This window comes from Arthrobacter sp. NQ7 (genome assembly GCF_029581595.2).
Taxonomy (GTDB): Bacteria; Actinomycetota; Actinomycetes; order Actinomycetales; family Micrococcaceae; genus Arthrobacter; species Arthrobacter phenanthrenivorans_B.
On record NZ_JARFXU020000025.1, the window covers coordinates 18,254 to 61,849 of the forward strand.

The window sequence follows — 43,596 nt, forward strand, 5'->3', positions numbered from 1 at the left end:
CGGCCATCAACTCGTTCGTCAAGAGCGGCGGCGAGTCGATCAACATCATCGCCGGTGCTGCGGCCGGCGGCGCGCAGCTGGTGGTCAAGCCGGAGATCAACTCGGCGGCTGACCTCAAGGGCAAGACCCTCGCCTCGCCCCAGCTCGGCGGCACCCAGGACGTCGCCCTGCGCGCCTGGCTTTCCTCCCAGGGCTACAAAACCAATGTGGACGGCAGCGGCGACGTCGCCATCAACCCGACGGAAAACGCCCAGACCCTGAAGCTGTTCCAGGACGGAAAGCTCGACGGCGCGTGGCTGCCTGAGCCGTGGGCGTCCCGCCTGGTCCTGAACGCCGGAGCCAAGGTGCTGGTGGACGAGAAGGACCTGTGGGACGGCTCGCTCTCCGGCAAGCCGGGCGAGTTCCCCACCACCATCCTGATCGTGAACCAGAAGTTCGCCGCCGACCACCCGGACACCGTCAAGGCACTGCTGAAGGGCCACGTGAAGTCGGTCGACTGGCTGAACCAGGCCTCCGCCACGGAGAAGGCAACGGTCATCAATGCGGCACTGAAGGAAGCGGCCGGCGCAGAGCTCAAGGCCGACGTCATCGACCGGTCCCTGAAGAACATCGTCTTCACCGTGGACCCGCTCGCGGGAACCTACAAGAAACTCCTGGCTGACGGCGTGACCGCCGGCACCACCAAGCAGGCGGACATCAACGGCATCTTCGACCTGCGCGCGCTCAACAGCGTCTCGGGCGGGAAGACCTCCGCAGCCGGGCTGGGCAAGGAGTAGCTTTCAGCGGCACCCGGGCACCGCAACTTCCTGCGGAAATACTGCGCATTTACGGTGCCAAGGCTGCGCAGCGCGCCGCTACGCTGATGGGGTCGCCCCATCAGCGTAGCGGCAACGCTTAAGGGGGATGCCGGTGACCGGTTTAGGAAAGAGCAGCACGTCGCGGCCGGATATGTCCGGCATCTCCGCACCGCCAATGGTCCGGCGTTCGGCCAGTGGACGGATCCCGCAATGGGCCATCGACGAGGCCTTTGGCAAGCCCGGGGTGCCTGAACCGTGGCGCAGTACTGCCCCCGCACCTGTACAGCGGAAGAAGGCCCGGGGGTGGCACAGAAGGCGCCCACGTCCAGCCCGGCGGTCGGTGCGGTTCAGGACCACCCTCGGGATCGCCGTCGTTGCCTGCCTGTACTTCACCCCCGCACTTTTCGACCGGGTGGTCCTTCCCCTCGCGGCGCCCTACCTTCCCGGAGCGAAGGTGCCGCCACCGGGATATGAGGCCGCTCCCTCACCCTTGGGCACCCCTCCAGTAAGCACAGGTTCCACCGCCTTCCTACTGCAGGAGTCGCCCCGGGCAGACCAGCACCTGGTTGCTTACGATCCGTGCCGCCCCGTTCATTACGTTGTCCGGCCGGACAAGCGCCGGCAGGTGGAGACCTCCTGATCCGGGAAGCCGTGGCAGCAGCGTCGCAGGCATCGGGTCTGAAGTTTGTGTACGACGGACCCACGGCGGAGGCACCCAGCGATGACCGGCAGGCATTCCAGCCTGACCGCTACGGGAAACGCTGGGCGCCCGTTTTGATCGCCTGGTCCACTCCCGCGGAAACTCCCGGCCTTGCCGGAGACGTGGCCGGACTCGGCGGAAGCGGTTACGCGCAGGCTCCCGGGCAACCACTGGTGCCACTGGTCCTCGCCGCGGGCCAGGTAAGCCTCGACGCCCCTGATCTTGCCGCTATCTCCGCCGGCCGCCCGGACGGTGCGGCTGAAGTGCGGGCAATCATCATGCACGAACTTGGACACGTGCTGGGCCTCAACCATGTCAATGATCCGGCCCAACTCATGTTTGCCGAAAACAGGAGCGTCACGGACTATGCGGCAGGTGACCGGGCCGGTCTTGCCCTGCTGGGAAGCGGCCCCTGCGTGCCGCAGTTGTAGCGGAGACGTTCACCGGACCCTCGGCCAAAAGCTCTTGGACTGGGGGTAGCGGCTACCCGCCCAGCGCGTTCAGCTCGGCCCGCGTGGGCGGGTTGGCCCCTGGGCGGGAGACCGTGACGGCAGCAGCCTTGGCGGCGTGGGCCAGCAGTTCGGCGAGGCCTTCGGCAGGGAGTTCGCGCAGTTCCTGGCGGTTCTGGGCGCCGTCCAGTTCCCTGTCCACGAGGCCGGAGAGCAGCGCCGCCATGAAGGAGTCGCCCGCCCCGACGGTATCCGCCACCTCAACCCGGGGCGCGGCGACCTTGGCTTCGCCGGTCCGGCACACGCCCCACGGCCCGTCCGCGCCCCGGGTGACCACCACCAGGGCGGGCCCTTCCTCGCCGCCCAGGGCGAGCCAGTTGCGTGCCGAGTCCAGGACGTCCTGTCCGGGGTACAGCCAGGCCAGGTCCTCGTCGGAGGCCTTCACCACGTCGGAGAGCGTGACGAATTTTTCCGCCTGCCTGCGCGCGAAGTCCACATCCGTGACGATGCTCGGCCGGCAGTTCGGGTCGAAGCTGATGGTGGCGGACGGGTGGGCATATTCGACGGCGGCCAGCACCTCGGTGGCACCCGGCATCAGCATGGTCGCGATGGAGCCGGTGTGCAGCAGGGTGGTGCCCTGCAGCATGAAGCCGAGCCGGTCGGCCATGCCGGGCAGCTCCCAGGTGAGGTCGAACGTATAGGTGGCGGCGCCGTCGTCGTCAATCAGTGCGGTGGCCACGCTGGTGGGCAGGTCGTCCGGCGGAACCGGCAGCATCACTGAACTGGAGCGCAGGTGGGCCGCCACCGAGTCACCGTAGGCGTCACGGCCGTAGCGACCGATGAACTGCACCGGGTGGTCCAGCCGGGCCAGGCCCACGGCAACGTTGAGCGGGCTGCCGCCCACGTGGGCCTCAATGCCGGAGGCACGCTGGACAACGTCAACAAGGCCTTCGCCGATAACTGTGAGCATGGACATACTCTGCCAGAAACGGGGCGCGCTCAGCAGTTCATGTCAGCGCAGCAGCCGGCCAATCAGCTCCCGGCACGTCCGGTACGCCTCCGACGTGACGTCGATCAGCGCGAAGTGGTCGCCGGGAACGGTGACCAGCTGCGGGGGCACGGGGCCCAGGCGGCCCGCCTGCACGTACGCGGCGGACATGGCCAGAGGGACGTCGTCGTCATTTTCGGCGTGGACGGCGTAGACGGGCACGTCCAGCGGCAGCGCGGCCATCGGGTCCGCATACCGGAACCGTTCCGGAACGTCCGACGACGGTCCGCCCAGCAGGGTGGCCGCCGCACCGTTGCTGAGGTTGAGCTTTTCGGCCCCTGCCAGGTCCAGCACGCCGGACTGGCTCACCACCCCGGTCAGGCCGACGCCGTCCCCGTGAGCCTGTACCCCACGGTCAGCCGCCGGCAGGCCAAGCCTCCCCAGCCGGTCCCGCCCGGCAGCCCAGACAGCCAGGTGGCCGCCCGCGGAATGCCCCAGTGCCACCACCTTGCCCAGGTCCAGGCCGTGCGGCCCGGCGAGCGCGGCGAGTTTGTCGATCCCGACCAGGATGTCCTGGAACGTGCCGGGCCAGCCCCCGCCGTTCCCGGCGCGCCGGTACTCGAGGTTCCAGGCAGCCATGCCGTGTTCCGCCAGGTCCTTCGCCAGCGGTTCACCCAGTTCGGCCCCATACGTGGAGCGCCAGTAGCCGCCGTGGATCACCACCACCACGCCCCGGTGTTTCCCGCCGGTCGGGAGGTCCGGCAGGAAAAGTTCACCCCACTGGCTCGGGTCCTGGCCGTATTCATAGCGGTGGCGTTGCACTGGCCCACTTTAGCTGCCCCCATCACCGGAAGTGGGCCTTGTGTCCGCAGGCAGAACCCTCGAAACTGGGCCAGTTCGTGCGGCGCGCCACGTCAGGGGTCCGTTTAGCCGCACCGTCCGGTGGGCACGGTTCCCGCATGGAAGATCAGGAAGTGACCACGCAGGATTCAACGGTGGCGGACTGGACTCGGGCGCTGGCGGAGTCCACCGGCTCCCCGGGCGGTGGTGCGGGGACGGGGCTGATGCTCGCCGTCGCGGCGTCCTTGACGTCCATGGTTGCCGGTTACAGCGATGACGACGGCGGCGAGCCGGACAGGATCCGCGGCCGGGCCCAGGCGCTGCGCAAGGAAGCCCTGGACCTGGCCGATGACGATGCCGCCGCCTCGAAGGCATTCGGTGCCGCGTTCCGGCTCGCACCGGGCAAGGAGCGGGAGGAAGCGATCCGGCAGGCATCCGTGGAAGCGGCGGCAGCCTCTGCGGTCCTGGGCGAACGGGCCATCGACGCCATTGACGATCTCGCCTGGCTGGCAACCAAGGGCAACCGGGCATTGGTGGCGGACGTCGTCGTCGCGTTCGGCGCCCTCCGCGCCGCCGTCGCCGGGGCACGCACCAACGTCAGCTTCGACCTGGGCTCGCTCCGCTCCGCGGGTACCGGCCTTGACGAGGTCCGGGAACAGCATCCGGACCTGTGGGCCAGCGTCGAGAAGCTGAATGCCGCCATGGAGCGCATCGACGAGCTGACGGCAGTGATAGACCACAGGGCCGCGCCCACCGACGCCGCTTGAACGGGACGATACTGGGAACCACAAGCAATCCAGGGAGGGCCGCGCATGGCACGCGTTTTCATCACCGGATCCACGGACGGGCTTGGGCTGGCGGCGGCGGAGACGCTGCTCCGGGAGGGGCACGAGGTGATTGTCCACGCGCGGTCCGCGGAGCGGCTCCCCGCGGTTCAGCACCTGCTGGACCGCGGGGCGCAGTGCGTCCTCGGGGACCTGGCCGTGACTGCGGACACCCGGCAGATTGCGGAGCAGGCCAACGGGATCGGCGGCATTGACGCGGTCATCCACAACGCCGGCGTGCTCAGCGGCCCGGCTCTGCTGCCGGTCAACATGGTGGCCCCCTACCTGCTGACGGCCCTCATCGCCGGCCCGCGCCGGCTCGTGTACCTCAGCAGCGGCATGCACCGCGGCGGCACCACCGGCCTGGACGGCCTGGATTGGGCAGGACGGACGACGACGGCTTCCTACTCCACCAGCAAGCTGCAGGTCACTGCGTTGTCGGCAGCGCTGGCCAGGCTGGTGCCGCACGTCGCCAGCAACGCCGTCGACCCCGGCTGGGTGCCCACCCGGATGGGCGGCCGGTCAGCCCCGGATGACCTGGAACTGGGCCACCGGACCCAGGAATGGCTGGCCACCAGCGACGATCCCGAGGCCCTCTCCAGCGGCGGCTACTGGTACCACGGGCGGCGGCAAACACCGCATCCAGCGGCCAACGACCCCCGGTTCCAGGACGCCCTGCTGGCCCGGCTCGCGGAGCACACCGGCGTCACCCTCGGCGCGCTGGCCTAGCCCTTCAAGCCGGTGCCGCCAGCTCGCGGATGGTGATTCCGGAAAAGGTGGCCGGGCCGCCGTCTGTGTAGAAGGAGATCCCGGTGTCGCCGTCAGCGAAGTGCACCTGCTGGGAGAGCACGGTGTGCCCGGCGTTGATGAATACTTCCACGCTTTGGGTGTCCACGAAGATCCGCAGGTGCACGGACCGGGCGTTGGGATCGATGGGTGCGGCAGCCCGCGTGTACGGGACCAGTGAGTACCCCGTGAGATCCGATGGCGCCCGGTCAACATAGAGGTCAGCGCCATACTTGCCGATGTTCGTGTGCCGCAGCCCGTCCGCTGAGCGGCCAACGGAAACCCCCACGTTCGTGGCGGCCTCCCACGAAATGTCCAGCTCCAGCTCATACGCATGTCCGTGCCAGGGCAGGACGGCACTGCCGTTGACGGTCCGGTCCGGGAGCGTGGTGGTGGAGGTGACGTGCTGGCTGAGGGCAGTGATGGGGCTGCTCAGCAGGCTGTACCAGCCGCCGGCCTGGCGTTCCAGGCGCAGTTCCCGCACGATTGAGTTCTGGCCGTTGTACCCGTCGGTGGCATCGGTGGGAACATCGCGGGCGGCGTATTTCCAGTTGTTCATCCAGGCCACGGCATAGCGGCGCGTGTCCGGCGCCTCCAGGACGGGCCACGTCACCGCCGCGTACCAGTCCCACCCCCAGTCCAGCCACTGTGGGTTGGTGACATCGTCGGCGAGGAACTGCTGGCCGTCCCAGGTTCCGGTCCAGTAGGCGTACGTCATGGGCAGCCCGATGCTGTAGGCGTCCATGCTGGCACCCAGCACCCAGTGCCGCGTGCCGTCGCCGGCCGTCATCTCGAAGAGGTCGGGGCATTCGATGCCGCCCAACGCGTGGTTCGGATAGTCGAAATTGCGCTGCAGCTGCCAATCGCGCAGGTTGGCGGATGTGTAGAACGCGGCGTACCGGGCGCGGCCGATGACGCACACCCATTCCCCGCGGGCCGCGTCCCAGTGGATCTTGGGGTCGCGGAACCATTCGGCGTTCTCGATCTCAGCCTGCGTGGTGGCGGTCCGGCCCCCGGTATTGGGGATCACCGGATCCGGCAGGGCCGTGAACGTATAGCCGCCGTCCGTGGACCAGTAGAGGTACTGCTCCTGGTACTTGCGGATGCCGCCGGTGGGCTGGGTTGCCAGGACAACCAGTGCGCCTGCGCCGAAGCCCGCCGTGTTGGCAGCATCCACGACGGCGGAACCGGACCAGACCGGGAAGTCCGGCTGCAGCGGCAAAGCCACGCCGTGGTGCGTAAAGGCCACGCCATCCGCAGTGGTGGCGTGGTCCCAGCCACCAGGCCCGTTGTTTTGCGCCGAGTGCAGGTAGTAAAGGTGGTACGCGCCATTGAGGAAGACCGGCCGCTGCGGGTCGCAGAGCCAGCCCGTTGGCGGGGTCATATGGAAATTGGACCGGAGTGAGGCCTGGGCGCCGGCAGGAGCGGCCAGGGCATTTCCAAGGAAAAGCGCGAACGCCCCGGCTCCGGTTCCTTGGAGGAGATGGCGGCGGGACAGGGCATTGCGGCAGGACATGGCATGGGTCATCGTTGACTTCCTCTCATGGGGCGGAGGATCCGCCGGGAAGCGCCACCATCGCGGCGGGAACGGCGTCGACCCCGGCCTGCGGAAAATGATTAAGCGCTTTAGCAGAAGAGGGTAACGCCGGGCAACTTCATCGGTCAAGCGTTTAAGCGCGCCAGCCTCCACGGCCCGCCGGCAACAATCGACGGGGAAAAGAAATCTTGCTAAAACGCTTGATCAAATACCGCCCTCCGCGCTACCTTCAAGGTGATCAAACGATTTAGCAGAAATGGACATCACCGCCGATGAGCTATCCCGTCTTCTTCCAGCCCGCCGATGCCTGGGTTGGCGACCTTATCCCCTTCCAAAAGGACGGCGAGTTCTGGCTGTTCTACCTTCACGAAATCCGCTCGGAGCCCAAGCCGGGAACCGCCTGGAACCTGGTCACCAGCAAGGACCTGGTCCAGTTCCAGGACCACGGCGTGGCCCTCCCCCACGGCAGCAGCGCCGACCCCGACTTCAACTGCTACACCGGCAGCATCGTGGCCGACGGGTCCGGGATCCACCACCTGTTCTACACCGGGCAAAACCCCGGCCGCCTCGGCGCCGACGGACTGCCCCTGCAGCTGGTCATGCACGCCACCAGCACGGACGGCATGGACAACTGGACCAAGCACCCGGAACTCACCTTCGGCGCACCCGCAGAGTACGAGCCGGGCGACTGGCGGGACCCGTTCGTCTTCCGGGACGAAGCCGCCGGCCTGTGGCGGATGCTGCTCGCCGCCAGGCACTCCGAAGGCCCGGAGCGCCGCCGTGGCGTCATCGCCCAGTGCGTCTCCACCGACCTGATGACCTGGACCCACACGGAGCCCTTCTGGGATCCGCGCCGCTACATCACCCACGAATGCCCTGACGTGTTCGAGTGGAACGGCTGGTGGTACCTGGTCTACTCGGAGTTCTCCGAAACCTTCACCACCCGGTACCGCATGGCCAAGAGCCCCACCGGTCCCTGGACGGTGCCTGCCCTGGACAGCGTGGACGGCCGCGCGTTCTACGCCTCGAAAACGGCAGCGCGGGACGGCCGGCGGTTCTTCTTCGGCTGGATCGCCAGCAAAGAGGGCCATTCCGACGACGGCGCCTGGCAGTGGGCGGGCACCATGGCGGTGTTGGAGGCACGGCAGAACCCGGACGGGACGCTGGCGTTCGGGTTCAGCGACGAACTGGTGGACAGCTTCTGGGACGAGGTGCCGCTGGAGCTGGACGGTGCCGCGCCTTTCCCGACGCTGCCCCTCCGGCTGGACGTCCCGGACGGCTACAGCGCCGCCGTCACCCCCAACCCGATGCCCACCCAGTTCCACGCCAGGGCAGTGTTCGACATCCAGGCCGGCACCACCGAATGCGGGCTGCTGATCCGCTCCACCCCGGACGGCGACCACTCCTATGTCCTCCGCCTCGAACCGAAGCGCGGACGGCTGGTCTTCGACCGCTGGCCCCGGACCATTACCGGTGACGGGCAATGGCAGGTGTCCGGGGATGTCCCGTTCGCCATCGAACTTGAGCGTCCCTGCGACCTCGCACCGGGAAGCCACGCGCTGGAAGTCATCGTCGACGGCGACCTGTGCGTCGCCGTCGTGGACCGGCGGGTGGCTCTCAGCACCCGCATCTACGACCTGGCCGCCGGCGGAATAGGCGTCTTCGCCGGCGAAGGGTCCGTTACTGTTACCGATTTCGAAGTTCGCAAGCGCACCGACAACTGAATACCACCCTTCCGTTCCATCCGACCCACCCAACAGATCGGCTCCAATCAAGGGAGATTGCCGCAATGAAAAACCTCTTCCGCGCTGCCGCCGTCGCAGCAGTCACCGCCCTCGCCCTCACCGGCTGCGGGGGCGGAGCCTCCACCAGTTCCACCAACGTCGCCCCCACCGGCGAGATCAAGCCGCGGGAAATCTCCTGGCTGCTCTCCCGTCCCGCCGACGGCGCGGTCATCAACATCATGAAGAAGCTGGCCGACGACTACGGCAAGGACCACCCCGGGTTCAAGCTGAACCTGATCACCACCCCGGACCGGCCCTCCTACATCCAGAAGCTCGAAACCCTGGCCGCTGCCAACAAGCTGCCCGAACTGTTCGACACCGACGCCACGCCCTTCGCCCAGCAACTGGCGAAGCAGGGGAAGATGCTCGACGCCGAGAAGCTGCTGACCACGCTCGGCATCTACGACAAGTACCGCCCAGGAGCCCTGGACTACCAGCGGTTCGACGACGGCTCCCTGTACATGATCCCGTTCCAGTACGAACTGGAGTACGTCTGGTACAACAAGGCACTGCTGGCCAAAGCCGGGGTGTCCGTGCCGAAATCCCTGGACGATATCCCCGCCATGTGCACGGCCCTGCGCAGCGCCGGCATCACACCGATCGCGCTTGACGGCCAGGACCAATGGCCGCTGGAACGCTACGCCGCCTACCAGGCATTCCGTGAGGCGGGGCCGGAGTACGTGCAGAAGCTGAAGAAGGGCGAGGCAAAGTTCACCGATCCCGCCGGGCAGAAGACCGTCAACTGGCTCGCGGAACTGGGCAAGGCCAAGTGCTTCCAGGACGGGTTCTCCGCCCAGGGCTACTCCGACGCGCAGAACCAGTTCACCTCGGGCCAGGCCGCCATGTACAACATCGGCACCTGGGAACTGCCCAGCCTGGCCACGGACAAGCTCAACCCCGCCGTCCGCGACAACATCGACTTCTTCACCCTGCCCACCACGGCCGGCTCGGTGACGGCGGCGAACGAGTTCGTCTCGCCATCGGGGATCGGCATGGCCGTCAACGCCAAGACCTACGATCCGCTGGTAAGCGACTTCCTTAAGTTCGCCCTGCAGAAGTACCCCGCCGAGTACGCGGCCACCGGGGCGCTCTCCCCCACCACCGACGTCGAAACCACCGTCCCGGCCAACGCCACCCCGCTGTATCGGAAGGCGCTGGACCAGGCCAAGGACCTCGGTTCCAAGCAGGCCATGCCGTGGGACACCCAGCTGGACCCCACCACCAACGGGCGGCTGCAGCAGGAACTCGTCCTGCTGGTGCAGGGCGAAATCACGCCGCAGCAGTTCACGGAGACCATGGACAGCACCATCGCCCAGAACGCCCCGAAGTTCTTCAAGTAAAGGCCCGCCATGCTTCCCACCAGGATGCTTCCCAACCGGTCCAGGACCTCCGTCCTGGTCTTCCTCCTCCCGCCGCTGCTGCTGTACGGCGCGGCCGTCCTCTTCCCCATCCTCCAGTCCCTGTTCCTGAGCTTCTTCTCCTGGAACGGCATCAGCGACATGGAATTCGTGGGCCTGGAGAACTACCTGCGCATGTTCACCGCGGATGACATCTTCTGGCGCGCCTTCCTGAACGCGCTCCTCTACCTGGCCATTTGCCTGGTCCTGCAGCTGGGCGGCGCGCTGGTGGTGGCCAGCCTGCTCACCTCGCTGCGCCGTGGCCGGGAGCTCATTAAAACCCTCTACCTGCTGCCTGCCGTGATCTCCACCGTGGCCATCGCCTTCCTCTTCGTCCGGATCTACTCGCTGGAGCCGGTGGGCCTGCTCAACCAGCTGCTGCAGTGGATCGGGCTGGGCAGCCTGGAACGGCCCTGGCTCTCGGACGTCAACACAGTCCTTGCGGCGGTGTCCGCGCCGGAGGGCTGGCGCTTCACCGGACTGTACATGCTCATCATCTACGCGGCGCTGCTCGCGGTGCCCAAGGAGCTGGAGGAAGCCGCGGTCCTGGACGGGGCCTCGCGCTGGACCCTGTTCAGCAAGATCCGGTTCCCGTACATCCGGCCTGTGTGGATCACCACCACCATCATGGCCACCACCTACGGCCTGCGCGGCTTCGACATCCCGTACCTGATGACCAACGGCGGGCCCGGGCAGTCCTCGGAGCTGCTGACCACCTACATGTACAAGACGGCCTTCACCAGCACGGACTTCGGCTACGCCAGCACCATCTCGGTGTTCATCGTGGTCGAGTGCCTCGTGGCCGTGGGCCTCATCCTGTTCCTGCTCAAGCGGAAGGCAGACGCATGATCACCCAGGCAGCCCCGCCAACCCGGCCCGCCGCCGTCGAACCTCCCCTGCGGCCCGTACGCCGCAGGCGGCGGCCGGACCTGTTCCGGACCCTGTCCCGCGTGCTGATCATGCTGATCGTGATCGTGCAGGTCTACCCGCTGGCGTGGCTGTTCCTCACCAGCCTGCGCACCGAGCACGACTTTGCCACCGGCGATCCCTTCGCCCTGCCCGGCGCCCTGACCTGGGAAAACTACGCCAGGGCGTTCGAAACCGGTGACCTGGGCCGGAACATCCTGAACAGTTTCGTGGTGACCATGGGCGCGAACATCCTCATCGTCCTGCTGGGCATGATGGCCGCCTACGCCATCCAGGTGCTCGGGTTCCGGCTCAGCAAACTGGTCCGCGGGCTGTTCATGATCGGCATCATCGTCCCGGTCCAGATCGCCCTGGTCCCGCTGTTCATCGACTACTCCGCGGTGAACCTGCTGGACACGTACCAGTCCATGATCATCCCGCTGGCCGGGTTCTCACTGCCCATGTCGGTGTACCTGTTCTGCTCCTTCTACGAGTACATCCCCAAGGAAACCTATGAGGCGGCATCCCTGGACGGCGCCGGCCCCTACCGGATCTTCGGGCTGATCACGCTGCCGCTGTCCCTGAACACCGTGGTCACCGTGGTCCTGGTCAACAGCATCTTCATCTGGAACGACTTCATCTTCGCCAACACCTTCGTCCTGTCCGAGGAGCTGAAGACCATTCCGCTGGGCCTGCAGAACTACATCGGCGCCATGGGCAAGGTGGACTGGACCGCCACCTTCGCCGCCGTCTGCGTCACCATCACTCCGCTGCTGCTGGTGTTCCTGGTGCTCAACAAAGCAATGATCCAGGGCCTGGAAAGCGGGGCGACCAAGGGATGACGGCCACGGCAGGCGGATATACTCCTGACGGAGGCCAGAAGATGTCAACGGAGAACAAGCCAGGTGAGGCGGTGCCCGCCGCCCCCGCACCGCGGTTGCCCGAACGGGCCCACCCGGTGACCCTCCGCGAAGTGGCAGAAGCCGCCGGGGTCTCCACGGCCACCGTGTCCCTGGTGGTCAACAAGAAGAAGAGCGCCCGGATCGCCGAGGAGACGCGGCAGCGCGTCAAGGACGCCATCCGCACCCTGGGGTACCGGCCCAACGCGATGGCGAAAACACTGGTCAGCGGGACGTCGAAGTTCATTGGGCTGGTGGCCGACGGCGTGGCCACCACCCCCTTCGCCGGCCAGATCATCCACGGAGCACAGGACGAGGCCTGGAAGCACGGGTACGCCCTGCTCATCGCCAACACGGAGGGCAACGGCGAACTGGAACAGGACGCCATCAAGATGATGCTCGAGTACAAGGTCCGTGGCATCCTCTACTCCACCTGGTTCCACCGGCAAACGGACATCCCGGAGCCGCTGCGGGAAGCGGAGTTTGTTCTGGTCAACTGCTTTTCCACCGAGCCGGGGACCCGGGCGGTGGTTCCGGACGAGGTCCAGGGCGGCCGCTCAGCCACCGACATCCTGCTCCGCAACGGCCACCGGCGGATCGCCTTCATCAACGCCACCATCCCGGCTCCGGCCAAGGACGGACGCCTGGCCGGCTACCGCGAAGCCCTCGAGGATGCGGGGGTGGCATTCGATCCGGCGCTGGTGATGGAGGCCTACCCGGACCAGGAGGGCGGCTACGGGGCCACCGCTGAACTCCTCAAGCGCGACGTCAGCGCCGTGTACTGCTACAACGACCGGATGGCCATGGGCCTCTATGACGGGCTGCGGGAGCGCGGCCTGTCCATCCCGGACGACATGGCCGTGGTGGGCTTCGACAACCAGGAAGTCATCGCCGCCCACCTGCGGCCGCCGCTGTCCACGGTGTCCCTGCCGCACTACGAACTGGGCGCCGCCGGGGTGCGGACACTGCTGGGGATCGATGCCGCCCCGGATGGGCCCGCCAGGATCAACTGCCCGCCGGTGGAGCGGGCCTCGGTCCGCGCGCCGGCCCGGGCCTAGCAAGCGGGGGAATCCAATCCGGCGATCCTTGAAGACATAATGTCCCCGCGTATCTCTCCATGACTCCAATTTTACGAAAATAGAGCATTTACGACTCCGGGTTGAGAAGTGTAAATTGCCATGTCGAACTGACTGGTGCCGATTATCGCCTTACGGCTAATTTTCTAGGATTGACTCCCGGACACATCGTGACCGGGGAATTTCACCAAGAAGTCCTGGGAGGGTGGACGCGAAAACGCGGCCACCATCTGTCACTTCAGGCAGAGAGACGCCGGCATGACCACACAACAGATCAGCGCAGCAGCAAGCTTCATCCAGGATTTCATCCTGGATCTCACCAGCCACCTTCCCTGCATCGAAGTACTGCTGCCAGGTGCTGGGACCGCGCGGTACAGCCACGATGCTGCAACGGTAAAAACTTCGGCCGCAGCGCAGGAGCCGGGCCCCGCCGTCGTGCTTCCGACCACGGCAGCCGAAGTGCAGGCGGCGGTGAAACTTGCAGCCGAGCTTGGAATAACGGTTGTGCCGCGCGGCGCCGGGACCGGCCTGTCAGGGGGCGCGTCAGCCCGCCAAGACCAGGTGGTTATCTCCACGGAAAAGCTCAATCGCATTATCGAGGTCTCGCGCCTGGATGAAATTGCGGTGGTCGAGCCGGGCGTTATCAATGCTGAACTAAATAAGCATCTGAAGCCTTTCGGGCTTTTTTATGCACCCGACCCGGCAAGTTTCGATATTTCATCGCTCGGCGGAAATATTGCCACCAATGCCGGCGGCCTCCGGTGCGCCAAATACGGCGTCACGCGCGAATCAATACTGTCACTTGACGTGGTCCTTGCCGACGGCAGCCTCATCAGCGTCGGCCACCGTTCGATCAAGGGCGTCACAGGGCTTGATCTCACCTCCTTGTTTGTCGGCTCTGAGGGCATCCTAGGGATTGTCGTAAGCGCAACCGTCCGGCTGCGTCCCCTTCCCGTGGCGCGCGGAACCGTCAGCGCCTTCTTCGACAGCACGGCCGAGGGCGCCAGAGGGTTGTCAGCCATCACCCTCTCACCGGTGCGCCCTGCCGCCATCGAGTTCTTCGACACCCCGAGCCTCGAGAACATCGACGCCCACTCCGGCACCGCCCTTCGGGCGCGCGGTGCGGCGCTTATCCTCATCGAACTCGACGGCTACGGCATCAACGAACAAGCCGCTGACCTCACCGCTGCGCTCACCCAGGCCGGCGGCCGGGTCACCTTGGAGACAGACGACGACGGCATCCGGCTCTGGGACCTCCGCCGCAACGGCCGTGGCTTCCCGCAGGACAAGTGGTACATCGGCGAGGACATCGCCGTGCCCAAGTCCCAACTGCCTCGGGTCTACGCCGCCTTCCCGGTGCTGGAAGCACGCTTCGGCGTGGACATTTCGGCGGTGTCGCATGCCGGCGACGGGAACCTCCATCCGCTCATCACCAAGGACAAAGCAGCCGATGACGGTGCGCATCCGCCCGCCGTGCTTCTGGAAGCCGCCACGGAACTCGTGAAAGTGGCGCTGTCCTTGGGCGGCACGGTGACGGGTGAACACGGTGTGGGAACCGTCAAGCGCGAATGGGCCGCGCTTGAACTTTCCGAGCGCAGCCGCGAGATCCAGCACGCGATCAAGGCCGCGCTTGACCCCCAGCAGACCCTCAACCCCGGCAAGGCCATCTGACCGCCCTGCCCGCACACCTCCGTGGCCACCCGCCACTTCAATGCATCCAGGAGAACCCTATGAACACCGTCTATCAACCTGAAATCCGGAGGCGGATCTTTCTCGCCGGCCTCAGCGCCCTTTCAGCCAGTGCCGTGCTGACTGCATGCGGTGGAGTCACCGCCACCAATACGTCCAGTCCGGATACCCCGGTCGACGGCGGAAACATCACCTTCCTGATCCAGGGCTACGACACCGGGTGGGTCTCCAGCAAGACATCCATCTCCAGCTACGAGGGCAACCTCTGGGGACAAATCACGGACAAGCTGGTGTACGTCAACGAGAAGGGCGAGCTGAGCCCCTGGGTCGCGGAGAGCTGGGAAGAGCTCAACGGCGCCAAGGACTTCGTCATTCACCTGAAGAAAGGGGTGACCTTCTCCGACGGAACCCCCTTGGACGCTGCAGCTGTGGTCGCGAACCTGAATGCGTGGGCCAAGGGAGACTCCACGCGGGGTGTCAGCAAGGTGGGCCTGTTTCCGTCCAGCAACTTCGTCTCCGCCGAGGCAACCGACACCGGGACGGTCAAGGTTTCTTTCTCCTCACCCGCGCTGGGCTTCATCGCCACGCTCGCGTACCACGGCTGCATCCTGCTCTCACCGAAGACCCTCGCGCTCCCTGTTGAGGCCCAAGCCGACCTCAGCCAGGAAATCGGCAGCGGCCCGTTCGTCGTCAAGTCCTGGAAACAGGGCGACAGCTACGTGCTGGAGAAACGCAAGGACTACAACTGGGGTCCTGCGGGGCTGGGCCACACCGGCCCCGCCCGCCTGGACAGCATCACCTACAAGGTCATCAAGGACACCGCCGTGCGGACTTCCACAGTCGTCTCCGGCCAGGCGGACGTAGCGTTCAACGTTGAGCCGCAGGAAATCGAGTCACTCAAGGCCCAAGGCTTCACTGTTGGAACGCCCCGCTACCTCGGTTTCGTCGACGGATTCCAGGTCAACACCCAAGCGTTTCCCACCAATGAGGCCGCCGTTCGCCAAGCCATCCAGCACGGCATTGACCGCGAGGAGATCCGCAAGACCGTCTATACGGAGGATTGGAATGCTGCCACTACCTTCATCCAAGGCAACGTCCCGGAGGCCGGCGACTTCAGCGACTCCTTCAGCTTCGATCCCGACAAGGCCAACAAGGTCCTTGATGAGGCCGGGTGGACCAAGGCGTCCGACGGCTACCGCACCAAGGACGGCAAGGCCCTCGAGTTCACTCTGACACCCAATCCGTATGTCCCGTCCACCAAGGCCGAGGACGAGCTCATCGCCCAGCAACTCAAGAAAGTGGGCATCAAGGTCAACCTCAAGGTAGTGGACGTCGCGGGGTACGCGGCTGTGCAGGCCAGCAAGCCGCCGCTGTTCCAGACCTCCCGCAGCTTCGTTGACGTCGGCACTGTGGCCGGTGTCCTGACCAGCCAGAACAAGGGCGAAGACTGGTTCGGCCTGGGCACCACCGACCGGAAGCTTAATGATCTGTCCACCGCCATCGCCACGGCTTCAGACCGGGGATCCCGTGAGAAAGTGGCGTACGAACTGCAGCAGTACGTCCTGGACCAGGGATACTTCGTCCCGCTGAACCAGCTCGTCCAGCGCCTTTACCTGATCAACCCCAAGGTCAAGGACGTCCAGTACAACGGCCTGGCCTACGCGAACTTCTACACCGCATGGATCGCCAAGTGACCAGCGATTACGGGCGCTTTGCCCTCATCCGGGCGGGGCAGGCGGTCGTCGTGGTTCTGCTCGCCTATGTCCTCACCTTCCTGGTCATCAGCGTCCTCCCGGGTGACGCGATCACCAACACACTCCGGGATCCCCAGCATGGCCTCAGCGAAGAAGACATCCAGCGGATCGTGGCGTTCTACGGCCTCGACCAGCCGGTCATCGTTCAGCTGCTGCTCTCCCTGGGGCGCTTCCTGACCGGCGAACTGGGTTTCTCCCTGCAGTCCAACCTGCCGGTGTCCCAGTTGGTAGGTGACGCTTTGCCGTCGACTCTTACTCTTGCCACGAGTGCACTGGTGATTGCGGTCCTCTTCGCCGTGGTCATCGCCTACGGCGCCCAGTACCTGCCGGCGAAGTGGGCAGCCGTTGTCCGCTCCATACCGTCGCTTTTCCTCTCGGTGCCGAATTTCGTGATCGGCCTCATCCTGATCGAGCTCTTTGCTTTCCGGCTCCATTCGTTCACCACCACGGATCCCAACAGCCCGGTGGCCACCCTCTTCGCGGCCGTCACACTGGCCATTCCGGTTTCGGCACCCTTGGCTGAGGTTCTCATTGCAAGCCTCGATTACGAGTCGCGGCAGGAGTACGCGGCAGTGGCCCGCTCACGGGGACTGACCGAAGCCAGGCTGTTCGCCAAGCACCTGGTTAAGCCGTCTGCCCTGCCGTCGGTGGCCATGGTGGCGCTCATCATTGGTGAGCTGCTGGGAGGCTCCGTGATTACGGAAACCATCTTTGGGCGGGACGGCATCGGAACCGTAGTCCAGAAGGCCGTTACGGGTGAGGACCAGCCTGTCCTGCAGGCGGTGGTCTCACTCTCCGCGGTCATCTTCGTGGCCCTGAACCTCGTGGCAGATCTTGCATCGCCACTCCTGGATCCCCGCGTCAAAGTCCGGGAGAAGGTGGGAACATGACTGCCATCCTCAGCAATCCCAAGCTCCTCGACGGCGGTGCGCAAGAGGTGGAGAAGGCGCCGAAAAGGCTGACCTCGGGCCTTCCTCCGGCCACGGTCGTCCTGTCCTTCGCCGTGGTGCTGCTGGTCATCTTGTGGTCGCTTGTTCCGGGCATCTTCACCTCCTTCAGCCCCGTCACGGGAGACACGGCCGCCAAACTGGCGCCGCCGGGTGCGGCACACTGGTTCGGCACCGACTACCTCGGGCGGGACCAGTACGCCCGCGTGGTGTACGGGGCTGCGTCCTCGGTGAGCAGCGCGTTGGTGGCCGTGCTCATCGGCCTGGTCGTCGGCAGTATGATCGGCCTGGCCAGCGGCTTCCGGGGCGGCTGGCTTGATGCCATCCTGGGGCGCTTGGTTGACGTGCTGCTCGCCATCCCCGGGTTCTTGCTTGCAGTCGTCATCGTCAGCTCCCTGGGTTTCCAGACCATCAACGCCGCCATCGCTACCGGAGTGTCCGCCGTCGCTGTTTTCGCCAGGCTGATGCGGGCGGAAGTCATCCGCGTCCGCAGCGCAACTTACGTGGAAGCGTCCTACCTGGAAGGTGGAACCCGGCTCCACGCCCTGCTGGGGCACATCCTCCCCAACGCCTACCGTTCCGTGCTTGTCCTGGCCGTCCTGCAGTTCGGCACCTCCATCCTGGTCATCGCCTCCCTGGCCTTCCTTGGCTACGGCGATCCACCCCCAGCTTCCGATTGGGGCCTCCTGGTCGCGTCGGGCAAAACCTACGTCACGGCTCCGTGGCTCGTGTATGCACCCGCCGTGGTCATCGTCGGCACCGTCCTCTCCGTGAACCGCATCAGCCGCTGGCTGCGAAAGGCGAAGTGACGTGGCCCGCTTACGAAAGGACACCGAAGTGTCAGCAGACCTGCTAACCGTGGAAGGCCTGTCGATCGCCTACGGGCCCACCGCCGTCGTCCACAATGTGGGGTTTTCCCTTGGCCGCGGCGAGAGCCTGGCACTGATCGGTGAGTCCGGCTCGGGTAAGTCGACCATTGCCAAGGCGATCCTCCGCCTGCTCCCACGCGGTGAAGCGACCGCCACAGGGAGGGTGACATTGAACGGGCGCGAGGTTCTGGCCCTGCCTGAAAAGCAGTTCCGGCCCCTACGCGGCAGGGAGCTCGGCTTTATCCCGCAGGACCCGGCGTCGGCCCTGAACCCCGTGCGGACCATCGGCGCGCAGGCCCAGGAGGCCGCGGCATTGCTCGGCGGGACCGATCCTGCTGTCCCGCGCCGCAGGATCCTGGAGGTTCTTGACCAGGTCGGGCTGCCGGATCCGGCCCGGATTTACGATTCGTACCCGCATCAGCTCTCCGGCGGCATGCTCCAGAGGGTACTGATTGCCCTGACGGTCCTGCCGCGTCCTTCGCTGATCGTGGCGGACGAACCGACGTCCGCACTGGACGTGACGGTTCAGAAACTGGTCCTCGACATGCTCACCGGACTCCGCCACGAGTTGGGAATCAGCCTGCTCCTGATCACGCACGACCTCGCCATCGCGGCGGAACGCGCCGATTCGCTGGTGGTCCTGAAGGAAGGGGCAGTGCAGGAGAGCGGGGCATCGCGTCAGCTCTTCGCCGCGCCGAAGACCGACTACGCACGCCGGCTGCAGGCTGACGTTCCGGCCCTTCACCCGGACCGGTACCGGAGCCAGCGGCGTACCCCGGTTTCGGAAGCAGCGTACGACGGCGGCTCCCGGACCGGCGCTGAAGCCCCGCCCCTGCCGGGCCCCCACATACAGCTCCAGGATGCCACCAAGCGTTTCACTGCCGGCGGCAAGGAGGTCCTGGCCGTCAATGGGGTGTCATTCTCCGTGGAACGCGGGCGGACGCACGCGCTCGTGGGCGAGTCGGGGTCCGGCAAGACCACAGCGGTCCGATTGCTGCTAGGCCTCGAACAGCTGGACGGTGGGCAGATCGCCATAGCGGGCCAGTCGACGTCGGGCCGGTCCCGCGGCGAAGTGCGCGGGATCCGCCGCCACCTGCAGCTCGTGTACCAAAACCCGTTCACCTCCCTGGACCCTTCCTGGCGCGTGGGCAGGATCATCCGTGAGCCACTGGACCAGTTCGGAGTTGGCAGGAAAGCCGAGCGTGCGGAGCGGGTGTTCGAAGCACTAACGGCAGTGGGGTTGCCCGGTTCCGTCCTGGCCCGCCGTCCCGGCCACCTGTCCGGCGGACAACGCCAACGGGTGGCCATCGCCCGGGCACTTGTGCTGAGACCCGACGTCGTGGTTCTGGACGAGCCCACGTCGGCGCTCGACGTGACCGTCCAGGCGGGCATCCTGGAACTGCTCGCCAGATTGCAGCGCGACCTCGGGCTCACCTACCTGTTCGTATCGCACGATCTGGCACTGGTACGGCAGGTGGCTGACACTGTCTCCGTCCTGCGGCGGGGCCAGGTTGTCGAGGACGGCACTGTAGAGGACATCTTCCAGCGTCCGCAGCACCCCTACACACGGGCGCTCCTGGCCGCTATTCCCTTGGCGCCGGCTGCTGCCCAGCCCCCCGCCTACGCCGTGGACGCCGCGGCCAACCACCAACTAGCAAAGGCAACAGCATGACCGTGAACCTGACCACTACCCGGCGGCCTGCACTGATCGAAGCTTTCACGGCACCGAAGGGCTTCGGCGACGCAACCTTGCGCGACCGCCGGGCTGACGCCATCGAACTTCTCGGCGGAATTCCCGATCCCGGCGTCCTTCCCACCGATGAACTGGCAGCTGCGACAGCACGCGTCCTCGCCAGGCCCGGTGTTCCCGCACTGCAGTACTCACGGACCGAAGGCATCTCACCCCTTCGCGAGTGGATCGCTGAGCGCGAGGGCGTTTCCGCGGACCGGATCCTGATCACCAACGGAGGCTTCCACGGACTGTCCCTCGCCATCCAAACCGTCGTGGAGCGCGGCGGCCTGGTGGCCGTGGACAACCCGATCTTCCCCCTCTTCCTGCGGGGACTGCAATTGTCCGACGCGCGCACGTTGCCGGTGTTCATGGGACCGCGAGGGCTAGACATCAACCATCTTTCCGACCAGCTCCGAGCCGGCGCCCGGCCATCTGCCCTGTACACGGTGCCCGACTTCCACAATCCATCCCAGGGCACGCTCCCGGCGGAAGCACGCAAGGAACTGGTGCGGCTGGCCGAGCACTACGGTTTTGTGGTCCTGGCGGACAATCCTTACCGCGAGCTGCGGTTTGCCGGTGGGCAGGAGAGTGTGGAGGAGTTCAACAACTCCGACCATGTCCTCCACATCAACACCTTCACCAAGACCCTCGGTCCGGGCCTGCGCCTTGGCTGGACGGTGGCTCCCGGGCACTTGGCGCGCGACCTCGTGGCACTGCGGAGCCGCCAGGATTCGCACAGCTCCACATTGGTCCAGGCCATTATCGGGGAACTCGTGACGTCCGAACCGGAAATTTTCGACGCCACCCTGGCACGGGCCCGGTCGCTGTACCGCCGGCGCGCCGAAACGCTGGTCGGCGCCCTGCACCGGGAAGCACCGGGAGCCTTCGAAACCGTTCTCCCGGAGGGCGGCCTGTTCCTCTGGCCCAAGCTCGCCAATCCGGCCATCGATCCCGACCGGCTGGCCGCCGATGCCAGCGCCGAGGGGGTGGAGTACCAGAGGGGCTCATTCTTCCCCTCCGGACCGGGCACGGACGCCGACCGCCGCCTGCGCCTGGCTTACGGCGACGTGGCTGAGCCGAAGCTGGAAGAGGCTGCGGCCCGTTTGGCCCGGGCCTTGCTGCGGCAGCGTCCGTAGTAGTCCCGTGCCGGCGGCATAGCCGCGGAATTATTGAGTGCGCAGGCGCCGTTCGACGTCGGCCACTTCCGGGTACGCCGCCTGCGTGCCTTTGCGGGTGGTGGCCAGGGCGGCGGCCACGGAGGCGAAAGCTGCGGCGTCGGCGAGCGCGTCGCCCGCGGCCAGGCGCACGGCCACCGCTCCGGTGAAGGCGTCGCCTGCTCCGGTGGTGTCCACGGCGTCCACCCGGGTGGGCTGGATCCGGGCAACGCGGGAGCCGTCCGGCGCCAGCGAATCCAGTACCACGGACCCCTGCGAACCCAGGGTCAGCAGGACCTGCTGGATACCGTGGCCGGCGAACCGCCCACGCACCGCGTCCCACTCCTCATCGGGGGCGCCGGCATCCGGTATCTCCGACCCCAAAAACAGCGCTGCCTCGTGGGCGTTGACCAGCAGCACATCCGCCAACCCGGCCAGGGCTGGCGGGATCTCCGCGTACGGCGAGAGATTCAGCAAAACTGTGGCACCGGCGTCGTGCCCTGCCTGCGCCGCCGCCAGCACGGTCTCCATGGCCACCTCGAGGCAGAGGCTTACGACGGCGGCCCCCTCCAGCACGTCCGACGCCCCCGCGACGTCCGCCGGGGACAGGGTGCCGTTGGCGCCGGCGGAAATGATGATGTTGTTCTCGCCCCGCGCGTCCACGGCGATCACGGCCACGCCGGTGGGTTCGCCGGACGTGCGCACATGGCTGACATCCACTCCGGCCCCGGCCACCGAGGCCTCGAGCATGTTGCCGTTGGCGTCCTCCCCCACGGCGCCCACCAGGCTGACGTGGCCGCCCAGCCGGGCGGCGGCCACGGCCTGGTTGGCGCTCTTGCCGCCGGGATTCACCGCGAACCCATTGCCCTGGACGGTTTCACCGGGCTGCGGGAGGCGGTCGCAGTAGATGGTGAGGTCGGCGTTGAGCGAGCCGACGACGACGATCCGGCCTGGAGCGGCAGCTGCAGCACTCATGGAGCCACCTCGGCCTCAACCGGCTTGGGAATGAGCATGGACGCTGCGAAGGCGGCAACGGTCAGTGCCAGGCCGACGACCACGACGGTCAGGTAGGACGCTTTCGCATCGCCAAGTGGCGACGTCGCCACCAGCACAGCGGGCAGGATGAGGAAGCTCAGGCCCGCGCCGAGGTTGAAGGCGCCGGCGTTCATGCCGGGCAGGAAGCCGGGATTACCGGCGGGCGAGAGGACAACGCCGAGTCCGTTGAGCATGATGTTGACCGTACCGGCGTACATGATGCCCAGCAAGACCGTGCCGGCGATCATCAGCGGCAGGCTGTTCAGGCCCAGGAAGGCGATGACGGCGAGCGCGGCGATGCTGCCCAGCAGCCCGATCCGCAGCACCTTCGTGTACCCGAGGACGGGTGCAAGCTTGCCGCTGAGCGGGCCCACCAGCCAGCCGAGCAGGGCGTACGGGGTGAGGATGATCAGCGACATTTCGGTGGGGCCCACGCCAAAGCCCGGGTCGGCGGCCTGGACGTAGGCGGGGACGATGCCGTTGATGACGGCGAAGATGCCGGTCATGGTCAATGTGGTGGTCAGCAGCGGCGCCCAGGTGGAGCGCTGGCGCAGGTGCACGGTTTCCACCATGGGCTGGGCGGCGCGCTGTTCGGTGCGCCAGAAGGCGAAGAAGGCGGCGGCCGAAACAAGCACCAGCGCCAGGCTCAGCAGCAGCGTGCCGGAGTTGAAGCCGGCCACCAGCTTGGAGCCTTCGTTCAAGGCGGTCAGCAGTGCGCCGACGGCCACCACGATGAAGAACACGCCCGGCCAGTCCATCCGGGTGCCCGCTGCGGGCTTGCTTTCGGAGGCGAGGAACACGACGAGTACCGTGGCGGCGGCAGCCAGGACCACCATCAGCCAGAAGATGCTGCGGAAGCCGTAGTGTTCGGCGAAGTAGCCGCCCACGAAGGAGTCCACACCGGCCACGCCGCCGTTGACGGCGGTGATGAGGCCCATCAGCGTGCCGTATTTGCGGGGGTTGCTGACCGCGGAGCGCAGCATGATCAGGCAGAGCGGCACGGTGGGTCCGCTGACGCCCTGGATGATGCGGCCCACGAAGAGCCAGGTGACGTCGGGGGCGAGGGCCGCGACCACGGACCCCACGGCCATGAGCACCATCATGCCCACCAGGACCTTCTTGCGGCCCACGATGTCGCTCAGGCGCGGCAGGAACAGGGAAAAGAGGGCGGCGGCGGTGAAGAACCAGGTCTGGGAGAGGCCGATGACGGCCTGGTCGGTCTTGAGTTCCTCGCCCATGGTCACCAGGGCGGGGCTGAGCATGGAGGCGTTGAGCTGGAATGCCACGCAGGCTGCCAGCAGGGCAGTCATGAGGGCGGCGGTGTTGCCGCGGCCAGTCTTGGCTTCGGTCAGGGTGGCAGTCATTTACTTGACCCCTCCGGCGGTGAGGGAGGCACTTGCCTGGCGTTCGGCGTCGGACGCGTTGCCTGGGGTGCGGTCCGCACCTTGGTGCGGGCCGCCGTCGTCCACTTTGGTGTTGGCGCCCGGCTCGCCGATGCGTTCCAGGGCGTCGGTGACCAGGTCCCAGAACCGTGCGTGGTCCAGGTCCACGGCCACGCTGGTGTGGCAGTCGGCCGGGGCGGGGGCGCGGAAATCCGCGACCGTCATACCCAGGGTGAGGGTGCCCTGCAGCTCGATGTTCACCGGCACTTTGCGGGTGCTGACGATGCTGGGGTCGATGACATAGGCAACGGCGCAGGGATCATGGACGGGCGGGTAGTCGAACCCCTGGGCGTCCTTGTAGGTGTGCGCGAAGAAGTCCATCAGCTCGGTGACGAACTTGGCAGGCGTGGTGCCGATTGCGGCGATCTTCTCCACCACGTCCGGGGTGGCCAGCGCCTGGTGGGTGAGGTCCAGGCCCACCATGACAACCGGCCACTTCTCATTGAAGACGATGTGGGCGGCCTCGGGGTCGATGATGATGTTGAATTCGGCCACGGCGCTCCAGTTGCCCACGTGGTAGCCGCCGCCCATGAGGACCACTTCCTTGACGCGGTCCACGATGCGCGGTTCCTTGCGGGCGGCCATGGCGATGTTGGTCAGGCCGGCGGTGGGCACCAGGGTGACGGTGCCGGGCTCGTGCGCCATGACGGTATCGATGATGAGGTCGACGGCGTGGCGCGGGTCCAGTTCGATGGTGGACTCGGGGAGGGCGGGGCCGTCCATGCCGGATTCGCCGTGGATGTCCGGTGCGGTTTCGATGCTGCGGACCAGGGGCCGCGGGCAGCCGGCGGCGAAGGGGACGCCGGTGATGCCGGCAATGGTGCCGACGGCAAGGGCGTTGCGGGTGACTTTTTCGAGCGTCTGGTTGCCCACCACGGTTGTGACGGCCAGCAGGTCGATGGCGGGGCTGCCGTGCGCGAGCAGCAGGGCCACGGCGTCATCGTGGCCGGGATCGCAGTCCAGGATAATCTTCCTGCGCTCCGTCGTCCGGGGCTGGCCCTCCAGGGGCTGGCTTGGGCTGGTCCGGCGATTTGGTTCCACGATGGTTCTCCACGTCATTGGGGCCTGCCGCGGACGGCAGGGGTTTTCAGTCTTCCGGGAGTGATCATGGCAGGCTTTTGTGGCCAACGTCAAACGCTTAACGTTGGTGTGATGTTTACCCACGTCAAACGCTTGATGCGCTGGGGCTTCTGGTAACCACTGTGGCGGATAGGATCGATGTATGGAATCCGGGGAACAGGTGCAGCAGCGGGGCAGGCCGCGGCGTGTGACAGCGGCGATGGTCGCGGCACGCGCCGGGGTTTCCGTGGCAACCGTGTCGCTGGTGGCCAACGGCAAGACGGCCGGCCGGGTGTCCGAGGACAACATTTCCCGGGTGCGGGAGGCCATCTCAGAGCTGGGCTACGTGGTGGACGGGATCGGCAGCTCGCTGGCCAAAGGCGTCAGCTCCATCGTGATCCTGGTGGCTCCGGACATTTCCAACCCGTTCTTCGCCAAAGTGATCGGCGGGGTACGCGAGTCCCTGGGCCCGCAGTACCAGCTGTTGCTGTCCGTCACCGACTCCGGCGAGTTCCCCAAGGCGGACGACGTGCGGAAGCTGATGTCCCTGCGGCCCGCCGGCCTCCTGGTTGATGCGCCGAACGCCGGCTTCCTGGCCGACCTCTCCGTGACCGGACCTTTGGTTCTGCTGGATGCCCCCGGGCTGGAATCGCTGGCCCCGGCGGTAAACCTTGACGTGGCCCAGGGTGCCCGGGAGCTGGCAGCCCACCTGGCGGACGCCGGCCACCGGCGCGTGGCCTACCTGGACAGCGTGACGGGAACCGAGACCTTCACCATCCGCCGTGACGCGTTCCTGGCGGCGGCCGCGGAGCGCGGCATGGCAGTGGATCCGGGGCACAGCCCTGCCACCACCATCGACGTCGGTGAAGCGGCGGCTGCCTTTGCTGCAGCCTGGCCCGAGTGGCAGCGCGAGGGGGTGACCGCCGTCGTCTGCGCCACCGATACCCACGCCTACGGCGTGCTGCAGGAGGCACGCGTGGAGGGCGTGCGGATCCCGGAAGAGCTGGCGGTGGCGGGCTTCGACGACCTGCCGTACTCGGCCACCAGCAGCCCGGGCCTGACCAGCGTCCACCTGCCCGCGGCGCTGCTGGGCCTCAAGGCCGGGGAGCAGCTGCGCCGGCTGATGGAAGGGCAGCCACTGGAGCAGGAGGAGCTCGTTTTGGAGAGCTCGCTGGTGGTGCGCGGCTCCACCTCAGCTGCCGAAACCTAGGGACGTGCAACGGCTTCCTGTCGGACCCCGGCCGTAAGCTGGGACCATGCCGAGTAACTGGGAAAGCCTGGACGAGCCGCTGCGCGAATCGGTGCAGCACAACGTGGAGATCTACGAGCGCGTTCGGCCTGCCCTGAAACTGGTGACCCGGGACGTCCTGCTGGTGCTGCGGGACATGCTGAAGGACACCGAAGTCACGCCCCTGTTCGTCACCGGCCGCACCAAGACCGTGGAGTCCTTCAAGGAGAAGATCTCGCGCACCGAGGAGCCGCTGGAGCCCGGCGGCCGGCGGCTGCTGAAGTTCCCGGACCCGTTCCGCACCCTCAATGACATGGTGGGCATCCGCGTGATCACCAAGCTGCCGGCCGAGAATGCCGCGGTGGCCAACATCATCAAGCGCCAGCGGCAGCTGTTCGACTGCCGCGGCGACCGGGAAAAGGACATCGGATCCATCGAGTCCGGCACCTACGGCTACTCCAGCCGGCACCTGATCCTGCGCACCATCCAGAACGAGGCCGTGAAGGAGTACCAGCAGGTCTTTAACCCGGACCTGCAGCCCAACGGCAGCTACTTTTTCGAGTGCCAGATCCGCACCATCTTCGCCCACGCGTGGAGCGAGATCGAGCATGACATCCGGTTCAAGGCCGAGGACCCGCGCGCCTGGACACCCCACTTCGACCGGCAGTTCACGGCCACGGCGGCCATGCTGGAGACCGTGGAGACGGCCTTCGCCGACCTGCATGAGCGGTACGAGGAAGTCCGCAGCTACTGGGACGTGGACGGCGAAGGGGCCGCGCCGCTCACCCCCAACCGGATCCGGGACGTCTGGCGGACCCTGCTCCCGCACGTGGACCGCAAGGTGGACGACGACTGGGGCTGGGCCGCTGAACTGCTCGCCGCCCATGGGCTGAACCAGACCATGCAGCTGGCCGGGCTGCTGAACGCCAACCGCATCACTGAAGTGCGCAAGGCCCTGGACCACCGCTACTCCCCCGGCCCGGACCGGCTCCTGGACGACCTCCTGCTCTGGCAGTACGGCACCGCCCACGTGGACCTGACCGCCGAGGCGCCCGACGTCGTCCCCCACCCCCGGCGCGACAGCCTGCTGCGGCGGCTGCGGCAGATCGAGCGGTACAGGATGACTGCGAAGTAGGGGTTGTTGGGGCCGGCCGCGTGTCCACGGCGGCGAGGATCGGGTACCCGGTACTCGTGCGGTCCGGCCCGAAGTGACTTGTACTGGTTTCTGTACCAGGGCGCTGGCGGCACCACCCCGGCTGAGAGAGGTTGCTGCTGCGCTAAACCCATCGGGGTGCAGCGGCAGGACAAGATAAAGGAGAACGGTCAGCATGACCCGTCACGAAGCGCGAGCCGCCGGCTTCCCGGTGGGGGACCCCTCTCACGGGCCGACGCCGTACGAAGCTGGAGGGCGGTTGAGGCCGCGCCCATGGCCAGTTGGCCCCCATGAGAGCTATGGGAAAGTGGATTTTGATGACACTGACGGAAAAGCCGTCTTCACGGCCTACGTACAACGCGAGGCTGAAGAAGGTTACGTCCTGCACGTCGAACACCTGGCGGCGCCGCTGCGGGTGGCGGGTACGCTCCTTCGCCTAAGCCCTGTGCCTCACGTTGACAGGGACGCCGCCGACTTCCGCCGAATCACCGCTGCCCGTGCGGCGGCCGCGAAAGCGGAGGCCGAGTTGGCCGCCGCCGTGAGCGCCGCACGCACGAACGGAGACTCCTGGGAGGCTATCGGCACCGCGCTCGGCACGTCCGCGCGAACTGCACAGGAGCGGTTCGGGCAGACGACGTAACGCCCGCGGCGACGCTCACCCCGCAGGCGTGATGCCTCCAGGGGTAGCCCGCGGCAGCCATCCGGAGCCATGATGTCACCATGACTGATCCCCAACGGAAGCTGTCGGCCGCCGAGCTCGCCGAGGCGGGTCTTACCGGCTGGCGCGTGACCGGCGAGGCCCTCGCCGCCACCTTCAGGACCCGGAAGTTTTCCACCGGGCTGGAGCTCGTGAACCGCATCGGCGCCTCCGCCGAGGAGGCCAACCACCACCCCGACCTCACTCTCACCTACCCCGAAGTCGGCGTCACGCTCTCAAGCCACGACGTCGGCGGGATCACCAGCCGCGACATCGACCTGGCACGCGTCATCAGCGGCCACGCCGCGGACCTCGGGGTCGCCGCCGCGGAGTGAGTCCGCGCCGTCGAGCATGGGGCGAGCGGATGGTCTAGGCGGATCAGGCCAAGAGCCGCGGTGGGTTCCGCGCGCCTGAAGAACGACCGTCACAAGCGATCCAAGGGCCAACCCGGGCGTCCAAAAGGGCCTACCGCCCGACCAGCGACTCCCGGAGTGCCGCGTCCGCATCCCGCAGGACTTTCGCAGCCACTTCAAGCCCCTCGATCCGGCCCAGCGAAACGTCCTCGTGCTCGATGTTGACCAGCATGTCCGGGTCCACCTCGTGCAGGGCGCGCAGGAACTCGGTCCAGTAGGCGGTGTCGTGGCCGCGGCCCAGGGCCACGAAGTCCCAGGCAGAATCCTTGGGCCACTCATTAACCCATTCGTCGCCGCCGAGGTTGGTGCGGTTTTCCTCCGGGGAAAGGCGGCGGAAGCTGTTGTCCAGTACTCCGTAAAGGGCCGCGTTTCCCGGGTTGATCCGGACATCCTTGGCCGCGGCCTGGAACACCAGCGGGCCCAGTTCGCGGACCACTGCCACCGGGTCCATCTGCTGCCAGAACAGGTGTGAGGCATCGAGTTCAACCCCCACATGCGTGGCGCCGGTCGCCTCAATCAGCCGGCGCACGTCCGCGGTGTTGAAAACCAGGTTCTGCGGGTGCAGCTCCAGCGCCACCTTGACGTCCAGGTCCCGGGCCAGCCGGTCCATCTCTTTCCAGAACGAGGCTGCAATCCCCCACTGGTAGTCCAGGACATCCAGAGCAGCCGAGTTCCAGGCGTTCACGATCCAGTTGGGAACAGTCGCCCCGGGTTCACCTCCGGGCAGGCCGGACATGGTGACCACCCGGTTCTGGCCCAGCCGGTGGGCCAGCCGTATCGACCGGCGAATGTCCTCGGCATGCTTCTCCCCGATCTGCGGGTTGGGGTGAAGCGGGTTGCCGTTGCAGTTCAAGCCCGCAATGGAAACCCCGGTCCCCTCAAAAAGCGCCAGGTAGTCATCACGCGCGGCGTCACTCACCAGGATCTGGTCAAAGGTGGGAACGTGCACCGGGGGAAGGAAGCCGCCGGTGTTGATCTCGATTCCCGTCAGGCCCAGGCTGGCGATGACTGCGAGCGCCTCGGGCAGCGGACGGTCATGCAGGACCGCGTTGTAGACACCAAGCCTCATGGGGTTCTCTCCTTTGAAAGGGCGGCCGCAGATGGAGCGCTCTAAAAAAGTTATGAGAGAAGCTTTGTCCTGTCAATAGGACTAGAAATGAAAGGGGCCGTGAAACCGCCCCACCCCCGGCGCGAACCGCCGTTGTCGGCCTAGAGGGCCAGCCGCGGCCCGTCTGCCAGGCCTGGCGCCGAACCCACAACGGGCAGGGCCTCGGTGAAAGCCTCGACGACGGCCATCTGGCCGGTGGAGTCAGGAACTCCCGGGTATTGAACGTGTGCGGCCTCGGCCGGCTCAACCAACGCCTCCTCCGCACGCATGCGCACCAGCGCAACGGCAGAGATCAGGAACCAGGCGATATTGGTAACCACCGACGGCCACGCCCCGTGCAGGGTTCCGTTGATGATGAAGGCAACGGAGCCGAACAGATTGGCCGTCTGGAACCCCTTGCCGGCTTTCAACCAGCCCATGGAAACTGCCAGGTACGCACTGAGTATCGCAACCGCCCCTGCCCAGCCGGCGATTTCCCACAGCAGTTCCATGGCGTCCTTTCAAGGTGTTACCCGAGCACAGCAATTGGGCAGGGGTTTTGCAGGTGATTTAAGAGTTGGTTTGCCGGACGCTGCGTTTACTCGAGCCCTGTTCGGGCGAGGACCTCATACTGGCCGGCGGGACAATCATATCCTGCAGGCACGCGCGATTTTGCCCGCTGGACCGTGATACCGGGCACGTCTGGACAAGACCCCCGCCACGTAGCACGATCGGAGCTGTGACCAGCAGCCCATCCCCCGACCCGTACCTGCGCGAACTCGTGCAGCTGCGCCGCGTCAAGGACCGGATGGACAGGGAATATGCGCAGCCGCTCGACGTCGAATCCCTCGCCCGGGATGTCCACATGTCCGCCGGCCATTTCAGCCGCCGCTTCAAGCTCGCCTACGGCGAATCGCCTTACAGCTACCTCATGACCCGCCGGATCGAACGCGCCATGGCGCTGCTCCGCAAAGGTGACCTCAGCGTCACCGACGTGTGCTTCGCCGTCGGCTGTTCCTCGCTGGGAACCTTCAGCACCCGCTTCAGCGAGCTGGTGGGCGTGCCGCCGAGCGTCTATAAACAGGAGGCGCAGCATTCGACGGCGGGCATCCCCGCGTGCGTGGCGAAACAGGTCACCAGACCGGTCAGGAATCGAGAAGCGCCCGCCCGCGAGGCGCAAATAGCATGACTGGCATGGACATCAACATTTCCTCAACCTTTCTTCCCGCCACCGATCCGGATGCCTCTTTGGCGTTCTACCGCGACGCCCTGGGCTTCGAGATCCGCAACGACGTCGGCCGCGGCACCATGCGCTGGATCACCGTTGGCCCCGCAGGCCAAAAGGACGTTTCCATCGTCCTGTGCCCGCCGGCCGTCGACCCCGGAATCACCGACGACGAGCGCCGCACCATTGCCGAAATGATGGCCAAGGGCACCTACGCCACCATCGTCCTGTCCTCCCCGGACGTGGACGCCGCCTTCGCCAAGGTGGAGGCAAGCGGGGCCGACGTCGTCCAGGAGCCCATCGACCAGCCCTACGGAATCCGCGACTGCGCCTTCCGCGACCCGGCCGGCAACACCGTCCGCATCAACCAGCAGCCATAGGCATATCAACAGTCACGTATATAACGGACGACGCCGGAGCGGGGCTGCCAGCACAGCCCCGCGCCGGTGCCGCTCCACCAGAAGGGGGACACCTTGAGCACGGACACCAGCATGGACCCGGGGACGGAAACCTCCCCGGCCGGACTCCATATCGCCGACACCCACGATCTCATCCGCGTCCAGGGCGCCCGCGAGAACAACCTCAAAGACATCAGCGTTGAGCTGCCCAAGCGGCGGCTCACCGCCTTCACCGGCGTGTCCGGCTCCGGCAAGAGTTCCCTGGTGTTCGCCACCATCGCCGCCGAATCCCAGCGGCTCATCAACGAAACCTACAGCGCGTTCGTGCAGGGGTTCATGCCCAGCCTGGCGCGCCCCGAGGTGGACCGCCTAGAGGGACTGACCACGGCGATCATCGTTGACCAGGAGCGTATGGGCGCCAACCCGCGCTCCACCGTGGGCACCGCCACCGACGCCAACGCCATGCTCCGCATCCTCTTCAGCCGCCTGGGCAAGCCCTATGTCGGCCCGCCCACCGCGTTCTCTTTCAACGTACCCACCCGGAAGGCCAGCGGCATCATGAGCACCGAGAAGGGCGGCCGGGTGGAGAAGAACGTGGTCCGCCAGGTCACCTACCTTGGCGGCATGTGCCCGCGCTGCGAAGGCATGGGCAACATCAGCGACATCGACCGGACCGCGCTCTACGACGATTCGAAATCATTGAGTGAGGGCGCGCTTACCGTCCCTGGCTACTCCATGGACGGCTGGTACGGGCGCCTGTTCGAAGGCATGGGCCTGCCCATGGACAAGCCCATCGCGTCCTTCACGAAGAAGCAGCTGGACACGATGCTGTACGCCGAACCCACCAAGATCAAGGTGGAGGGCGTCAACCTCACGTTCGAAGGAATCATCCCCAAGATCCAGAAATCCATGCTCTCCAAGGACGTGGAGGCCATGCAGCCGCACGTGAAGCGCTTCGTGGAGCGGGCCGTCACGTTCGCCACCTGCCCGGACTGCGGCGGCACCCGGCTCACGCCGGAGGTGCTCGCGTCAAGGATCAATGGCAGGAACATCGCGGACCTGTGCGCCATGCAGATCAGCGACCTCGCCGCCTGGATCCGGGACCTCGACGAGCCCTCCGTCCGCCCCCTGCTCGCCGGCCTCCGCGACCTGCTGGACGCCTTCACCGAAATCGGCCTGGGCTACCTCTCCCTGGACCGACCGGCCGGTACCTTGTCCGGCGGTGAGGCGCAGCGGACCAAGATGATCCGGCACCTGGGCTCCTCGCTGACCGACGTCACCTACGTGTTCGATGAGCCCAGCATCGGCCTGCATCCGCACGACATCGAGCGGATGAACACCCTCCTGCTGCAGCTGCGGGACAAGGGCAACACCGTCCTGGTGGTGGAGCACAAGCCGGAGATGATCGCGATCGCCGACCACGTCGTCGACCTCGGCCCGGGCGCCGGGACCGGCGGCGGCGAGATTGTCTACGAGGGCGACGTCAACGGGCTGCGTTCCAGCGGCACCATCACCGGCCGCCACCTGGGCGACCGGGCCCGGCTAAGGGATTCCACCAGGGCCCGGAAGGGGGCGCTGGAGGTGCGCGGCGCCTCCACGAACAACCTGCGGAACGTGGATGTGGACGTTCCGCTGGGCGTGCTCTGCGTGGTGACGGGTGTGGCCGGATCCGGCAAGAGTTCGCTCATCCACGGTTCCCTGGCCCGGCGTGACGGCGTCGTCGTCATCGACCAGGGCGCCATCAAGGGCTCCCGCCGCAGCAACCCGGCCACCTACACCGGACTGCTCGAACCCATCCGCAAAGCCTTCGCCAAGGCCAACGGCGTGAAACCGGCGCTCTTCAGCTCCAACTCCGAGGGCGCCTGCCCCACTTGCAACGGCGCCGGCGTGATCTTCACCGAGCTCGGCGTCATGGCCACGGTCGAATCCACCTGCGAGGACTGCGAAGGCCGCCGCTTCCAACCCGCCGTCCTCGAATATACGTTGGGCGGCATGAATATCGCGGACGTCCTGGACATGTCGGTGGAGGCCGCGCTGGCCTACTTTGCGGAGGGTGATGCCAAGACCCCGGCCGCCCACAAAGTCCTGGAACGCCTGGCGGACGTCGGTCTGGGCTACATCACCCTGGGCCAGCCCCTGACCACCCTGTCCGGCGGCGAGCGCCAGCGCCTGAAGCTCGCCACCCAGATGGCCGAGGCGGGCGACGTCTACATCCTTGACGAGCCCACCGTGGGCCTGCACCTGGCCGACGTCGAGCAGCTCCTGGGCCTGCTGGACCGGCTGGTGGATTCCGGCAAGTCAGTCATCGTGATCGAGCACCATCAGGCCGTCATGGCGCACGCGGACTGGATCATCGACATCGGGCCGGGCGCAGGGCACGACGGCGGCACGATCGTTTTCGAGGGAACGCCGGCCGAGCTGGTGGCCGGGCGGGAGACCCTGACGGGGCGGCACCTGGCCACCTACGTGGGCGCCTGAGCGAGGCCAATTCCAGGCGGCCGGGCCCGTCGAAACCCTGCGGCGCCTACAGCTTCTCCAGGAAGGATACGGTGGCGGCGGCGATCTGTTGCTGGGCGGCCTGGCGGCTGATGCCCGGTTGGCCGTCGCCGGGCTGATCGCCGTAGTCGCCGAAGAAGGCGTGCACTCCGCCGCGGACGGCCACGAATTCGGCGTCGCCGGGCAGCAGCTCCCGTGAGGCCTCAATCTTCGCAGGAGTGCTGAGGCCATCGTTGCCGCCGGACACGGACAGGACGGACAGGCCACTGCGGTCCTGCAGCGAATCGATCGGGTAGGACGCATACAGGACCAGGCCTTTGACGTCGCTGTTGTTGAGCGCGAAGGATGATGCGGACACCCCGCCCAGGGAGTGGCCGCCGACCGCCCACGTGCCGATGTCCGGGTTGTCCGCCATGGCGCTGCGGGCCTGGTTTCCGTCCAGCAGGCTGAGCCCCAGTGGTTCCTTCAGGATGACCACCCGGTATCCGGCGCCCACGGCGGGGGCAAGGATGTCCTGGTAGGCGCGGGCATCCACCCGGGCTCCGGGATAGAAGACCAGACCCTTCATGGTCTTGCCGCCCTCGGGTGACATGGTGATGGCGGTGGGAGTTTCGGTGACGGTGAGGTCCGACGTCGGCCCGGCCTCCGCCGCCGGCCCCGGCTGGTGGCGAAGGGGTCGAGCCAGGCCAGGCCGGCGGCGAGAGCCAGCACGGCCAGCCGGCCGGCCCAGGCGGCAACGAACCGGACGCGGGAGCGGGACCGGGGCGTGTCACGGCGGCGCCAGAGCTGGATTCCCCATGCCGCGCCCGCCACGGCCGCCGCGAGCAGGAGGCCCGGCAGCAGGGGGTGTCCGCCCAGGACGGCGGGGTTGCCTGCCAGCATCCACACCGCAACTCCCGCCAGGCCGGCTGCGCACACCGCCGACGCCCAGAAGAGGGCGGTCCGGCGCCTGGCAGGCGGAGTGGGTTCCGGGGCGGAAGTGATGTCCATGGTTCCTGATCCTGCCACTGGAGGGCCGGATTTCAATGCCGGCTGGCCTACGCTGGTTGCATCAGGACCCTCAGCCGCGGGGTTTCGTGGCCGAGCTTGCGAAGTAAGGGAGCACATGGGGACCTACCGGTACGAGGTCGAGATCCTGCACCTGCTGGTGTCCCCCGCGCACGCCTATTTCGGGCGGGCCCGGGACGGCGCAGCCGACGTTCCCACCACTGACGGGGACACGGTGGAGGTGGTGGGCGGCAAGGGCATCGTGGGCGACCGGTTCTTCGGCAAGGCCGCACACATGGACGCCGCGGTGACCCTGTTCGCCGTCGAATCCCTTGAAGCCATCGCCGCCGAACTGGGCGCCGGTCCGTTCGATCCCCTGCTGACCCGCCGCAATGTGGTGCTCCGCGGCGCGCAGCTGGCACCGCTGCTGGGGCATGACTTTGCGTTGGAGTCCGGCGGGGACGTGGTCCGGTTCCACGGCGGCCGGCATGCCCAGCCCTGTGCGTGGATGAACGGGATGCTGGCTCCCGGCGCGCATCCGGCCATGCGGGGCCGGGGCGGCATCCGCTGCCGCGCCGTGTCCGGCGGGCTCCTGCACCGGGGCCCGGCCGTGCTGGTCAGCCCGGTGCCGCTTGATCCGGCCCGCGCCGGTGAGCCGAGCCTGCTGCGGCCTTCCCGGCTGCCCTAGCTGACCCTGCCCGGAACACGGACGACGGCGTCACGCACGGCACGCTTTCGGCCCACCATAGGCGGGGAAGCCGCGGAAACCCGGCCTCCCGCCGTCGGGCGTTCCGCCAAAAGCTGCCCGGCGTGACGCAGGCGCGGTTACTTCAGGTGATGGCGGTCGCGTTGACTGGTGAACCGGTGCCGCCGGTAATGTTCAGCGGTTTGATGGTGATGAAGGCGTCCCACTGGCCGGTGGACTGCATATGCCGTGCGAGCGGGCCGAGCCGCCAGAGCTCACCCAGGGGCATGCCGAGCTTGGCCAGGAGGTGCTGGTGCATCATGCCGTGGTCGTTGAACGCGGACTCCCGGTAGGGGCTTTCAGGGACGGCGGGGAGGCATTCGAAGGCAAAGTTGTCCGCGGCGATCACCGCAAACCGGCTGTCCCACGCCCAGGCCACGAACTCCTGTGACTGTGCGACGCCCGACGCCTTCCGGCTCTTCCGGAGGCGCTGCTTCTCCTCGGGATCGAGTGCGAGGAACCATTCGCACCAACCGGTGTGCAGCATGAGGATGTCGCCGGGGCGGGTGGCCAGGGACTGGGACTGCATGGCTGACCTGACCAGGTCCAGGGTGAGCGGTTCTCCGGCGGCATGGTCGATGGGCTCGCCAACACCGTTTCGGAACCCGTCAACGTCCACCAGGACACCTCTTCCGGCGATGGGGTGTTTGGCCCACTCCTGGATACCCAGGTCCGGAGTGCCTTCGGTGATCCGGTGGTCCGGGACGCCGTTGTAGAACCCCACGTCGTCGGCCCGCCGGTGCCGGAGCCCGTCAATCTGGCTCGAGCCCTGAAGGTAATACCCGTCAAGGTAGTCATCGCGGTGGGCAGGATGGGAGGAGTAGATGGTGTGCCGGGGTGCGCCGCGTTTGAGGGACATGCCGGGGTCGAAGGCATCGGCCGGGTAGTCCAGGCCGAACACTGTCCCGGTCCTGATACTGTTCTTGGCTTCCCGGACCACGCGGGGAGTGATGAAGGACGGCGTTCCCCGCTCCGGCTCCGGAAAGAGTCCCCAGGAAGTGCCGGACAGGGCACCCGCCCTGTCGAGGAGGTCGGCGAACCGGGGAACCGTGATGTCATCGGTCACCGGGACTGGGCCTCCTGCCGGCGCTGCACCTGCTCTTTTGGGCGCCTGTAACTGAGCAGGAACCCGGCCAGAGCGCACACGGACGCCGCAATGCACACGGGCGGCTTGATGGTGGTGTTGAAGAACTCCAGCCACGCATTTTGCCCGGCCAGCAGTCCGGCGGCCTGCCCGGCCACGAACAGGACACCCCCAATCAGGAGCGCTCCGAGGGTGATGACGAAGACGGTTTCGAAGAACCTTCGTGATGTTTGCATCGAGTTCCTTAGATCGGCAGGACGCCGAGGATGATCAGCACGCCGATGACCAGCAGCGGCAGCGCATAGTGGGTGAGCAGGCGGGCGAAGGTCTTGATGGGGTTGACGTCCGCGATGCCGCAGGCAACATAGAGCGGTGCCCCGCCGGGCGGGACCGCGGCCTCGCAGGAGGAGAACACCAGGACAGCCACGGCCGCGGTGGTGGCCGGAACACCGGCCGCGACGAGGGCGGCGACGCCGACCGTTCCGACGGCGGCCATGGTGGCCGTGGCGGACAGCGGGGCTGCGACAGCGATGACGATCAGCCCGATCAGGATGGCGAGGAGCCAGAGGGGAAGGTTCATCCCGTTCAGCAGGGCGGTCATTTGCTTGGGAAGGCCGGTGGCGGCCAGCGCGTTCGCGCCGGCGAAGGCGAAGAGCACGGTGACGCCCACGATGCCGAACCGCGGGGCCGAGCCCTGCAGGAGCTTTCCCCAGGCACGCCCGGTGCGGGGCAGCTGTTTCCTGCCCAGCAGCGCACCGGTGATGAGGAGGACCACCGGGATCCAGACGATGACGCTGACCGACTTGCTGACGTCGCCGCCGGTCCAGTCCGAGAGCGCCGAAGTGAGGAACCCGGAGGTGATGACCAGGGGAATGGCGACGACGACGAACAGCAGGAGCGTGGCCCACCCCTGGCCGAACGCGGCCCGGACAGACAGGCGGTGGGCGGCGTCGAGCGGCGCCATCCCGCTCTTCCTGATGAGCAGCCAGGTGACGATGAGCCGGTGCAGGAAGCACCACAGGCCGCCGAACAGCAAGGGAAGGACCAGGGCGTTGATGTCCAGCAGGGGCCCCACCGTGGCGGAGCCGACCAGGACGAACATGGAGGCGCTGAAGGGGAACGTGATGCCCATCCCGGCGTTCCCGGCCACGAGGGTTGCGGCAGCTGGCTTGTCGAGCCTGGACTTTTCCATCCACGGAATGGTCACTGAGCCCACCGTCGCGGCGATGGCCGCCTGATTGTGGACCACTCCGCCCAGGCCGGCGGACGCTATCGTGGAGACCCACGCCGGGCCGCCCTTTACCCCTCCGATGAGTGAGTTCAGCAGGTCGATCAGCCGGTCCAGCACGCCGCCCTTGTCCAGCAGGTAGCCCATGAAGACGAATGCCATGGTGGCGTAAACAATTTCGTCGGTCGCCGCCGAATAGAGCGCCGACCAACCAACCTGTGCCGCAGCGGCCCCGGTAAACGGCAGGACCACCAGGAAGCCCAGGATCATGGCTTCCCCCACGCTGCGCTTCATGGCCGTAGTCCAGAGGAGGATGGCGGCAAGGTAGGCGCCAAGTGCCCAGATGCCGATCATGCTGCTGCTCCTGACGGCGGAATGCCGGTTGCTGTCGAAATCATGTAATACCCGTTCCTGATTGTGCCTTGCTGTGCTGTCAGCGCAAGGCCGGTTCGGCGGCCTGCGCCATGCGGGCGAGGGCTGCGGCCGATGCGGTGGTCATCTCGGCCGGGACGCCGAGGTCCGAGAGATAGCTTGCGGTGTCCTGCATTTCCTTGGAGCGGCGGACGGCGTGCTTGGCGCTGCCGGTGAGGAACCTGTCGATGACCGCCTGGCCGTCCCCCGCCAGCTGGTTCGCGATCTGGCCCCGGATCCAGTCCTCCAGGCCGGCTGCCTTGCCGGCCGTGACCGCCTCCACCACCACGGACGCCAGGCCCTTCATGAGGACGCTGCGCAGCAGTTTGTGGGCCATCGCCGCCCCAGGCTCGCCGTCGGCGATTTCCACCTGCACGCCGAGGGGACGCAGCAGGGCGGCAACCGCCTGGGCGCCTGGACCGCTCACCATCAGGGGCGTCTTCTCACCCAGCGCGGAGACCGGGCCAAGAATGGCGACGTCGGCGAACGCAGCTTTGGTGGGCAGCTGTCCGAGCTCCTGCATGACGCCGGGCGATGAGGAGGTGAAGTCTGCGTAGACGCTGCCGGCGGCCAGGACCGGCAGGCACTCCTCCGCCACACTTCGCGCGGCGGCCGCCCCGGTCATCACCAGGACGATACCGGCGCCTGCACAGGCAGCGGCAGCGGTTGCGGCGCGGGTGACGCCCGCAGGGGTTGTGGGGGCCACCGGGTCGAAACCGGTGACCTGATGGCCGGCAGCGGCAAGGGCTGCGGCGTAGGTGGCTCCGGCTTCACCGAGGCCGATAACGGTGCATGCTGTCATGGTTTGGGGTTCTTCTTCTCTAGGAGCGCGCGGCGACGATCGCCTGGCGGCGGCTGGTTTCGTCGGCGAATACTGCTTCCGCAGCTTCTGCGACGGCTGCTGCCTGTTCGCGGGGGATGACCACCACGCCGTCGGAGTCGCCGATGATGATGTCGCCTGGCAGGACGGGGACTCCGCCGAAGGCAACGGCGGTTCCCAGCCTGAACGGGCCGTCCTTGTAGGGACCGGCGGGCGAAGTAGCCCTGGCGAAGACGGGCATGCCGATCTCACCCAGCGCCTCGGCGTCGCGCGCTGCTCCGTCCAGCGCGAAGCCGGCGACGCCAAGGTTGATGGCCCGCTCCCCGATCAATTCACCAAGGAGCGCGCGGGATTCATCGGCGCCGCCGGCGACCACTATGACGTCTCCAGGGCGGGCCAGCTGCAGGGCGGCGTGGATCCCCTTGTTGTCGCCCGGACGGGTCCACACGGGGAACGCCGGCCCGGCGAGCTTTGCGCCGGGCCATACGGCCTGGATGGCGGAGTCCGCGACGCCGAGCCGGTCCATGGCGTCACCGATATTGGCGGCGGGCAGGTTGGCGAGCCGGTCCACGATGGCTGGGTCCGGGCGGTCAAAGTCAGCGCTGGTGTCGATGGCTGGAGTTGTCATGGTCAGTTCCTTCGGGGGTGTGGGTCAGTCTTTTTTCTGGACCAGCGGAAGGACCTTCTTAAAGTCGTCCTCCTGGCCTGCCCAGAACTTCTCGTAGTCAGAACCGTTGAGGTAGCTGGTCTGCAGGCCCAGGTCCTTCATCTTCTGCACCACGGCTGGGTCCTCGATGGCCTTCTCGATGGCAGCTTCGAGCTTCTTGGCCACGTCGTCAGGGAGCCCTGCTGGGGCGGAGTAGCCGCGGGCGGTCCCGGCGGTCAGGTCGTAGCCGGATTCCTTGAACGTGGGAATGTCCGGCAGCGAGGGGGCGCGTTCCCCGGACATGACGCCCAGCACCCGCGCCTTGCCCTGCTTGCTGAGGTCGGTCACGTCGCTGACATTGGCCACCAGGACGTCCACGTGCTTGCCCAGGAACGCCGTGGTGGCCTGGGACGCACCCTCGGAGAAGTGGACCGGTGCGAACTCCGAGCCGGTGCTCTCCTGGATCTGGGCCAGGGCGAAGTGTTCACCGGTCTGGATGCCGGTGGTGCTGGCGGTGAGTGACTTCGGCTTGGCCTTGACCGCGTCCAGCAGCTCTTTCAGGGTCTGGTACGGGCTGTCCGGCTGGACGGCGATGACGGTGGGGTCGATCACCTGGCGGCCCAGCGGCTGGAAGCTGTCCCTGGTGTACTTCGCGCCGCGGGCCGGGTCCAGCGGTGAGACCACTACCGAGGGGGATCCGGTGGCGCCGATGGTGTAGCCGTCCGGCTTGGCGCCGGTCAGGGCGGTGTAGCCGATCTGGCCGCCGGCACCTGGTTTGTTGATGACCTCAACGTTGGTGCCGAGTTCCTTTTCCAGGACCGGCTGGATGAGCCGGGCGGCAGTGTCCACGGCGCCGCCCGAGGAGAAGGCGACGATGAGGTCAATGGATTTGCCTTTCTTCGGGAAGTCACCGGCGGCTGCGCCGGAATTGCTGGCTCCGGCGTTGGCACCGCAGCCGGTGAGGGCGAGCAGGGAGGCAGCTGCGACGGCTGCGAGAATTTTCTTGCGGGACATGGGTCTTCTCCTTTGAAGTGGTGCGGGTGTGCGGTTTGGGGTGGAGGTCAGGCTTCGGGGTCCTCCGTGAGCGCCTTGGGCTTACGGAGTTTGAGCAGCGGGCTGCAGATAATGAGCAGGCCAATGCCGATCAGTACGGCGGAGATGGGACGGCTGGCGAAGACGGTGAAGTCGCCCTGGGATATCTCCAGCGATTCACGCAGGGAGCGTTCCATCAGCGGGCCCAGCACCAGGGTGAGGACCATCGGGGCCAGCGGAATGTCGAGGTTCCGCAGTGCCAGGCCAAGGAGGCCGAACCCGATCATGACGTAGACATCGAAGACGCTGAAGTTGATGGTGTAGGCGCCGATGACCATGAACACGAGGATCACTGCCGTGAGGACCGGAGTGGGCACGCGGAGGATGGAGGTCCACAGCCCCACCAGCGGGACGTTCAACAGCAGCAGGAGGACGTTTCCAATGAAGAGGCTGGCGATGATGGCCCACGCGATCTCCGAGTGTTCCGTGAACAGGCTGGGTCCCGGGGTGAGGCCCTGCTGCAGGAACGCCCCCATCAGCACCGCGATGGTGGGCGACGCTGGGATGCCGAGGGTGAACAGCGGGATGAGGGCCGCGTTGGCGTGGGCATTGTTGGCGGTCTCGGGCCCGGCAACGCCTTCGACGGCACCCTTGCCGAGTTCGTGGCGGAAGCGGCTGAACCGCTTTTCCGTGGCGTACGAAAGCAGCGCTGACACGGACCCGGTCATGCCGGGAATCAGGCCCAGACCGAAGCCGACGCCGGTCCCGCGGGCCATGGCAGGTGCACTGCGGCGCCATTCCGTCCTGGATGGAAACAACTGCCGGAAACCGGGGGCATGCACCACCGGGGTGGGCGCGTCCCGGCGGAACGAGAGGATTTCCGAAAGCCCGAAGACGCCGACAATGACAGCCACAAAGCTGACCCCGTCCATCAGGTTGTCGATGCCAAAGGTAAAGCGCGGAGCGCCGGCCACGGGATCGATGCCCACCATGGAGATGAGCAGGCCCAGGGCGCCGGAGATGAGGGCCTTGACCATGGACTTTCCGGCCAATGCCACCAGCAGCGAGATGCCCACCACCATGAGCGCGAAGAATTCGGGCGGCCCCACCAGCAGGCCGAGCTCGCCGAGCGGCTTGGCGGCGGCGACAAGGCCGACGGTGGCGATGGTGCCGCCGACGAAGGACCCGACGGCGGCCAGCGTCAGGGCCGCTCCGGCCCTCCCCATCCTGGTCATCGCATAACCGTCGATGGTGGTGATGGCCGAGGACGCTTCGCCGGGAGTGTTCAGCAGGACGCTGGTGATGGTGCCGCCGTACTGGGTGCCGTAGAAGATGGCGCACAGCATGATGATGGACCCTGCGGGGTCCAGGTTGAGCGTGAGGGGGATCAGCAGTGCCACGCCCGCGACGGGTCCGACGCCGGGCAGGACGCCGATGATGGTGCCGAGCAGGCAGCCCAGGAAGGCAAACAGCAGGTTTTGCCAGGTCATGGCGGTGGCAAAGCCGCCAAGCAGTTCATTGAGGGTTTCCATGCCTAGAGTCCGATCAGGTTCAGCGGAGTAAATGCCGACACGGGAAGGGCCACGTTCAGGCCGTAGTTGAAGGCGTAAAAGGCGCCGACGCTTCCCGCCAGGGCGATGATCAGTGAGGGCACCCATGCCCGGCGTCCCCGGATTTTCAGGTGGTAGAGCAGGAACGCGAACATGCCCAGCTGGAAGCCCACCAGGTCCATGACGGATGCAAGGATGACCAGGCTCGCCACGACGGAAATGACTACCCCCGCGTCCACACCGTCACCCCTGGCGCTCGGCCTGCGGAGTTCCTGGAGGAGCCAGACTGCCGACATCGCCACCAGGAGCGCCCCCATCGCAAAGGGGAACATTCCGGCGCCCGGGCCGAGGGACGTCCAGAGCCCCAGGCCGACCGAACTGACCAGGACATAGCTGCCGACGGCGGCAAAGGCGCCGATTCCCGCCAGTACACCCGGGGCGACCCGAAGCGTGCTGCCTGCTTTCGTCGTGACTGACTCCGTTGTCATGAGTGTCCTTTTCACTGCGCGTCTTTGCATTTCATAGAATGAAACTATATTGCGTACTGAGAAATAGTGACAGGAGACACAGGTACTGTCAAGTGCAAGGAACTTACATAGGATGGAAGAATGGCGACTACGACTTCCAGTACGGCCGGCACGGCAGAAGAGGGCCCCAAATCCTCGAACATGCGCTCCCTCTCGAGGGCCATGGAGGTCTTCGCCGAACTGCAGCGGGCCGAACGGCCCCAGCGGCTCAGCGATCTGGCGCGGAACTGCGGCATGAGCCTGCCCACCACGCTGAGGATCCTCCGGGTGCTGCAGGATTTCGGAATGGTGAGCCAGACGGACAAGTCCTACCGGATCGGCCCGGCCGTCCTGCCCGCCGCACGGAGCTTCCTGGAGAACGATCCCCTGGTGGTCGCGGCCCGCCCCGTCCTGCAGCAGGTGGCATCGCAGACCGGACTGACGGCGTCGCTGTATTCACGGCTCGGCTTCGAGCGCATCCTGGTGGCCCGCGTCGACGGCGAGGCACCCCTCCGCTACGACCTCCCGCTGGGCAAGCGGCTGCCCCTGACGCTCGGTGCCGCAGGAAAGATCCTGCTCGCATCGGCGTCCGATGACGAACTTCAGCAGGCGGTGGCGGCGGCCGTGGCAGCCGGCCAGAAAGACGCGGACCTGACGGCAAAGGAACTGCGAGCGCGGCTCCCGGAGCCGGGAACCGACTACGCATTCTCTGCCGATGAGCGCGCTACCGGCGTCCTGTCAGTGGCCATGGCGGTCCCCAACCGGACGGGCCGGCCCACGGAATCCATTTCGCTCACCAGCCCGGTGGAAGCGGCCAGCGAGGCCACCCTGAAAGCCGGGGTCCCGGAGTTGCGCCGCGCGGCCGGCCGCCTTTCCGAGCTGCTCGAGGGCTCCGTCTACTGACACCGCACGCCCCCAAAACACGGACGACGGCGTCACGCACGGCAGGCTTTCGGGCCGCCCTAGGCGGGGAAGCCCCGGAAACCCGGCCTCGCGCCGTCGGGCCCTGCCTGAAACCTTGCCCGGCGTGACGCGGCCGTGCCAGCTAATCCAGCTCCACACCCCGCAGCAGCACCATGGTCCCGCCCACCACCACGGCGGAGGCGAGGAAGACGCCCGCGGAGCCAAGCCCCGCGGCAACCACGCCGATGGCACTGGGCAGCATCACCTGGCCCACCCGGTTGCCGGCGAGGCGCAGGGCCAGTGCCCGGCCGCGTTGCCCGGCC

General features: G+C 66.9%; 43 protein-coding genes and 1 pseudogene. 25 read left to right on the top strand and 19 right to left on the bottom strand.

Annotated elements, in window-relative coordinates; translation table 11 throughout:
* The 3 genes from PUN71_RS19620 to PUN71_RS19630 all read left to right on the top strand — a co-directional run.
* Positions 1–776: ABC transporter substrate-binding protein (locus PUN71_RS19620; RefSeq protein ID WP_277799753.1), on the top strand; the 776-nt coding region annotated here is incomplete at its 5' end.
* Positions 777–1,137: 361 nt separating this feature from the next.
* Positions 1,138–1,437: a hypothetical protein gene (locus PUN71_RS19625; protein WP_283532419.1), complete on the top strand. Its 300-nt coding sequence runs from the start codon at positions 1,138–1,140 to the stop codon at positions 1,435–1,437.
* Between the two features lie 11 nt (positions 1,438–1,448).
* The gene (locus PUN71_RS19630; protein ID WP_277799755.1) at positions 1,449–1,928 is read left to right on the top strand and encodes a matrixin family metalloprotease; all 480 of its coding nucleotides are present in this window, start codon (positions 1,449–1,451) and stop codon (positions 1,926–1,928) included.
* Positions 1,929–1,980: 52 nt separating this feature from the next.
* Here PUN71_RS19630 and PUN71_RS19635 read toward each other — a convergent pair whose 3' ends face one another.
* The gene (locus tag PUN71_RS19635; RefSeq protein WP_277799756.1) at positions 1,981–2,916 is read right to left on the bottom strand and encodes a carbohydrate kinase family protein; all 936 of its coding nucleotides are present in this window, start codon (positions 2,914–2,916) and stop codon (positions 1,981–1,983) included.
* Between the two features lie 42 nt (positions 2,917–2,958).
* Complete coding sequence (locus PUN71_RS19640; RefSeq protein ID WP_277799757.1) at positions 2,959–3,756, bottom strand: alpha/beta hydrolase; 798 nt, start codon at positions 3,754–3,756, stop codon at positions 2,959–2,961.
* A gap of 137 nt (positions 3,757–3,893) precedes the next feature.
* Between PUN71_RS19640 and PUN71_RS19645 the strand changes: the two genes are divergently transcribed.
* Complete coding sequence (locus tag PUN71_RS19645) at positions 3,894–4,541, top strand: cyclodeaminase/cyclohydrolase family protein (RefSeq protein ID WP_277799758.1); 648 nt, start codon at positions 3,894–3,896, stop codon at positions 4,539–4,541.
* Between the two features lie 45 nt (positions 4,542–4,586).
* Entirely contained in the window at positions 4,587–5,327 is a 741-nt protein-coding gene (locus tag PUN71_RS19650) for an SDR family NAD(P)-dependent oxidoreductase (RefSeq protein WP_277799759.1), read from the top strand.
* Positions 5,328–5,331: 4 nt separating this feature from the next.
* On the opposite strand, the gene PUN71_RS19655 is transcribed toward PUN71_RS19650, so the two are convergent.
* Entirely contained in the window at positions 5,332–6,912 is a 1,581-nt protein-coding gene (locus tag PUN71_RS19655; protein WP_277799760.1) for a glycoside hydrolase family 32 protein, read from the bottom strand.
* 281 nt (positions 6,913–7,193) lie between these two features.
* Here PUN71_RS19655 and PUN71_RS19660 point away from each other — a divergent pair, with 281 nt between their 5' ends.
* From PUN71_RS19660 to PUN71_RS19710, 11 genes are all read left to right on the top strand, one after another.
* Positions 7,194–8,645, top strand: a complete 1,452-nt coding sequence (locus tag PUN71_RS19660) for a family 43 glycosylhydrolase (RefSeq protein WP_277799761.1) — start codon at positions 7,194–7,196, stop codon at positions 8,643–8,645.
* Positions 8,646–8,710: 65 nt separating this feature from the next.
* Positions 8,711–10,045 carry an ABC transporter substrate-binding protein gene (locus tag PUN71_RS19665; RefSeq protein ID WP_043453868.1) on the top strand — a complete coding sequence of 445 codons (1,335 nt, stop codon included), beginning with the start codon at positions 8,711–8,713 and terminating at the stop codon, positions 10,043–10,045.
* 24 nt (positions 10,046–10,069) lie between these two features.
* The gene (locus PUN71_RS19670) at positions 10,070–10,951 is read left to right on the top strand and encodes a carbohydrate ABC transporter permease (RefSeq protein WP_043454011.1); all 882 of its coding nucleotides are present in this window, start codon (positions 10,070–10,072) and stop codon (positions 10,949–10,951) included.
* On the top strand, positions 10,948–11,850 hold the full coding sequence (locus PUN71_RS19675; RefSeq protein ID WP_277799762.1) for a carbohydrate ABC transporter permease: 903 nt from the start codon (positions 10,948–10,950) through the stop codon (positions 11,848–11,850). The genes PUN71_RS19670 and PUN71_RS19675 overlap by 4 nt, the downstream gene beginning before the upstream one ends.
* 41 nt (positions 11,851–11,891) lie before the next feature.
* Positions 11,892–12,965, top strand: a complete 1,074-nt coding sequence (locus tag PUN71_RS19680) for a LacI family DNA-binding transcriptional regulator (RefSeq protein ID WP_205622275.1) — start codon at positions 11,892–11,894, stop codon at positions 12,963–12,965.
* Between the two features lie 276 nt (positions 12,966–13,241).
* Complete coding sequence (locus tag PUN71_RS19685) at positions 13,242–14,654, top strand: FAD-binding oxidoreductase (RefSeq protein ID WP_277799763.1); 1,413 nt, start codon at positions 13,242–13,244, stop codon at positions 14,652–14,654.
* A gap of 59 nt (positions 14,655–14,713) precedes the next feature.
* On the top strand, positions 14,714–16,366 hold the full coding sequence (locus tag PUN71_RS19690; protein WP_277799764.1) for an ABC transporter substrate-binding protein: 1,653 nt from the start codon (positions 14,714–14,716) through the stop codon (positions 16,364–16,366).
* Entirely contained in the window at positions 16,363–17,316 is a 954-nt protein-coding gene (locus tag PUN71_RS19695) for an ABC transporter permease (protein ID WP_277799765.1), read from the top strand. Before PUN71_RS19690 ends, PUN71_RS19695 begins: the two co-directional genes overlap by 4 nt.
* Positions 17,313–18,182, top strand: a complete 870-nt coding sequence (locus PUN71_RS19700; RefSeq protein WP_277799766.1) for an ABC transporter permease — start codon at positions 17,313–17,315, stop codon at positions 18,180–18,182. Before PUN71_RS19695 ends, PUN71_RS19700 begins: the two co-directional genes overlap by 4 nt.
* A 28-nt stretch (positions 18,183–18,210) precedes the next feature.
* Positions 18,211–19,914, top strand: a complete 1,704-nt coding sequence (locus PUN71_RS19705; protein ID WP_277799767.1) for a dipeptide ABC transporter ATP-binding protein — start codon at positions 18,211–18,213, stop codon at positions 19,912–19,914.
* A complete protein-coding gene (locus tag PUN71_RS19710) occupies positions 19,911–21,110 on the top strand; it encodes an aminotransferase-like domain-containing protein (protein WP_277799768.1) in 1,200 nt (399 codons plus the stop codon). The genes PUN71_RS19705 and PUN71_RS19710 overlap by 4 nt, the downstream gene beginning before the upstream one ends.
* A gap of 30 nt (positions 21,111–21,140) precedes the next feature.
* Here PUN71_RS19710 and PUN71_RS19715 read toward each other — a convergent pair whose 3' ends face one another.
* The 3 genes from PUN71_RS19715 to uriH are packed head-to-tail and all read right to left on the bottom strand — an operon-like array spanning position 21,141 to position 24,664.
* Entirely contained in the window at positions 21,141–22,103 is a 963-nt protein-coding gene (locus PUN71_RS19715; RefSeq protein ID WP_277799769.1) for a ribokinase, read from the bottom strand.
* Positions 22,100–23,527, bottom strand: coding sequence for a uridine transporter UriT (gene uriT / locus PUN71_RS19720; protein ID WP_277799770.1), 1,428 nt, complete (start codon positions 23,525–23,527; stop codon positions 22,100–22,102). Before uriT ends, PUN71_RS19715 begins: the two co-directional genes overlap by 4 nt.
* The gene (uriH, locus tag PUN71_RS19725) at positions 23,528–24,664 is read right to left on the bottom strand and encodes a uridine-preferring nucleoside hydrolase UriH (protein ID WP_277799771.1); all 1,137 of its coding nucleotides are present in this window, start codon (positions 24,662–24,664) and stop codon (positions 23,528–23,530) included.
* Between the two features lie 163 nt (positions 24,665–24,827).
* On the opposite strand from uriH, the gene PUN71_RS19730 reads away from it, so the two are divergent.
* The 4 genes from PUN71_RS19730 (at position 24,828) to PUN71_RS19745 (ending at position 28,077) form a co-directional block, all read left to right on the top strand.
* Positions 24,828–25,874 (top strand): LacI family DNA-binding transcriptional regulator, encoded by a 1,047-nt coding sequence (locus PUN71_RS19730; RefSeq protein WP_502861125.1) that lies wholly within the window; start codon positions 24,828–24,830, stop codon positions 25,872–25,874.
* 46 nt (positions 25,875–25,920) lie between these two features.
* Positions 25,921–27,027 (top strand): GTP pyrophosphokinase, encoded by a 1,107-nt coding sequence (locus tag PUN71_RS19735; protein WP_277799772.1) that lies wholly within the window; start codon positions 25,921–25,923, stop codon positions 27,025–27,027.
* 325 nt (positions 27,028–27,352) lie between these two features.
* On the top strand, positions 27,353–27,685 hold the full coding sequence (locus PUN71_RS19740; protein ID WP_277799773.1) for a hypothetical protein: 333 nt from the start codon (positions 27,353–27,355) through the stop codon (positions 27,683–27,685).
* Between the two features lie 80 nt (positions 27,686–27,765).
* Positions 27,766–28,077: a 4a-hydroxytetrahydrobiopterin dehydratase gene (locus PUN71_RS19745; protein WP_043454014.1), complete on the top strand. Its 312-nt coding sequence runs from the start codon at positions 27,766–27,768 to the stop codon at positions 28,075–28,077.
* A gap of 130 nt (positions 28,078–28,207) precedes the next feature.
* On the opposite strand, the gene PUN71_RS19750 is transcribed toward PUN71_RS19745, so the two are convergent.
* Both PUN71_RS19750 and PUN71_RS19755 read right to left on the bottom strand, forming a co-directional pair.
* The gene (locus PUN71_RS19750; protein WP_277799774.1) at positions 28,208–29,224 is read right to left on the bottom strand and encodes a sugar phosphate isomerase/epimerase family protein; all 1,017 of its coding nucleotides are present in this window, start codon (positions 29,222–29,224) and stop codon (positions 28,208–28,210) included.
* Positions 29,225–29,364: 140 nt separating this feature from the next.
* On the bottom strand, positions 29,365–29,754 hold the full coding sequence (locus tag PUN71_RS19755) for a CBU_0592 family membrane protein (protein ID WP_043453889.1): 390 nt from the start codon (positions 29,752–29,754) through the stop codon (positions 29,365–29,367).
* A 227-nt stretch (positions 29,755–29,981) separates the two neighbouring features.
* Here PUN71_RS19755 and PUN71_RS19760 point away from each other — a divergent pair, with 227 nt between their 5' ends.
* The 3 genes from PUN71_RS19760 to PUN71_RS19770 all read left to right on the top strand — a co-directional run bounded on the left by PUN71_RS19760 (position 29,982) and on the right by PUN71_RS19770 (position 33,343).
* Entirely contained in the window at positions 29,982–30,431 is a 450-nt protein-coding gene (locus PUN71_RS19760; protein WP_277799775.1) for a helix-turn-helix transcriptional regulator, read from the top strand.
* A complete protein-coding gene (locus tag PUN71_RS19765; RefSeq protein ID WP_277799776.1) occupies positions 30,428–30,847 on the top strand; it encodes a VOC family protein in 420 nt (139 codons plus the stop codon). The genes PUN71_RS19760 and PUN71_RS19765 overlap by 4 nt, the downstream gene beginning before the upstream one ends.
* Positions 30,848–30,958: 111 nt before the next feature.
* Positions 30,959–33,343: an ATP-binding cassette domain-containing protein gene (locus PUN71_RS19770; protein WP_277799789.1), complete on the top strand. Its 2,385-nt coding sequence runs from the start codon at positions 30,959–30,961 to the stop codon at positions 33,341–33,343.
* A 46-nt stretch (positions 33,344–33,389) separates the two neighbouring features.
* Here PUN71_RS19770 and PUN71_RS19775 read toward each other — a convergent pair whose 3' ends face one another.
* Positions 33,390–33,953: an alpha/beta hydrolase gene (locus PUN71_RS19775; protein WP_277799777.1), complete on the bottom strand. Its 564-nt coding sequence runs from the start codon at positions 33,951–33,953 to the stop codon at positions 33,390–33,392.
* Positions 33,926–34,351: a hypothetical protein gene (locus PUN71_RS19780; RefSeq protein ID WP_277799778.1), complete on the bottom strand. Its 426-nt coding sequence runs from the start codon at positions 34,349–34,351 to the stop codon at positions 33,926–33,928. The genes PUN71_RS19775 and PUN71_RS19780 overlap by 28 nt, the downstream gene beginning before the upstream one ends.
* 115 nt (positions 34,352–34,466) lie before the next feature.
* On the opposite strand from PUN71_RS19780, the gene PUN71_RS19785 reads away from it, so the two are divergent.
* Positions 34,467–35,036 carry an MOSC domain-containing protein gene (locus PUN71_RS19785; protein WP_277799779.1) on the top strand — a complete coding sequence of 190 codons (570 nt, stop codon included), beginning with the start codon at positions 34,467–34,469 and terminating at the stop codon, positions 35,034–35,036.
* Positions 35,037–35,178: 142 nt separating this feature from the next.
* On the opposite strand, the gene PUN71_RS19790 is transcribed toward PUN71_RS19785, so the two are convergent.
* From PUN71_RS19790 to PUN71_RS19825, 8 genes are all read right to left on the bottom strand, one after another.
* The gene (locus tag PUN71_RS19790; protein ID WP_277799780.1) at positions 35,179–36,159 is read right to left on the bottom strand and encodes a cyclase family protein; all 981 of its coding nucleotides are present in this window, start codon (positions 36,157–36,159) and stop codon (positions 35,179–35,181) included.
* Complete coding sequence (locus PUN71_RS19795) at positions 36,156–36,413, bottom strand: hypothetical protein (RefSeq protein WP_277799781.1); 258 nt, start codon at positions 36,411–36,413, stop codon at positions 36,156–36,158. The genes PUN71_RS19790 and PUN71_RS19795 overlap by 4 nt, the downstream gene beginning before the upstream one ends.
* An 8-nt stretch (positions 36,414–36,421) precedes the next feature.
* Positions 36,422–37,759 carry a TRAP transporter large permease subunit gene (locus tag PUN71_RS19800; RefSeq protein WP_277799782.1) on the bottom strand — a complete coding sequence of 446 codons (1,338 nt, stop codon included), beginning with the start codon at positions 37,757–37,759 and terminating at the stop codon, positions 36,422–36,424.
* 79 nt (positions 37,760–37,838) lie between these two features.
* Positions 37,839–38,618, bottom strand: a complete 780-nt coding sequence (locus PUN71_RS19805) for an NAD(P)-dependent oxidoreductase (protein ID WP_277799783.1) — start codon at positions 38,616–38,618, stop codon at positions 37,839–37,841.
* 19 nt (positions 38,619–38,637) lie between these two features.
* Positions 38,638–39,264 carry an RraA family protein gene (locus PUN71_RS19810; protein ID WP_043453908.1) on the bottom strand — a complete coding sequence of 209 codons (627 nt, stop codon included), beginning with the start codon at positions 39,262–39,264 and terminating at the stop codon, positions 38,638–38,640.
* A 24-nt stretch (positions 39,265–39,288) separates the two neighbouring features.
* On the bottom strand, positions 39,289–40,296 hold the full coding sequence (locus tag PUN71_RS19815; RefSeq protein WP_277799784.1) for a tripartite tricarboxylate transporter substrate binding protein: 1,008 nt from the start codon (positions 40,294–40,296) through the stop codon (positions 39,289–39,291).
* 47 nt (positions 40,297–40,343) lie between these two features.
* Positions 40,344–41,846, bottom strand: a complete 1,503-nt coding sequence (locus PUN71_RS19820; RefSeq protein WP_043453914.1) for a tripartite tricarboxylate transporter permease — start codon at positions 41,844–41,846, stop codon at positions 40,344–40,346.
* A 2-nt stretch (positions 41,847–41,848) separates the two neighbouring features.
* On the bottom strand, positions 41,849–42,352 hold the full coding sequence (locus tag PUN71_RS19825; protein ID WP_277799785.1) for a tripartite tricarboxylate transporter TctB family protein: 504 nt from the start codon (positions 42,350–42,352) through the stop codon (positions 41,849–41,851).
* A gap of 120 nt (positions 42,353–42,472) precedes the next feature.
* On the opposite strand from PUN71_RS19825, the gene PUN71_RS19830 reads away from it, so the two are divergent.
* Positions 42,473–43,273 carry an IclR family transcriptional regulator gene (locus PUN71_RS19830; protein WP_277799786.1) on the top strand — a complete coding sequence of 267 codons (801 nt, stop codon included), beginning with the start codon at positions 42,473–42,475 and terminating at the stop codon, positions 43,271–43,273.
* A gap of 142 nt (positions 43,274–43,415) precedes the next feature.
* On the opposite strand, the pseudogene PUN71_RS19835 reads toward PUN71_RS19830, so the two are convergent.
* Positions 43,416–43,596: pseudogene (locus PUN71_RS19835) on the bottom strand (MFS transporter); the annotation flags it as partial.

Coding starts and splice junctions, on each gene's coding strand:
- PUN71_RS19665 (WP_043453868.1), top strand. CDS start 8,711: ATGAAAAACCTCTTCCGCGCTGCCGCCGTCGCAGCAGTCACCGCCCTC.
- PUN71_RS19675 (WP_277799762.1), top strand. CDS start 10,948: ATGATCACCCAGGCAGCCCCGCCAACCCGGCCCGCCGCCGTCGAACCT.
- PUN71_RS19715 (WP_277799769.1), bottom strand. CDS start 22,103: ATGAGTGCTGCAGCTGCCGCTCCAGGCCGGATCGTCGTCGTCGGCTCG.
- PUN71_RS19650 (WP_277799759.1), top strand. CDS start 4,587: ATGGCACGCGTTTTCATCACCGGATCCACGGACGGGCTTGGGCTGGCG.
- PUN71_RS19670 (WP_043454011.1), top strand. CDS start 10,070: ATGCTTCCCAACCGGTCCAGGACCTCCGTCCTGGTCTTCCTCCTCCCG.
- PUN71_RS19800 (WP_277799782.1), bottom strand. CDS start 37,759: ATGATCGGCATCTGGGCACTTGGCGCCTACCTTGCCGCCATCCTCCTC.
- PUN71_RS19815 (WP_277799784.1), bottom strand. CDS start 40,296: ATGTCCCGCAAGAAAATTCTCGCAGCCGTCGCAGCTGCCTCCCTGCTC.
- PUN71_RS19710 (WP_277799768.1), top strand. CDS start 19,911: ATGACCGTGAACCTGACCACTACCCGGCGGCCTGCACTGATCGAAGCT.
- PUN71_RS19660 (WP_277799761.1), top strand. CDS start 7,194: ATGAGCTATCCCGTCTTCTTCCAGCCCGCCGATGCCTGGGTTGGCGAC.
- PUN71_RS19795 (WP_277799781.1), bottom strand. CDS start 36,413: ATGCAAACATCACGAAGGTTCTTCGAAACCGTCTTCGTCATCACCCTC.
- PUN71_RS19780 (WP_277799778.1), bottom strand. CDS start 34,351: ATGGACATCACTTCCGCCCCGGAACCCACTCCGCCTGCCAGGCGCCGG.
- PUN71_RS19685 (WP_277799763.1), top strand. CDS start 13,242: ATGACCACACAACAGATCAGCGCAGCAGCAAGCTTCATCCAGGATTTC.
- PUN71_RS19690 (WP_277799764.1), top strand. CDS start 14,714: ATGAACACCGTCTATCAACCTGAAATCCGGAGGCGGATCTTTCTCGCC.
- uriH (WP_277799771.1), bottom strand. CDS start 24,664: ATGACGTGGAGAACCATCGTGGAACCAAATCGCCGGACCAGCCCAAGC.
- PUN71_RS19775 (WP_277799777.1), bottom strand. CDS start 33,953: ATGTCACCCGAGGGCGGCAAGACCATGAAGGGTCTGGTCTTCTATCCC.
- PUN71_RS19750 (WP_277799774.1), bottom strand. CDS start 29,224: ATGAGGCTTGGTGTCTACAACGCGGTCCTGCATGACCGTCCGCTGCCC.
- PUN71_RS19655 (WP_277799760.1), bottom strand. CDS start 6,912: ATGACCCATGCCATGTCCTGCCGCAATGCCCTGTCCCGCCGCCATCTC.
- PUN71_RS19805 (WP_277799783.1), bottom strand. CDS start 38,618: ATGACAGCATGCACCGTTATCGGCCTCGGTGAAGCCGGAGCCACCTAC.
- PUN71_RS19770 (WP_277799789.1), top strand. CDS start 30,959: ATGGACCCGGGGACGGAAACCTCCCCGGCCGGACTCCATATCGCCGAC.
- PUN71_RS19745 (WP_043454014.1), top strand. CDS start 27,766: ATGACTGATCCCCAACGGAAGCTGTCGGCCGCCGAGCTCGCCGAGGCG.
- PUN71_RS19810 (WP_043453908.1), bottom strand. CDS start 39,264: ATGACAACTCCAGCCATCGACACCAGCGCTGACTTTGACCGCCCGGAC.
- PUN71_RS19820 (WP_043453914.1), bottom strand. CDS start 41,846: ATGGAAACCCTCAATGAACTGCTTGGCGGCTTTGCCACCGCCATGACC.
- PUN71_RS19755 (WP_043453889.1), bottom strand. CDS start 29,754: ATGGAACTGCTGTGGGAAATCGCCGGCTGGGCAGGGGCGGTTGCGATA.
- PUN71_RS19700 (WP_277799766.1), top strand. CDS start 17,313: ATGACTGCCATCCTCAGCAATCCCAAGCTCCTCGACGGCGGTGCGCAA.
- PUN71_RS19645 (WP_277799758.1), top strand. CDS start 3,894: ATGGAAGATCAGGAAGTGACCACGCAGGATTCAACGGTGGCGGACTGG.
- uriT (WP_277799770.1), bottom strand. CDS start 23,527: ATGACTGCCACCCTGACCGAAGCCAAGACTGGCCGCGGCAACACCGCC.
- PUN71_RS19765 (WP_277799776.1), top strand. CDS start 30,428: ATGACTGGCATGGACATCAACATTTCCTCAACCTTTCTTCCCGCCACC.
- PUN71_RS19825 (WP_277799785.1), bottom strand. CDS start 42,352: ATGACAACGGAGTCAGTCACGACGAAAGCAGGCAGCACGCTTCGGGTC.
- PUN71_RS19830 (WP_277799786.1), top strand. CDS start 42,473: ATGGCGACTACGACTTCCAGTACGGCCGGCACGGCAGAAGAGGGCCCC.
- PUN71_RS19785 (WP_277799779.1), top strand. CDS start 34,467: ATGGGGACCTACCGGTACGAGGTCGAGATCCTGCACCTGCTGGTGTCC.
- PUN71_RS19635 (WP_277799756.1), bottom strand. CDS start 2,916: ATGCTCACAGTTATCGGCGAAGGCCTTGTTGACGTTGTCCAGCGTGCC.
- PUN71_RS19730 (WP_502861125.1), top strand. CDS start 24,828: ATGGAATCCGGGGAACAGGTGCAGCAGCGGGGCAGGCCGCGGCGTGTG.
- PUN71_RS19735 (WP_277799772.1), top strand. CDS start 25,921: ATGCCGAGTAACTGGGAAAGCCTGGACGAGCCGCTGCGCGAATCGGTG.
- PUN71_RS19680 (WP_205622275.1), top strand. CDS start 11,892: ATGTCAACGGAGAACAAGCCAGGTGAGGCGGTGCCCGCCGCCCCCGCA.